The 57,671-nt window shown below is 42.2% G+C and carries 43 protein-coding genes and 1 rRNA gene (1 of these 44 running past the window's edge); 11 read left to right on the forward strand and 33 right to left on the reverse strand.

The features are described 5' to 3' along the window. Positions 1 to 59 (reverse strand): 16S ribosomal RNA (locus ACQKL0_RS17395); the annotation flags it as partial. Positions 60 to 714: 655 nt separating this feature from the next. Between ACQKL0_RS17395 and ACQKL0_RS17400 the strand changes: the two genes are divergently transcribed. Both ACQKL0_RS17400 and ACQKL0_RS17405 read left to right on the forward strand, forming a co-directional pair. After that, a complete protein-coding gene (locus ACQKL0_RS17400; protein ID WP_427688860.1) occupies positions 715 to 1,473 on the forward strand; it encodes an alpha/beta hydrolase in 759 nt (252 codons plus the stop codon). A gap of 78 nt (positions 1,474 to 1,551) precedes the next feature. After that, entirely contained in the window at positions 1,552 to 1,725 is a 174-nt protein-coding gene (locus tag ACQKL0_RS17405; RefSeq protein WP_402875643.1) for a CsbD family protein, read from the forward strand. A 100-nt stretch (positions 1,726 to 1,825) separates the two neighbouring features. On the opposite strand, the gene ACQKL0_RS17410 is transcribed toward ACQKL0_RS17405, so the two are convergent. The 5 genes from ACQKL0_RS17410 to ACQKL0_RS17430 form a co-directional block, all read right to left on the reverse strand. After that, on the reverse strand, positions 1,826 to 2,968 hold the full coding sequence (locus ACQKL0_RS17410; RefSeq protein ID WP_427688862.1) for a PP2C family protein-serine/threonine phosphatase: 1,143 nt from the start codon (positions 2,966 to 2,968) through the stop codon (positions 1,826 to 1,828). 287 nt (positions 2,969 to 3,255) lie between these two features. Further along, positions 3,256 to 4,089, reverse strand: a complete 834-nt coding sequence (locus ACQKL0_RS17415; protein ID WP_402991434.1) for a CheR family methyltransferase — start codon at positions 4,087 to 4,089, stop codon at positions 3,256 to 3,258. A 28-nt stretch (positions 4,090 to 4,117) separates the two neighbouring features. Beyond that, positions 4,118 to 6,916 carry a response regulator gene (locus ACQKL0_RS17420; RefSeq protein WP_427688864.1) on the reverse strand — a complete coding sequence of 933 codons (2,799 nt, stop codon included), beginning with the start codon at positions 6,914 to 6,916 and terminating at the stop codon, positions 4,118 to 4,120. Positions 6,917 to 7,234: 318 nt separating this feature from the next. Then, a complete protein-coding gene (locus tag ACQKL0_RS17425; protein WP_402875637.1) occupies positions 7,235 to 8,533 on the reverse strand; it encodes a hemolysin family protein in 1,299 nt (432 codons plus the stop codon). Between the two features lie 196 nt (positions 8,534 to 8,729). Next, positions 8,730 to 9,161, reverse strand: a complete 432-nt coding sequence (locus tag ACQKL0_RS17430; protein ID WP_402959220.1) for a MerR family transcriptional regulator — start codon at positions 9,159 to 9,161, stop codon at positions 8,730 to 8,732. A 490-nt stretch (positions 9,162 to 9,651) separates the two neighbouring features. On the opposite strand from ACQKL0_RS17430, the gene ACQKL0_RS17435 reads away from it, so the two are divergent. Then, on the forward strand, positions 9,652 to 10,077 hold the full coding sequence (locus ACQKL0_RS17435; protein WP_427688866.1) for a DUF4395 domain-containing protein: 426 nt from the start codon (positions 9,652 to 9,654) through the stop codon (positions 10,075 to 10,077). A gap of 39 nt (positions 10,078 to 10,116) precedes the next feature. Here the strand turns inward: ACQKL0_RS17435 and ACQKL0_RS17440 are convergent, their stop codons facing one another. The 4 genes from ACQKL0_RS17440 to ACQKL0_RS17455 all read right to left on the reverse strand — a co-directional run bounded on the left by ACQKL0_RS17440 (position 10,117) and on the right by ACQKL0_RS17455 (position 14,730). Then, positions 10,117 to 11,862, reverse strand: coding sequence for an FTR1 family iron permease (locus ACQKL0_RS17440; protein WP_402959224.1), 1,746 nt, complete (start codon positions 11,860 to 11,862; stop codon positions 10,117 to 10,119). Positions 11,863 to 11,946: 84 nt separating this feature from the next. Continuing rightward, on the reverse strand, positions 11,947 to 13,233 hold the full coding sequence (gene efeB / locus ACQKL0_RS17445) for an iron uptake transporter deferrochelatase/peroxidase subunit (protein ID WP_407406343.1): 1,287 nt from the start codon (positions 13,231 to 13,233) through the stop codon (positions 11,947 to 11,949). Further along, positions 13,234 to 14,076, reverse strand: a complete 843-nt coding sequence (efeO, locus tag ACQKL0_RS17450; RefSeq protein ID WP_402875627.1) for an iron uptake system protein EfeO — start codon at positions 14,074 to 14,076, stop codon at positions 13,234 to 13,236. A 165-nt stretch (positions 14,077 to 14,241) separates the two neighbouring features. After that, positions 14,242 to 14,730, reverse strand: coding sequence for a MarR family winged helix-turn-helix transcriptional regulator (locus ACQKL0_RS17455; RefSeq protein WP_402991422.1), 489 nt, complete (start codon positions 14,728 to 14,730; stop codon positions 14,242 to 14,244). A gap of 133 nt (positions 14,731 to 14,863) precedes the next feature. Here ACQKL0_RS17455 and ACQKL0_RS17460 point away from each other — a divergent pair, with 133 nt between their 5' ends. Both ACQKL0_RS17460 and ACQKL0_RS17465 read left to right on the forward strand, forming a co-directional pair. Beyond that, positions 14,864 to 16,381, forward strand: a complete 1,518-nt coding sequence (locus ACQKL0_RS17460) for an MDR family MFS transporter (RefSeq protein ID WP_402959230.1) — start codon at positions 14,864 to 14,866, stop codon at positions 16,379 to 16,381. A gap of 167 nt (positions 16,382 to 16,548) precedes the next feature. Further along, positions 16,549 to 17,250 carry an SGNH/GDSL hydrolase family protein gene (locus ACQKL0_RS17465; protein ID WP_427688868.1) on the forward strand — a complete coding sequence of 234 codons (702 nt, stop codon included), beginning with the start codon at positions 16,549 to 16,551 and terminating at the stop codon, positions 17,248 to 17,250. Positions 17,251 to 17,292: 42 nt separating this feature from the next. On the opposite strand, the gene def is transcribed toward ACQKL0_RS17465, so the two are convergent. Continuing rightward, on the reverse strand, positions 17,293 to 17,871 hold the full coding sequence (def, locus tag ACQKL0_RS17470) for a peptide deformylase (protein ID WP_402875621.1): 579 nt from the start codon (positions 17,869 to 17,871) through the stop codon (positions 17,293 to 17,295). Positions 17,872 to 18,125: 254 nt separating this feature from the next. Here def and ACQKL0_RS17475 point away from each other — a divergent pair, with 254 nt between their 5' ends. After that, a complete protein-coding gene (locus ACQKL0_RS17475) occupies positions 18,126 to 19,856 on the forward strand; it encodes an AAA family ATPase (protein WP_427688870.1) in 1,731 nt (576 codons plus the stop codon). Between the two features lie 331 nt (positions 19,857 to 20,187). On the opposite strand, the gene ACQKL0_RS17480 is transcribed toward ACQKL0_RS17475, so the two are convergent. The 10 genes from ACQKL0_RS17480 to ACQKL0_RS17525 all read right to left on the reverse strand — a co-directional run bounded on the left by ACQKL0_RS17480 (position 20,188) and on the right by ACQKL0_RS17525 (position 37,099). Continuing rightward, on the reverse strand, positions 20,188 to 21,534 hold the full coding sequence (locus ACQKL0_RS17480) for an MFS transporter (protein WP_427688872.1): 1,347 nt from the start codon (positions 21,532 to 21,534) through the stop codon (positions 20,188 to 20,190). 106 nt (positions 21,535 to 21,640) lie between these two features. Continuing rightward, the gene (locus ACQKL0_RS17485; protein ID WP_427688874.1) at positions 21,641 to 22,354 is read right to left on the reverse strand and encodes a 4'-phosphopantetheinyl transferase family protein; all 714 of its coding nucleotides are present in this window, start codon (positions 22,352 to 22,354) and stop codon (positions 21,641 to 21,643) included. 103 nt (positions 22,355 to 22,457) lie between these two features. Further along, positions 22,458 to 23,909 carry an MDR family MFS transporter gene (locus ACQKL0_RS17490; protein WP_427688876.1) on the reverse strand — a complete coding sequence of 484 codons (1,452 nt, stop codon included), beginning with the start codon at positions 23,907 to 23,909 and terminating at the stop codon, positions 22,458 to 22,460. 2 nt (positions 23,910 to 23,911) lie between these two features. Then, positions 23,912 to 24,133: an MbtH family protein gene (locus tag ACQKL0_RS17495; RefSeq protein WP_427688878.1), complete on the reverse strand. Its 222-nt coding sequence runs from the start codon at positions 24,131 to 24,133 to the stop codon at positions 23,912 to 23,914. Between the two features lie 22 nt (positions 24,134 to 24,155). Beyond that, positions 24,156 to 31,328, reverse strand: a complete 7,173-nt coding sequence (locus ACQKL0_RS17500) for an amino acid adenylation domain-containing protein (RefSeq protein WP_427688880.1) — start codon at positions 31,326 to 31,328, stop codon at positions 24,156 to 24,158. Positions 31,329 to 31,363: 35 nt separating this feature from the next. Beyond that, positions 31,364 to 32,272 carry an isochorismatase family protein gene (locus ACQKL0_RS17505; RefSeq protein WP_427688882.1) on the reverse strand — a complete coding sequence of 303 codons (909 nt, stop codon included), beginning with the start codon at positions 32,270 to 32,272 and terminating at the stop codon, positions 31,364 to 31,366. A 21-nt stretch (positions 32,273 to 32,293) separates the two neighbouring features. After that, positions 32,294 to 33,931, reverse strand: a complete 1,638-nt coding sequence (locus ACQKL0_RS17510; protein WP_427651535.1) for a (2,3-dihydroxybenzoyl)adenylate synthase — start codon at positions 33,929 to 33,931, stop codon at positions 32,294 to 32,296. Positions 33,932 to 33,952: 21 nt separating this feature from the next. Then, positions 33,953 to 35,170, reverse strand: a complete 1,218-nt coding sequence (gene dhbC, locus ACQKL0_RS17515) for an isochorismate synthase DhbC (protein WP_427688884.1) — start codon at positions 35,168 to 35,170, stop codon at positions 33,953 to 33,955. A gap of 57 nt (positions 35,171 to 35,227) precedes the next feature. Beyond that, positions 35,228 to 36,013 (reverse strand): 2,3-dihydro-2,3-dihydroxybenzoate dehydrogenase, encoded by a 786-nt coding sequence (locus ACQKL0_RS17520; protein ID WP_402991399.1) that lies wholly within the window; start codon positions 36,011 to 36,013, stop codon positions 35,228 to 35,230. 219 nt (positions 36,014 to 36,232) lie between these two features. Next, on the reverse strand, positions 36,233 to 37,099 hold the full coding sequence (locus ACQKL0_RS17525; RefSeq protein ID WP_427688886.1) for an alpha/beta hydrolase: 867 nt from the start codon (positions 37,097 to 37,099) through the stop codon (positions 36,233 to 36,235). Between the two features lie 419 nt (positions 37,100 to 37,518). On the opposite strand from ACQKL0_RS17525, the gene ACQKL0_RS17530 reads away from it, so the two are divergent. Genes ACQKL0_RS17530 through ACQKL0_RS17545 form a run of 4 tightly spaced genes read left to right on the forward strand, consistent with a single transcriptional unit; the run spans position 37,519 to position 41,378 of the window. Further along, positions 37,519 to 38,487, forward strand: coding sequence for an iron-hydroxamate ABC transporter substrate-binding protein (locus tag ACQKL0_RS17530; RefSeq protein ID WP_407406615.1), 969 nt, complete (start codon positions 37,519 to 37,521; stop codon positions 38,485 to 38,487). A 22-nt stretch (positions 38,488 to 38,509) separates the two neighbouring features. Next, entirely contained in the window at positions 38,510 to 39,517 is a 1,008-nt protein-coding gene (locus ACQKL0_RS17535; protein ID WP_402959245.1) for a FecCD family ABC transporter permease, read from the forward strand. A gap of 28 nt (positions 39,518 to 39,545) precedes the next feature. After that, a complete protein-coding gene (locus ACQKL0_RS17540; RefSeq protein WP_402991445.1) occupies positions 39,546 to 40,538 on the forward strand; it encodes a FecCD family ABC transporter permease in 993 nt (330 codons plus the stop codon). Positions 40,539 to 40,553: 15 nt separating this feature from the next. Then, positions 40,554 to 41,378 (forward strand): ABC transporter ATP-binding protein, encoded by an 825-nt coding sequence (locus tag ACQKL0_RS17545; RefSeq protein WP_402991390.1) that lies wholly within the window; start codon positions 40,554 to 40,556, stop codon positions 41,376 to 41,378. A gap of 51 nt (positions 41,379 to 41,429) precedes the next feature. Here the strand turns inward: ACQKL0_RS17545 and ACQKL0_RS17550 are convergent, their stop codons facing one another. Together ACQKL0_RS17550 and ACQKL0_RS17555 are read right to left on the reverse strand one after the other, a co-directional pair. Further along, positions 41,430 to 44,555, reverse strand: coding sequence for an MMPL family transporter (locus tag ACQKL0_RS17550; protein WP_427688888.1), 3,126 nt, complete (start codon positions 44,553 to 44,555; stop codon positions 41,430 to 41,432). Beyond that, positions 44,556 to 45,020: a MarR family winged helix-turn-helix transcriptional regulator gene (locus ACQKL0_RS17555; protein WP_402875595.1), complete on the reverse strand. Its 465-nt coding sequence runs from the start codon at positions 45,018 to 45,020 to the stop codon at positions 44,556 to 44,558. 171 nt (positions 45,021 to 45,191) lie between these two features. Between ACQKL0_RS17555 and ACQKL0_RS17560 the strand changes: the two genes are divergently transcribed. Further along, entirely contained in the window at positions 45,192 to 45,725 is a 534-nt protein-coding gene (locus tag ACQKL0_RS17560; protein ID WP_402875593.1) for a YtxH domain-containing protein, read from the forward strand. Between the two features lie 42 nt (positions 45,726 to 45,767). Here the strand turns inward: ACQKL0_RS17560 and ACQKL0_RS17565 are convergent, their stop codons facing one another. The 10 genes from ACQKL0_RS17565 to ACQKL0_RS17610 form a co-directional block, all read right to left on the reverse strand. Next, positions 45,768 to 47,549, reverse strand: a complete 1,782-nt coding sequence (locus ACQKL0_RS17565) for an ABC transporter ATP-binding protein (RefSeq protein WP_427688908.1) — start codon at positions 47,547 to 47,549, stop codon at positions 45,768 to 45,770. A gap of 31 nt (positions 47,550 to 47,580) precedes the next feature. Next, entirely contained in the window at positions 47,581 to 49,323 is a 1,743-nt protein-coding gene (locus ACQKL0_RS17570) for an ABC transporter ATP-binding protein (RefSeq protein ID WP_427688889.1), read from the reverse strand. Between the two features lie 280 nt (positions 49,324 to 49,603). Beyond that, complete coding sequence (locus ACQKL0_RS17575) at positions 49,604 to 50,494, reverse strand: peptidylprolyl isomerase (protein WP_402875590.1); 891 nt, start codon at positions 50,492 to 50,494, stop codon at positions 49,604 to 49,606. 226 nt (positions 50,495 to 50,720) lie between these two features. Continuing rightward, positions 50,721 to 51,794, reverse strand: a complete 1,074-nt coding sequence (locus ACQKL0_RS17580; protein WP_402875589.1) for an ABC transporter substrate-binding protein — start codon at positions 51,792 to 51,794, stop codon at positions 50,721 to 50,723. Continuing rightward, entirely contained in the window at positions 51,791 to 52,594 is an 804-nt protein-coding gene (locus ACQKL0_RS17585) for an ABC transporter permease (protein ID WP_402875588.1), read from the reverse strand. The genes ACQKL0_RS17580 and ACQKL0_RS17585 overlap by 4 nt, the downstream gene beginning before the upstream one ends. Position 52,595: 1 nt before the next feature. After that, positions 52,596 to 53,399: an ABC transporter permease gene (locus ACQKL0_RS17590; protein WP_402875586.1), complete on the reverse strand. Its 804-nt coding sequence runs from the start codon at positions 53,397 to 53,399 to the stop codon at positions 52,596 to 52,598. Next, positions 53,389 to 54,498, reverse strand: coding sequence for an ABC transporter ATP-binding protein (locus ACQKL0_RS17595; RefSeq protein ID WP_427688891.1), 1,110 nt, complete (start codon positions 54,496 to 54,498; stop codon positions 53,389 to 53,391). The genes ACQKL0_RS17590 and ACQKL0_RS17595 overlap by 11 nt, the downstream gene beginning before the upstream one ends. Before the next feature lie 72 nt (positions 54,499 to 54,570). Next, a complete protein-coding gene (locus tag ACQKL0_RS17600) occupies positions 54,571 to 55,113 on the reverse strand; it encodes a helix-turn-helix domain-containing protein (RefSeq protein ID WP_402875580.1) in 543 nt (180 codons plus the stop codon). Between the two features lie 328 nt (positions 55,114 to 55,441). After that, the gene (locus ACQKL0_RS17605) at positions 55,442 to 56,824 is read right to left on the reverse strand and encodes a protoporphyrinogen oxidase (RefSeq protein WP_402991377.1); all 1,383 of its coding nucleotides are present in this window, start codon (positions 56,822 to 56,824) and stop codon (positions 55,442 to 55,444) included. 270 nt (positions 56,825 to 57,094) lie between these two features. Continuing rightward, positions 57,095 to 57,671: the 3' portion of a Na+/H+ antiporter gene (locus ACQKL0_RS17610; protein ID WP_402875650.1), read on the reverse strand. The gene runs 1,457 nt beyond the window's last position; only the last 577 of its 2,034 coding nucleotides appear in the window; the start codon falls outside the window, past its right edge; its stop codon occupies positions 57,095 to 57,097.

Consider the following 57,671-nt stretch of genomic DNA (forward strand, 5'->3'; position numbering starts at 1 on the left):
TGCATGTATTAGGCACGCCGCCAGCGTTCGTCCTGAGCCAGGATCAAACTCTCCGAAGAAATGTTTGACTTGCTCATTTTGCTTTTTTATAGTGTGTGCTCACTCAAAATTTACGTTGGCGCTTTGTTTTGTTCAGTTTTCAAAGAGCAATTTATCTCGTTGTTCGTTAGAACAACTTGTTAATTCATCATAACACACTATCGATTAGTTGTCAACTTCTACGAAGTTTTTAACTTATTTTTAATCGCTGTGTTTTTCAGCGACCATTTCATCTTATCATTTTCTTTATAAGAAGTCAATAGTTTTTATTGTGTCATTTCTTCTAGCCATTCAGCTATAAGCGATGAAGTTTTGCGTTTGTTTTCTTAGTGCTTATTCATATTAATCCTTTTTTTCATAAAAGTCAACGGGTATTTTATAAATTCCTTAGAAGCTTGTGCATTCCCTTTTCCTCTGCTGATTCCAAAGAAATCTACAAGAGATTTTGATTAGTACTATATATAGAAGGAAGGCAACTCTCTATGAGCCCTAAACTCCTTTAACACCCAGATTCAGCCGATTCTTGGTATCTCCTGACATCACACTAAGAAAGGTACAAACTAATATTGACTTGGTGAATTTTCTTATGTTATCATTTAACCAAGTAATATAATCGGAATAGTCATTTTTCATATCAAGTAAACGAACGATAAGAATAGTAAAGGAGATGGACACATGACAGTTGCAAAGGTTATACCAGGGGCAGAATCATTCTTCTATCCCGGGAACTCTATTGGAATCCTCATTTGCCATGGCTTTAACGGAACCCCACAAAGCGTAGGGTATTTAGGTAAAAGTTTGGCCGCCAAAGGTTACACCGTCTACGCACCTCGCTTACAGGGTCACGGAACACATGAGCTTGAAATGGAAACGATCCATTACCAAGATTGGATCAAGGATATCGAGACTGCCTATAAAAAGCTAAAGCAAACCTGTGCGCATGTGTTCGCAATGGGGCAATCTATGGGTGGTGCCCTTGTTTTGGATTTGGCAACAAAAGTAGCTTGTGATGGAATAATGACAATCAACGCTGCCCTTCAAGTCCCTGAATATGAAACCTATCGCAACCAAACTGCTCCGCGTTTCATTACAGAAGGGGCTCCTGACATTAAAGACAAAGATACTACAGAAATCACTTATGATTGCGTACCTATCACAGCTATTAATCAGTTGCTTACTATTATGGAACATACGAATGAACAACTCGAGGACATCAGCTGCCCTGCCCTCATCTTCCATTCTCCCGAAGATCATGTTGTCCCATCTCAATGTTCGGACCGAATATATAATTCCGTCAGTTCTCATAGCAAGGAGTTGATTTCTCTCCCTAACTCCTATCATGTTGCTTCGCTTGATTATGATAAAGAATTAATCGTGGAGCGTGCTTATCATTTCATTAAGAAACACAGCAAAGATATTACGATCGCTTCTTAAGATTTTTCTCTCATTATGGTTTACTCAAATATCCCACGGGTATAAGTAAAGTAGACAAAAACAAGGAGGTAACTCATAATGAGCGGATTATCAGACAAGATAAAAGGTACTGTCAATAAAGCAAAAGGTGAAACAAAAGACCAAGTCGGAAACGCTAAGAATGATCCTCACTTACAAGCTGAAGGAAAACTTGATAAATTAAAAGGTAATGTCCAAGAAGGAATCGGCAAGGTAAAAGATTCCCATAGATAAGGTTTTAGAAACCACAATTACATGCCTTACGATCACGACAAGTAAACCCCCCACCTATAAACAGAAGAGGCTGCAGATTATTCTGCAGCCTCTTTCTTTATCAAGTAGCTTGGATTACGACCACACACATATCGTCAGGTTGGTCTAGATGGAGTTCAGCAGGCATGACCAGATCAATCGGAGCATTTCCCTCGCAATCCAACCAATCCCGCGAAACGACTTCTTTTATTTCATCCAGTCCATCCGTTCCTTCCCTATCGATAGCCTCCATGACTCCATCGGTAAATACAAGAATTTGAATTCTATCTTCATAACGAACAATCGTTTTCTCCACTTTCATCTCCGTGAAGAAACCAACAGGGCATGTCCCCTTTGAAAGAGACAACACTTCCCCATCATCCATCAAGGCAAAACCCGGTGGATGACCTGCATTTACATATTCCAGAGTTTTATGTTCTGTATCAATCACCATATAAATGGCAGTGAAATAATAATGAATCGGGTTTTCCTTTTTATTAAGGACACTCATCCAATGATTCATTTCGTTTATCACCGCAACGGGATCCGTGTGTTTTCGGATGGCATCCCTTAGAACAGAGGAAATAAACATACAAACAAGTGAAGCCGATATTCCATGGCCCATCATATCAAGTATAATGATTCCGTACCGTTTTTCATCAATCCGGTGCCAATAGTACATATCTCCGGCTAATTTATTTGCAGGGAGGTAAGATGCTTTTATTGTTAAGTGATTATCTACCACCGGCTCACTCAATAGACTGCTTTGCACTTGCATCGAAAGGTCTAATTCATTCCGTATTTTTTCTTCCTGCATTTTATGCCAGTCTTTTTCATATTTAAGCCTTAACCCTACACGGATTCTGGCTAATAAATCAATTTTGTTAATAGGCTTCATAATATAATCGATTCCACCAACATCCAGAGCCTCGGCCACTTTGTTTGAATCTTCAAGTGCCGTTACAAAGATCACCGGTATGTCTTTTAGGTGTGGTATGTTTTGGAGTCTTCTACAAGCCTCTATTCCATCAATTTCAGGCATCATAATATCAAGCAGTATAATATCAACAGAAGTCTTGATTGGCTGAGGATTGTCCACTTGTAGGTAGTCAAACATTTCATGCGCTGACTTCAATGATAGAAAATCCGTATAGCCAGCTCGCTTAAGAATTTTCTCTATAACGAAGAGATTAACCTGGTTATCATCTACGATTAAAATCGTCATTGCTTTATTCCCCTTTTGGCTTATATCGAGCGGCACTTTTATCTTTTATCATGTACTATATAATGCAAGGCTTTCCTAAAAAAAGAATTCCGAACTATATTATATCTTACTTATGCTACTTTTTAAAAATAAGAATATCTGTGGCAAAAAAGCACAGACCTAACTAATTAAATGTACCCGTTTTTTCAGGCACCTAAACTTAAAATATAGTTGCATTCAAAAAATTAAGGAGTTTTACTTTAATAACGAAAAAAGGAGCTCGCCAGGTTTTTAGCGAACTCCTTTTTTTATAATTTCCTATAAATCTTCTCTCTTGCATCAAAGTCCTTATACACTTCTGAAAAAGAAGAAGTACGAATGGATTCCTTACTGCCGACCGCAAGAAAGCCGTCCTTACAAAGACTGTCATAAAATAATTGATTTACATAAGTCTGTAATTCTCCGGTAAAGTAAATCATTACATTCCGGCACATGATGATATGAAATTCATTGAACGAACCATCCGTCACGAGATTATGCTGGAAAAACACAACATTTTTAAGCAGGTTTGGATCAAGATAAGCATTCTGATAGTCCGTCGTATAATACTCCGAAAATTCCCGTTTACCGCCTGCTTGTAGATAATTCTTTGTATAAGACTGCATGCGATTGAGGGGTAAAATTCCCTTTTGAGCATGTTCTATTACCGTTTCATTCATGTCGGTTGCATAGATTTTCGCTTTATCGTAGAGCCCTTCTTCTTTTAGCATGATGGCCATCGAAAAGGCTTCTTCACCAGTTGAACAACCAGCATGCCAGATACGGATTTCAGGAAGTTCCTTAAGCAGTGGAACAAGGTTCGTTCGAAAAGCTTTAAAGAAGTCAGGATCACGAAACATTTCCGTAACATTTATTGAAAAGTCATTCAGAAGTTTTTCAACAAATCCTTTTTCATATAAAACCTTTTCAATCATTCCACTCGCTCTTCTTATATGCTCTAATCTCATCCGATTTTCGACTCTCCGTTGTATGGAAGATCGCATGTACTTTCTGAAATCAAAGCCAGAGACTGAATAAACGGCTTGCAAGAGCAACTCAATCTCTATATTTTCTCGTTCTTCAATCGATAGTGTATCCTTCATTCCATTAAAACCTTCCTTACCCGTACTATTAATTCGTTAGCCATACGCGAAGAACAGACAGTAACTGTTCCAATTTCAATGGTTTACTTACATAGTCAGATGCACCGGCTCTTATACATTTTTCCCTGTCACCTTTCATCGCCTTAGCGGTTAAGGCAATGATTGGGAGATTATCAAACTCATTTTGTTCACGGATTCTAGTCATTGTTTCATAACCATCCATGCCTGGCATCATGATATCCATTAATATGGCATCTATACTCTTTCCTTTATCAAGGATTTCCAAACATTCATAGCCATTTTCCGCTGTAAGGATTTCCATGCCCTCATTTTTCAGAGCGTTTGTCAAAGCAAAGATATTACGGCGATCATCGTCCACTACCAAGACCGACTTGCCGCGGAAAGAATTAGCGTTCTCTTGTGAATCATCATCAAGTATCACCACATCCGGTTTCTCGTCCACTACGCTAGCGGGAGTTCCTTCATGGCTGGCCGCTGCCACTTCCGGGGAAGCAGCAATCGCTTCTCCCATGTTTTTAAAGCCTTCTGGCATGCTTGGAATGAAGAAGGTGAACGTACTGCCTTCACCCTCTTGGCTATCCACTATAACCCATCCGCCTAGTAATTTAGCAAACTCGCGGCATATGGAAAGCCCCAGTCCGGTACCGCCATATTTCCTCATCGTCGCTCCATCGCCTTGTTGGAACGCTTCGAATATTAATTTTTGCTTCTCTTTCGAAATTCCAATGCCCGTGTCCTTCACATTGATTTCAACCCAATTGCTCGCACCTTTCGTTTGAATCCATTGTGCGACTTTTTCTTCGTCAGCCTTTTTAATCTGAACAGAGACTGAACCTTTTTCGGTGAATTTAAAAGCATTGGACAACAGGTTTTTAAGAATTTGTTGGAACCGCTGTTCATCAGTGAAGAAAATATCAGGTACATCCTTATCTTTTCTAACGATGAAATCGATATTCTTCTTCTTCGCTACGTGATCGAAGTTTCGATGTAACAATTCCGGTAACTCACTCATATTCATTTCCTCAAAGACAACTTCAAGCTTCCCAACCTCGACTTTTGATAAGTCCAGTATGTCATTGATGAGCGTTAATAAATCCTGACCGGACGAATTAATGACACGGGCGAATTCCTTCTGTTCCTCATTCAATTTACTGTCATTCGTGTCAGATAGCATTTCCGACAGAATCAAGATGCTATTAAGCGGTGTCCGTAATTCATGGGACATATTGGCCATGAATTCGGATTTGTATTTTGAACTTAGTTTTAATTCTTCTGCTTGTTTTTCAAGATTTAGTTTGGCAATTTGAAGCTCTTTTGATTTGTCTTCCGTTTCACGGTTTCTCTCTTCTAATTGCTCGTTAATCATCCGCAATTCCTCAGCCTGTGTCTGCAGTTCCTCTGATTGGGCCTGCATTTCTTCTGACTGAGATTGCAATTCTTCTGATTGAGCTTGTAGCTCTTCAGTCTGTGCTTGTGACTCTTTCAATAGGCGTTCAATTTCCATTCGTCCTTCGACATTGTTGATTGTAATCCCCAAAGTGTCCAAGACTTGAGTCAAGAAATGTTTCTGCAATTTAGAGTAATTCTCCAAGCTTGCCAATTCGACCATAGCTACCACTTCATCCTCAAAAATGACGGGAGCAATAACGATACTTTTAGGGTTTACTTCACCTAACCCCGTTGTAACCAAGTGGAAGTCTTCAGGAATCTTCTCAATGAATTCTATTTTTCTTTCAAGGGCGCATTGACCAATCAAGCCTTCCCCCATACGGAATTCACGTCTTCCCGCACCTTCACCATCGCCTGCGAAACTGGAGATTTTTACAAAACGCATATTTTCCCCTTCACCGCGTCTGATATAAAACGCCCCAAGAGACGCCCCCATCATCGGTGCTAGTCTGGTGATGAACCTGTCAGCAAGCACTTCTACATCAACAATGCGTTGGTACATGGTCGCAATATCAGCAACTCGGGTTTGTATCCAGTTGCGCTCGCTAATTTTCTCAGTGAACTCTTTTTCCTTACGATTATACGTTTCAAGTGATACAGCCATTTCATTGAAGGAACGAGCGATATCGCCTATTTCATCATTTGTCCGAATAGGAATTCTCGGTACAACCGATAAGTTTTTAAAATCAATATTATTGATGACCTTCGTAATGGATTGCAAATCTTTTGATGTGCTGCGTATCATCCATGCGACAGTCAAGGAAATGACTAGAATACTAAGGATGACTGCGAAAATAGTGAAATTAATCATATCTTCATAGGTTTGCTTCGCATTACTTAACGTATCATTCATAACACTTTCTTGATAATTTTTAAAAGCACCCATCGTACTGATAACCTTTGTCCGCTTATCCCTTTGATCATCCATTAGCTCGCTAATGTCCGTCGTTGGGTTTTTCGATTGTATGTTTTGGGTGATTTGTGCCTCGGTTATAGAGTATGTGGCATATTGTGTTTCAAACTCTTTCAATAATTGCCTTGCCTTCGCTTTATTTAACGTACCCGACAATTCAGCGATTTGCGACTCAATCAGGCTGTGGTTTTCATTGATGACTTTAAGGCTTTCCGCTCTTTCTGCCTTGTTGGCCTCATTTGCCGCAAATAAAATTTCACGGTCTGACTGTGTAAACAACTGGCGTATTTCCATCGCGGCAGAAACTTTATAATAACGGTCCTCCACGATTTCAGTCATACTGCCTTTTAGATTATTGAGTGTAAACACCATAAAAGAAAGGAGTATAGCTAAAAAAAGCAGGATTAAACCGAATCCCAGCATTTGTTTTCTCTTAAAACCCATTTTACCCACCCGCCTTTTTTCATTATTTATAGTAAGCGAATATTATTTACCACTCCAAATATATGAGCCTATCCCTTACATTCCATCCTATTTAACTTGCATTTGGTTATGCAGCAAGATTTAATGTCCACTCCCTATTTTATCATTCTTATGCAGTAAATAGATACCTTGAGCATCACTTTTCCAACATTTGAATGGCCATTTCAACCAGAATCCTACCTTTGAACTATCCTAAAATCCGGCATTTTTACTGGGATACCGTCTTCTAACCCAAACAAAAAAACCGGACGCTACACACGCCCGATTTTCCACCTATGATTATTTGATTTTTTTTACTTCAACATATAAAACATGATGGCCATCCATCTCTGTGACGGTAAAATTATATCCTTCAAATTCAATTTGGTCACCAACGGCAATTTCAAATCTACCTGTCAGGAACCATCCTCCCAAAGTATCTATATCATCTTCTGGTAATTGGATGGCAAGGGTATCATTAACATCTTCAATTAACGTCTTTGCATCAAAAACATAATGTCCCTCATCTACTTTTTGGATAAGTGGTCGTTCATCCTGGTCAAATTCATCACGGATTTCCCCGACGATTTCTTCAAGTATATCTTCCACCGTAACTAGACCAGCTGTACCACCATACTCATCAGTCAAAACAGCCATATGAATCCGTTCCTTCTGCATTTTCAGAAGCAAGTCATGGATAGGGATAGTTTCCAGAACCCGTATCACGGGTGTAACGAAACTATCCACCGTCAATTCCGAAACATTCTTCTCGGTGATGGTCGCTGTATAAAGACGTTTAATATTGACCATTCCCACTACATTATCCTTATCACCATCTATGACAGGGTAACGTGTATACTGTTCTTCTTGAATGAGCTCCACAACTTCCAATAGTGGCATTCCTATTTCAATAACGGTCATTTCCGTTCTTGGAACCATGATTTCATTGGCATTACGCTCATCAAATTCAAAAATTTGATTTACATATTTATATTCCGATTGATTGATCTCACCACTTTTGTAGCTTTCCGATAAGATAATCCGCAGTTCTTCTTCCGAGTGAGCCATTTCAGTCTCGGAAGCCGGCTTTAATCCAAACATGCCTGTAAGGACACGTGCCGAACCATTCAATACCCAGATGAATGGGTATAATATGCGGTAAAAAAGAATCAATGGCTTAGAGAACAGTAACGTTATTTCCTCAGCCTTTTGAATCGCAACCGTTTTTGGCGCAAGTTCACCAATAACAACGTGTAAGAATGTAACGGACGCAAAAGCAATCACGAAAGAAAGAATGTGACTTAACGATTCCTCGACACCCCATCTATGGAAGAGGGGTTCAAGAATAGCCTCCACTGTGGGTTCACCCAACCAACCCAATCCTAATGCAGTGACTGTTATCCCCAGTTGACATGCAGATAAATACTCATCGATATGTGAAATCACTTTTTTTGCTGCCAGTGCACTTTTATTTCCCTCTTCAATCAATTGATTGATGCGGGAACTTCTGACTTTAACGATTGCAAATTCCGAGGCAACAAAAAATGCGGTTAATGCTATTAATACAGCTACTGCTAATAATTTTATAAATATCTCCAATATGTTCGGGTTTACCACCGATTCCTTATCCTAGTTACATGAAAGGAATCAATAGTTCAGTCCCAAGCACCTCCTGTATAAATGGTGATTTCTATTATGTCAAACGAAATATGAATGTCGTATCCTAAACCATTTAGTGAAATGCCCTTAAGAGTAATATGCACCTTCGTGCAATAAACTATCGGGATAATTTTCTTTAAATTAACAACACTAATAATGATTGAATCAACGCAATGCTTTCATGAGAAACCTGTTTTTTAAGAAGAAGTTCATTTTTTCCATCCTTTTCAATCAGGCTAATCACTTCCCGCAATTCCTCATTCAAGCCATCCATTTTACTTTTTAGTTGAAGTCCCGTTTCCTCGATTTCAGTAAGGGGCTTCGCATTTGGTTTTACAAGTTCTTTTATCTCTTCCAAAGAAAAGTTTTTTCTTTTATATTTCTCAATAAGGCGCAATCGCTCAAGTTCCTCAACTGAGTAATAGCGGTAGTTAGAGGCGGAACGTTCTGCTTTTAGCAGACCCTTATTCGTGTAATAGTCCACCGTTCGCTTCGTAACATTTGCCATGCTTGCCAGCTCACCGATTTTCAATGTCTCGTTCCCAATATAACCCCTCCCAACCGTCACGTGATGGTTTTGGCCTTCTGGAGGACTACTCCATATCCTACCGTGACATTTTCACCTATTCTCTAATCCTACAACATTTCTATTCTTTTGAAAAATATTTATTATGGATTACCTAATAAATATAGAAAGGTATTTACCTATACCCTTCTATATAGACAAAAAACCGACTATCATGCCAATAGTCGGTTTACTATATTTTTATGATAATCGATTATTTTTTTGTTTTTGTTGAGAATGGATTACTCAGTATTTTGGGACCGCATTGGCATAAAGAAGAGTGTTTTAATCTTTTTATTGGTGTACCGCATGTTTCACAAACTTTTGCTACCATCATACCGTCCTCCTTTTTATTTCATATTAGTATTATACTACCTCTCTTATAATAATCAATACTAAATTAAAATAATTATAAACTAAAAAGTTCCCCTTCCCAAATCATGTATAAACAGATAAAATAATATAAAACTCATCAGAAAGGTTGGTTTTTAATTTGTCAGATGAAATTCATCCCATTCCGCGTCCTCTAGTCCGAACAAATCAGTGGGTCATATTTTTAAGCGTAGTCCTCGCTTTAGCAACCGGTCAAGAATGGATACTGGCCATACCTTTAGTAGCGGGGCTATCTGGTCTTCTTTTACATTTTAATCCGGTTATGCGCCTTGCAAAGCTCTTTCTGAAGAAGGACCCCTCTAAATACATTCCTGAAGATCCTGCACAGCAACAGTTTAACCAGGTTATTGCAGTGGTTTGCCTAGGTTTCGGCTTACTCTCCTTCTTACTGGGCTTCAACGTTATCGGCTATGTGCTAACCGTAATGGTCGGGATGGCCTCATTTATTGCCATCCTTGGATTCTGCATTGGTTGCTTCATCCTTTATCAATGGAAACAATATACTTATCGCCGTTCTCTTCATTAAAAAGGGAGGCCTGACATGATTAATGTCAGGCCTGCTTTTTTATGCAACTGCAGAATTATTCTTTTTAACCCAAATCGCAGCCACTATAATCAGAAGTAACAATACCATTTGAGGTACTATCGTTTCCACTGTCGGATAAAGGCCGATCCATTCAATGAACGGGAACGTGTGAAGTGTATGCGTCTTAATCACTTGAGAAACTTGAAGTGCATGGATGGAGACACCAAGAATCTTAAATGCCAATGCATAGATGAAGATCGTCGCCACTTTGAAAAAGACCGTCATCGGTAGCTTAACGCTGTAACGGAGCATGACGAAACCAATGACCATCAATATCAAGCAGGCAATCAATATCCCGGTCAATAGCTGTTTCAGTTCCATATACGGAGCCATTCCGGCATAAAAGATGATCGTCTCCGCTCCTTCTCGGAAAATCGATAGGAAACTAATTAACGCAAAAGACAAGATACTGCCTGTTGCAATAGCATGGTCCATTTGCTTGCCGATATAACGGTTCCATGCATGGATGTTCGATTTACTATGAAGCCACATTCCGATGGTCAGCATCATTAGCACTGCGATTATGCCCGTGATTCCTTCAATATACTCCCGGCTTGAGGCAGCGGTAATCTGTGAAAATACAATATTGATAATAACGGCAAGGATTGCACTTGCTGCCAAGCCAGCCCCGACGCCAGACCAAATCCACTTTTGTTTGTCTGCCTGTCCAATTTTCTTTAGGAAGGACAACAGTGTTGCCACGATAAGGAGAGCTTCCAATCCCTCACGTAAAAGAATCAAGGCCGCATCCCATGTCGTATAGCTCGTATCATCAATTAAAGGAAGTAGTCGTGCATGTAAGTCGGAAACGATTTCTTTCGCTTCTTTTGCTTGTATCTTCTTCGATTGCAGTAAGCTAATGGCGGTTGGTACCTTAGTCTCCATGTCACTGTACAGCTTACTGTCCCTCGTAGAAACTTCTCCTTCGACATTTGGCCAAATCATTAATACTTCATTCAACTGGTCAATTGCCGAATTGATATCGTTTCCTTCCATATCCTTAACACTACTTTGTAGAAGGTCTGTTACATCGCTCAACGTATAAGTCTGCTGGTCTTCTTTTTCTACCTTGCCTTCTAGAAAGCCTTGAATTAGCCCTTTCAGTTCGTCAAGATTAGTTCGTGCCTTTTCTGGATCTGGAGGATCCTGCGTGATGGCTATCCGAACAAAGGCCATATAGGTTTCCATCTTACCGTACGAAGCAACACTTTCCTCCCGTACTACAAGTTCCGCATTATTCCATTGATTGAGGAGGTTTTGATACTGACTTTTAGCTTTGCTGAAGTCCTCTTCGCTAATCGTCGCATCTAAATCATCGATTAATGGAAGTAACGCTTCTAGGCGATCTTTATAATCGGTTTTATCAACCGGATTTTCTGCCGTATCATACTGAACAAGGGCACTTGATAAAGCCGATAACTTCTTTTTCATTTCTCCTGCGTCTTCTTGATTATTCACAGCGTTTTTCAAAGACAGTAATGAATCGTCAACTTTTTTGGCATCCTCACTGTCCGTTTTTATCACATTCCAGTCCTTTTCAAAAAGAGAGAGATTACTGGAAACCGATTCAAGATCTCCAGACTTCACTTTCATTAGGCTGTCTCCAATATATACGAAAAGCTGATCGTGATTTTCCCCGGCTGAAACACCTGGTATAGCAGACATTAAAAATATGAAACTAGTTAATAAAACGAACAACCCCGTTCTCCATTTAAAAACAGACATGACAAACTCCCCTTTTATGATAAAAACCGCCAACCCGGATTCCCATCCATGCTGGCGATTTTATGGTCTCTCATTTTACTAAATTCATCCGAAAAGGGACTCCCCGATATAGCCACCTTTTTTTACACCCGGCAAGCAAGCAAATATAGCGCTCCCCCGGTGGATTATATATTCATTTAACTTATCATTCTTTGAAAGACGTTCTTGCATCGGGATAAATTGTTTACTTGGGCTTCGTTGGAAACAAATAAACAGAAGCCCCGCATTGAAGCTTCCAGTCTTAGGATCCATTCCATCAGCATATGAATAGGGACGTCGCAGAATCTTAGCTGTTCCATCACCACGGGATAGGATCATATGGGAGTTTTCAGGAATGATCCGATTTCCGTTTTCATCCTTAACATGTTCATCAACCGTATCAAATTCATTCTTCATCCCTAATGGGGCACCGCTGTCACGATGACGACCAAATGTATTTTCCTGCTCTTTCAACGTGGTCCGATCCCACACTTCAATGTACATTTGAATTCGGCGGACGACCATATAGCTACCGCCTGCAAGCCAAGAAGGGCCATCCCCCGGCTTTACCCAGACATGTTGGTTCATCTCACTGCTTTTCTTCGTATCCGGATTCACGGTTCCATCTTTAAAACCAAACAAATTACGAGGCGTCGTTTTTTGAGAATCAGCCTTTTTCGTACGTTGAAAACCTGTTTGAGCCCAATGGATAATCGTCTTTCCTCTACCGATCCTCACCAGATTCCGGACGGCATGAAACGCAACCTGGAGATCGTCTGCGCAGGCTTGAATGCAAATGTCCCCTCCACTCCATGATTCTTCTAAGGCATCTAAAGAAAATGAAGGAAGATCTTTCAATTCGGCAGGTTGTTTAGACTTCAAGCCAAAGCGGTCTTTCCCATTCTTCGTAAATAGACTAGGACCTACTCCAAAGGTGATCGTCAAGTTAGAAGGGGATAATTCTTCTACTTCCCCTGTATCTTTTGGTGGCATGCTCCTGTTCGAGGAAGCTTCGCCTACCGATTTGCCAGATGTCATCTGGGCCGCCGCTTCTGTCCAATCTTTAAATAATTGAATTAAGTCTGACCTTTTTTCGGATGTCACTTCTAACGAAGCAAAATAAAGATTATCCTGAGCTTCTGTAGTGATTCCCGCTTGATGAGGCCCATAGAAAGGGACAGTATCATTCGTTTGTCCCTTTGCCTTTGAGTCAGATAGAGCTAGCATCCCGCCTAGGCCCGATGCGCCTATTACAACTCCAACCCCACCGATGCCAGCTGTTTTCAACATATCACGACGGCTTACCTTTTTGGAAAAAAGTGAAGTTTCGTCATTTGATATTTGTTCTTTCAATTAAGACTCCTCCATTACAATTCCTATTTGCGAAAGTGGCTCAGCTAAAGCATCGATAGCCTGGCTTAATGATTTAACCTCGGATTTTGTTAAATCCGTATAAGAAACGTATCCATCACCATCTTTATGTTTTTCAAGCAAGCTGTAAACTCCGGCAAAACGCTCTTTGATTTCAGTTGTAAGCGCCTCGTCTTTTTCCTTAAGGGCAGGTGTCAATAATTCATATATTTTTTCAGCGCCCTCTACATTTGCAACGAAATCATACAAATCCGTATGAGAATAGCGGTCTTCTTCTCCAGTCACCTTGGATGTTGACACTTCATTAAGTAAGTCAACGGCCCCAGTGATTAACACATCAGGTGTTACTTCTACTGTTTCCACTTTAGCACGCAACAAATTAACGTCCTTCATTAATTGTTCAGCATACTCTTCATAACCCTTTGTTGTGTTTTCTTCCCATAACCCCATCTCAATTCGGTGGTATCCGCCCCACTCTTTTTCCTCAACATCACCCTCTCGCGCATCGATTTTAGGATCAAGATCTCCAAAAATTTCAGCGATAGGTTCAGCGCGCTCATAATGCATGCGAGCCGGTGCATATAACTGCTTCGCTTTTTCAATGTCTCCAGACGTTACTGCCGTCGTGAATTCTTCCGTCGCTTTTACAAACTCTTCTATTTCACCTATCGCAAATTCCCGATAGTCGTTGGATACACCATCCAGCGCACTCGCACTTGTCTCCTTAGCATCCACCTCTGCAGGCTTGGTTTCTTCATTTTTCTGCGAACACCCAAATAACAGGCTGGTTGATAATAAAACGGCTAAGGTTGCTTTCGTTTTCATACTCTAAACTCTCCCCTGAAAATATATATTAATTCTAGATTTATATTAGCAGTAGTGAGAATCATTATCAATATATATTTTGTTCCAATTTCCATTTCAGTTATCAAGGTAGACCATACTTTTATAACCTTATTTGGTGAATAGCTTATGGGGACAAATAATTACTTATTTCAAGAACTCTTTTCGTTCTTTCATTAATATTTCATTTTCTTTTTCCATGATTTTCGTAATATCTTCAATAAATCGAAGAATGATCGTGAGTTCTTTATCTTCATAGGACGTGCAAAGATCTTTTGTGGCTGCAGATAGTGAATGATAATGTGATTTAATCTGTTCTTGTCTTGATGCTATGGGGACAATCTTTACCCGTCTACCATCTATATGATCTCTTTCCCTTTTTACATAGCCCGATTTTTCAAGACGGTCGATGAGCGTCGTGACCGAGCCTGTGCTCAACCCTGTAATCTTCGCCAGCTCTCCAGCTGTAATAGGGCCCGTTTCATTCAATATTTCAGCAGTCTTTAAATCCGTGTGAGCCACGCCTATTTTGTGAGCCATATTCTGTTGGAACAATACAGACCTCATTCCGTACCTTTGCAGGCTCCGGGTTAAACTCTCTAAAAGGTCTGAATTCAACCCATTATCGCTTGACATAAAATGCCACCCCTTTTACACTTGAATTTATCTTGATAATCAAGATAAATATTTAGTTTCCATAATAGTGATTATCATTCATTCATGCAAATGAATAAACGAATTGTTTCATAAAAAGGGAGGAAAAAACATTTTGGAGAAACAACCAAAACATCAAAAGTTTATAGTTGCCGGACTGTTATTGGGAATTCTGATGTCAGCAATGGATAATACGATTGTTGCAACCGCCATGGGGACGATTGTTTCAGATTTAGGCGGGTTCGATAAGTTTGTCTGGGTGACATCGGCCTATATGGTCGCCACGATGGCAAGTATGCCGATATTCGGCAAACTCTCCGATATGTACGGTCGGAAGCGATTTTTCATTTTTGGACTTGTCGTCTTTTTAATTGGGTCTGCCCTATGCGGCATGGCTCAAAGCATTGTCCAGTTAAGTATTTTCAGGGCCATTCAGGGTATTGGTGGAGGTGCCTTGATGCCAATTGCCTTTACCATCGTCTTTGATATTTTCCCACCTGAAAAACGTGGGAAACTTACCGGCCTTTTCGGGGCTGTATTTGGAGCATCTAGTGTATTAGGTCCTCTATTAGGAGCTTATATTACGGAGTATGCCAGCTGGCATTGGATTTTCTACGTCAACGTTCCAATCGGCTTCATCTCGTTATTCTTCATTCTTCGTTATTACAAGGAAAAGGCCAATACGCATGAACAGAAAATCGATTATAGCGGGGCCGCGACTCTCGTTATCGCTGTCGTCAGTTTAATGTTCGCCCTCGAGCTTGGTGGCGAGTATGGATGGACTTCATCTCCTATCCTTGCTTTGTTTGCAAGTTTTGTCGTGTTTTTTGTTTCATTTTTCTTTTTCGAAAAAAGGGCCAAAGATCCCATTATCTCATTATGGTTATTTAAAAGGCGGTTATTTGCAACGTCTCAGATTTTGGCAATCCTATACGGCGGAACGTTCATCATTTTAACTGTGTATATTCCGATTTTCGTGCAGGCTGTTTATGGAGGTTCGGCTACCAATGCAGGGTTAATCCTAACCCCAATGATGCTGGGGTCCGTTGTCGGTAGTGCTATCGGGGGAATATTCAATTCCAAGACCAGCTTCCGCAACTTAATGACGATTTCCGTCGTTTGTTATTTTGCAGGAATGCTATTATTAGGAACGTTAACCCCGGAAACCAGCAGGACACTACTAACGTGTTATATGATTCTTACTGGATTCGGTATGGGCTTCTCATTCTCCCTTCTACCGATCGCTTCCATCCACAACTTGGAACCGAGGTATCGTGGGTCTGCCAACTCAACCAATTCATTCCTCCGTTCGTTTGGGATGACATTAGGCGTTACCATTTATGGGGCGATACAGAACAACGCCTTCACAAGTAAGATGGCGGATGCCTTTAAAGGAATGCAAGGCGGGCCGGAAACGTCCGTTCTTACGCAGGATCCACGTCAGCTATTCCAGTCAGATGCGCGTGCCCAAATTCCAGATATGATCCTGGATAAAATCGTGTATGCCATGTCTGATTCGATATCATTAATCTTCACTTTAGCCCTGATTCCTATTGGTTTGGCAGCAATCGTTGTTTTCTTCATGGGAAAAGCAAGAGTGGAAACGTCACCAAAGGAAAAACCGTCACACTGAATGTTTAAGCGCTGGATTTCCAGCGCTTTTTAAAGTTTTCATTAAAGAAAATCGGGTATCCTTTTAATAAAACAACATTCTTTCAAGAATGAAAAATTTTAGTTTGCCGAAATACAATTATGCCACTAAAATGATAAGTAACACATTAACCGATCGAGGTGAAAATTTTGAGAATTGTCTGTTTTGGAGATAGTTTAACAAGAGGTATCTCCTACGTTAAAGGCCGGCTTCGTATCATTAAAGAGAATTACCCAAGCTCTTTAGCGAAGTTGACAGAGTCCTTGCCATTCGTTGAAGTTTTGAATAAAGGGGTCTTTAATGACAATTCTGACTTGCTAGTTAGCCGTGTCCAGAAAGATGTCATGTCAGAAAATCCCGATATCGTATTGATAGAAGTCGGTGGTAACGATTGTAATTTCCATTGGGAGGAAGTCGCAAAGAATCCTGAAGGAGACCATGAGCCTATCGTTCCGATTGAACGGTACCTTGAAAATATCACTCAACTCGTCAAACAAGTTCAGGACAAGCATGTCACACCCTTTCTTTTAACTCTTCCCCCACTGGATCCCGCCAGATATTATCGGTCGATTGCCGATCGATTCGGACCATCCATCGGACATTTTGTCTCTCAAGTCGGTGGGATTGAACATTGGCATGGCATGTATAACCGCCAGTTAAAAAAACTGGCCGAGGATTTGAAGGTTCCATTGATCGATGTGCGTTCTTATATAAAGTCTGCCGGTGATCTGGAACATTTAATCAGTGACGATGGCATTCACCTTACGTCAGAAGGATACCAGCATATGAGCAAGGCCATATTCAGTGATTTAAAAAATCATTTGGCAAAGGAAACACTGTCACAACCTTAAACAAGCAAAAAGGCAAAGCATGGGGGCTTTGCCTTTTTACCATTATAAGCTCTTCACTTCCACATTTTCTGGAAGCTTGAAAGGATTCTCGGAATTGATTCGGTCATAAAACATCATTCCATTTAAATGGTCCAGCTCATGTTGAAAAACAATCGCCGCAAATCCTTTCAATCGCATCTCGATTTTCTCTCCATTGCTGTCTAATGCTTTAATTTTCACCCGCTCATAACGAGGCACATATCCTTTGATATCACGATCCACAGAAAGGCAGCCTTCACTTTGAGGTAAGTAAATCATGGATGCCGAATGGCTGACAATTTTCGGATTCACTAAAGCATATTCGTAGACCTTTCCTTTTTCATCTGGAAAATACATAACGAACATTCGTTTATTCAGGCCAATTTGGTTGGCTGACAAGCCTACCCCTTCTCGTAAGTGGTACTTCTTTTGAAGTTTAGGATCTTGGCTGTTTTTTAAATACTGCATCATGCATTCTAATGTTTCTCGGTCTTCGTCAGAAATTGGCAGGCTAACTTCATCAGTCACCTGACGCAGAATTGGATCGCCTTCCCGAACAATATCCTTCATCGTAATCATATAATCCCTCATAAATTTATTCATAAATGTTCAACTCATCTACCTTTATATTTTTTCATCACTAAGACCATTTCACTTTAGCATTTCATTTTTAAAAAGTCTATCATGCAGGTTAACAACTGGATGTCCACTATACGACTCAGTCCTTAGGGAAAAGCGGCACCCATCACATAAATCAAAACATGGAAGTATTTACCTTTATTTTTAGGACTTATGACCTATGGTTAACGCGTTTAAAAATTTTATACTGAATATATATTCTTAAAGGAGATGAAATATTGAACTCGAACTCAAAATTAGTTTCGAAGTTGCTGCCGTTCATAACGGTGTTCATTGTGATAATTGGTGTTATATCTTGGTACGTTGTGACTCAGTCAAAAGAAATGGTCGTTCCTTTCTCGTCCGTTGAAAAGACCATTCAGGCCCAAAATGGTGCCCTCGTCTCTATTGAAGAAAAGCGAAATGGAACACTTCATATCACTACACCAGAAGGTAAATATGTCTCTAACATCCCTCCGAACAGTCAAATGGTCAACAAACTAGTCGAAACTTATAACGTTCGCTATTCATTTTCATCGACAAATAAGTCTGCATTATGGATTTTAGGCGGATTGCTGGCGGCACTAGTCACAACCGCAATTATTATACAGAAGAAATCAAAAGGCAGTTTACGCGTAAAAAGCAAGAAACAAAATATCTCTACACCTAGAGCACTTCCCGATATAACCTTAGCCGATATAGGTGGTTTGCAACCCGAAATCAAACAAGAGATCCTGCAAACCCTCACCACTCTAAAAGAACCGGAGCGTTCAGCTAAAATTGGGATCAAGCCTCCACAAGGCATCTTACTATACGGTCCTCCAGGAACCGGGAAAACATTATTGGCACAGGCCATTGCAAAAGAATTGGGCGCCAACTTCTTTTCGACTAGCGGTTCGGCCTTCAATGAAATGTTCGTTGGAGTGGGGGCAGCTCGTGTGCGTAGCCTTTTTCAAAATGCCCGGAAACAATCACCTGCTGTCATTTTCATCGACGAAGTGGACGCATTGGCCGGTAAACGGAAAGCCCATGGTGGGGAAGAAGCTGAAAAAACCTTGACGGAACTTCTTGTCCAGTTAGACGGAGGCCATTCAAACGAAGGCATTCTATTCGTCGCAGCCACAAACAGAAAGGACATGCTTGATGAGGCATTTCTTCGTCCAGGCAGAATCGATTTCTCGTTCCAGGTGCCGATTCCTGATACAAACGGAAGAAAAGAAATCATTGCCATTCATACAAAAGGGAAGAAACTGGCGGCCGATGTCCTTTCTTCCTTGGATGAATTAGCTGAGAGTACATCCGGGTTCTCCGGGGCGGATTTACGTTCCTTGTTTGAAACAGCTTCTCGTCATGCGCTACGTCATGATCAGGAAATGATTCGCAAACAAGATCTTGATTACGCGATTGACCGGACCATTCTAGGGGCTACTTCCCGAACGTTGAGCGATATGGATACAAAGCGGCGGGTGGCCATTCATGAAAGTGGACATGCCCTGATTGCTGCCCTCACTAAACCGGGTTCTGTTCGAAAAGCGACCATCATCCCTCGTGGCGAGGCCCTTGGGTATGTGGCGCCGATTCCTAAAGAACTTCATTTAGCTACGGCAAGTGAGTTGCTAGATCAAGTGAAAATGATTTTAGCAGGCGGTGTCGCAGAAAGAATGTTTCTTGGTGAACATAGTGTCGGAGTTGGTGGCGACGTTCAACAGGCAAAGCATTTACTTGAACAGATGGTCGATACGGGCATGTTGCAAGACGGCTTCACCTTAACATTCAATAAAGGTGAGAAAGAACAAAAAATGCAAGCCCTTTTCACCCAGGCCATTCAAGAAACGGAAAAACTGATCGAATCAAACCGTCCACAATACGAAGAGCTTGTAGAGGTCCTGTTGAAAAAAGAGACGATTGACGGCACAGAGGTCCAAAATATAGTGGATGTACAAGAGCCAAAGGTTCTTTCGTTTTCATAAGGTCTTAATATATAGGCAAAGAACCCAATCTGAATGTTCAAATTGGGTTCTTTTTTTGATGGTCCTTGGTCTAGCTATGAATAATGACCGGATTTTTCCTACTTTTATGACTGCATCCCATTGAACAATATTTATTTGATGCAGTTCTTGGTTTAAAGGGTCGATTACATGATTCACAATGTCTTATTGGATATTTTATATAAGCCTTTCCCTTACACGGTTGAGAGCAATACTTAGCATCTGCATTATAGCTTTTGAATGTCTTGTCACATACTTGGCAAGTATACTCAGCCAAAATCCCATCCCTCCTTTGACGCGATCAATAAAGTATTCAAATAATCTTTTGATATCGTTTGGGAGAAGAGAGTTCAAGATTCATGGTGCTATTATATTTATTTTGGACAAGACTAATGGAGATCGCCGCAATAAAAGCGGGAATGGCAAAGCTGAGGAAGTTTATATAAATAGGCAACTCCCACTCGATTAACAGCCCACCGATTGTTGGTCCCACTATAGCCCCAAACCTACCTATACCTAATGCCCACCCCAGTGCTGTCGACTTTATCTGTGTCGGATAGAACATGGAGATATAAGCATTGTTTAAATTTTGCGATCCAATTGTCGCAGCCCCTGCTATTGCCACCAAAACATATAGAAAGAATGACCCTGGTTTAAAACCAAGGAGGAGCAAGCAGACCGCGCCTATACTGAAGTAACTGATCAACACTCGTTTTGAGCCAATTCGATCTGCTAGCCAACCCCCGCATACCGAACCGACGATCGCTCCAATGTTCAAGCAACAAAGAAACAGCAGGCTGGAATTCAACGGATAGCCCGCTTTAATCATCAGTTGAGGCAACCACGTACCCAATCCATATACCATCAGCAATCCCATAAAGCATGCGATCCAAAACATGATGGTGGATCTTCCACGGCGATTCTCGAAGAGCTTTACGACTGGAACACCGGAAGTTGATAAATTCATGATAAATCGATCTGCATCATGGGGAACATAGGAGGGATTTAAACGAGCCACTATTCCCTTCGCTTTTTCATAGTCTCCCTTCTCCACATAATAATAAAGGGATTCAGGTAAGGATTTAATTAAAAAGGGAATGGCCAATAATGGAATGGCCCCTATGAAAAACATCCATTTCCATCCCAACTCCGGAATGACCTTCATTCCGAAAAGAGAGACTAATATACCGCCAATCGAATATCCGCTGAACATGATACCCACCATCATATTCTTAATCGGCTTGGGAGAATATTCAGAGGTGAGCACCACCAATAACGGCGGAATGCCTCCCAAACCAAGCCCTGCAAGAAAACGGTATATCGCAAAATCTACCGGTCCCTTCGCTAAACCTGTCAATAAAGTAAACGAGCCAAAAATAGCAACACAAGCTATGATTACTTTCTTTCTCCCTACTTTATCCGCTACGATCCCGCAAATAAGTGAGCCTATTAAACCACCTACCAACGTCAAACTCCCTATCAATCCCAAGATGCCCGGTTCGGTCCCCCATTCTTGACTTAAGGTTGGAATGACGGCTCCATAAACGACTAGATCATATCCATCGAAAAGGATGAGGAAAATACACCATAGTAAAACAGTTAAATGAAAAGAGTTAAACTTACTTCCTTCTATAACCTGGGCAACATTAATTTGTTTCACATTTCATTCCTCCATCAGTAATAGGATCTATACCAGACTTAGGCCAAAGGCCATTGTTTTTATCTCGTCCCTATCTAAGCACCGTTTTCCAACGCCCTGTACATATTCAGGAATGAACATTCAAACTCTCGCATACATCCTGAAACGTGACACATGTCGGTTCATTTCTAAATTGATCTGCATTGGCATGATGGGCGCATACAGATAAACAGTAGTGATTGTCTATTGTGTACTGTCTGCATATGTAATCCCTAATCTGTCTTTCTGTTTCCATATCTGTGATTTGGATGGATCCATTGCTACACTTTTTCATAGAAAACCCCTGTAATGGCATGGATAAGCCTTCACCAACCGCTTTCACATAACTCTCTTTCAAGGTCCAGATGTCATAAAAGGCACCAAGGCCGCCTTCTCTATCATTTAATACGTATTGATACTCTTCTTTAGTAAAAAGCTCTTTGGCGAGGGGTAAATCAAATGGTCCTATGTATTCTATATCCACACCCACTGCTTCATCATGAACCACACACACTACATATTCACCAGAGTGGGAGATATTATAATGGAAGGAAGGATAGTCACATAAAAACGGCTTGCCATATTCATTCATTTGAATTCTCAGTTCCCTATCCATCGAGCCGTATCGTTCTTTTAATGCGAAACGCACCAACAAATCCCCAAGCAGGGAACGATATGCATCATCAGTCTTCACGAACCTTTTCAATCGGCTCTGCCTTTCTTTTGAAACGTGAACAAGCAAATTGTCCATACCCGCATTTTCCCTGCTCGCAGGCAATTTACAACTATATAGTTCAATCACATCTAGCCCCCCTTTTATACTCTTCAAACAAATAAATAGGGGCCGCTGATTAGAATCACAGCAACCCTCTATTTCATTTCAAGCATCTCCATCTGGAATTTTGTCACTTACTCATTCTGACTGGTTCTGTCTTAGGAATTTCAGTCGATTTCTGACTTGGCAAGATGCTCTTAAAGTCTTCTTTCTTCAGACGTAACGAGATAGTAAGACCTATAACAAGAAAGACTGATGAGCCAAGGAGAGCATATTGATAGGATGCCAAGTTACTCTGTTCTATTCCGTTCCTTGCCACCTCGCTTGTCCCCAAGGCTCCCAACACACTCGCTAGTACGGCTACCCCAACAGCTGAGCCGAATCGATTCTGGACATTGAATAATGTAGTTGCCTTTCCCATCGATGCTGAAGTAATATTCGTGAAAATGGAAGATTGTACAGCAATCACTGCATGTCCTAAGCAGATGCCGACACTAAATAATAAGAGTCGTAAAGACCAAGGATTCGCTGTCGGACCAACAATACTGATGAGGACAAAGATTAAGGCCGTCCCAAGTAGCCCAAGGCAGATCACCTGCTGGCCATTCAATTTCTTGAAAGTCCAAGGAATCATCCTGGATGCTACCATAAGCCCCAATGCCTCAGGAAAAGTGGCCAATCCACTATCCAGGGCAGAGGCATTCATGGCATACTGATACATTAACGGGAATATAAAGAGCATGCCCATTAATGCTGCTTGCGATAATAGAGAAATAAGGCCAAGGGAACGGAACAATTTGTCCGATAATAAGCTTAAATCCAGCATGGGTTCCTTGACCCGTAATTCTCGCCATACAAACAAACAGACAAGTATGAAGCCAATCAGTCCCGTATACATAATGACTGGAGAACTCCATCCCTTTGAAGGACCGGTACTCAGTGCATACATGACCATCGACAAACCGGCAGCTGATAACAGAAACCCTGTCAGGTCAAGCCTGCCGGCCGATGGCTCTTTATGTTCCTTCAAGAACAGCAAACCGATGAGGAAAGCGATGATTCCAAAAGGAATGTTGATATAAAAAGCCCAGCTCCAAGATAGCTGTTCCGCAAAGAAACCACCGACAACCGGACCAATGGCTGGTGCAAAGGCAATGGGCAAGACAAGGGTCCTTGACACTTTCATTCGTTCTTTCTGAGAAAATGTCCTGAATAAGATTGCCATTCCTACTGGAGTAAGGAGTCCACCGCCTGCACCCTGCAAGGCCCGAAATAGGGTCAACGTCTCTAGGTTTGTCGCAAATCCGCATAGAAGGGAAGCGAGTGTGAAAACCCCAAGTGCCAATAGGAAAATTTTCTTGGTACCATATCGATCCCCAAGCCACCCCGATATAGGGAGAAAGACCGCGAGGCTTACTAAGTAGCCTATATTAATACCGCTTGTGGCTGAGGGGATGACATTGAATTCCTGGCCGATGACGGGAAGAATGACATTGACGATCGTGCCGTCCATCGAAACCATGAACATGGCAATCACATAAACCATGCAAACGACTAATTTAGGATTCTCGTGTATGCGCACGTTCACTTTACGCCATCAAGGCTCGATAAGAGCTTTAGGCTCTTAGGCTGAAGATCCGTCCAGTTGGCATTAATATAGTCCAAGCAATTCTTTTTGCTTTCTTCTCCATAAATGGTGGACCAACCTTCTGGTATGTCCAAAAAGGCAGGCCAGAGGGAATGCTGACCTTCTTCATTTATCAATACTTTATACGTACCATTCTCGTTCTCAAAAGGGTTAGTCATTCTTCATCTCCACCTTCATTAATTAATGCGTAATTTTTTTTTTCATATTTGAAAGCTTGTTTGCAATCACCTGTCCGATTTCCGCAAGTGGCTCAGGTTGACACATATCCTTATGACGGCACTCAATATCATGTTGTTCAATCAATCCATTTATATATGGTCTCCATGTATCCGTTGAAAGGCTAGGGAACCATTCTGGTATGAGTGTTGATTTAAAGAACAAAACATTACCATTGAACACTCCTGGTTCATATTCACCCATGATTCGAACAGAATTCACATAGGTTTCCTTCAGGTTAAGGATTGTCTTTTCTTCCAAACTAGCTAATGCACTTCCATCTTGGCGCAGAATTTCTATGGCACCATCATCATTTAATGGCTTGTCTCCTAAACTATCAGGATCATACCCCCCCAAGGCAAGCAGGGCGATCAATGCTTCCTCATCACCAGGAGCATGAGTAGTCGGCAAAAATTGACTTGGAAATGCATCCAGAATGGCCACAAGTTGGACTTCTTCCCCCTCGTTTTGCAGTTGGGTAGCCATGGCATGCACGACATTTCCGCCCAGTGACCAACCCAATAAACGATAAGGGCCTTTTGGCTGGACCTTGCGGAGATGTTCGATATAATCCGCTGCCATCTCTACCAGTGTTTCCGGATAGCGCTCACGCTCAGAAATCCCCCGAGCTTGCAGTCCATATATCGGGTAATCTGGACCAAGAGCCGTCATCAGCCCGGCATAGCACCAGCTCAATCCTCCCGCTGGGTGTATACAGAACAGCGGAAGTTCCTCGCCACTTTTGCGTAGCGGCAACAAGACATCCAAAGCACTCTGGCTCGAGCCCATTTCAAGCCTTTCAGCTAGGCCAGCAACTGTCGGCGCTTCAAATAAGTTTCCGATGCTCAACTCAACGCCAAGCGCTTCACGTATCTTACTCATCAGCTGGACGGCAAGCAGGGAATGCCCTCCCAGATCAAAGAATCCATCATCGATTCCAACGTGTGAAAGATCAAGAATTTCCAAGAACAGTTTACATAGGATTTCTTCCTGTGGCGTCCTTGGTCCACGCCCTGAAACGGCTGCACCGAAATCAGGTACTGGCAATGCCTTTCGGTCCAACTTTCCATTTGCCGTCAAAGGCAAATCGACCATTTGGACAAATGCAGATGGAATCATGTAATCTGGAAGGCCGGCTGCAACAAACCGACGTAATTCGGCTGGATTGAAAACCGCATTTGCCGCTGGCACAGCATAAGCCACCAATCTCTTATCACCTGGGTGATCTTCACGAACGATGACGGCAACTTGCTCCAGATAAGGACACTGGGCAAGTAATGATTCAATTTCTCCCAGCTCGATACGGAAACCGCGAATCTTGATTTGATGATCGGCCCGTCCCATATAGTCCAATGAGCCATCAACACGCCATCTGGCTAAATCTCCAGTCCGATACATCCTAGTTCCTGATGGACCGAATGGATTAGCAACAAAACGCTCTGCTGTCAAACCATGACGCCCAAGATACCCGCGGGCCAAACCTGAACCAGAGACATACATCTCCCCAGTTACTCCTGCAGGTACCGGTTGTAGGCTCGCATCCAAAATATACACCCCAAGATCCGGGATGGCACAGCCTATAAGACTGTTCGCCTTCACGGCGGTGACTTCCCTGTTAAGTTCCAGATAACTTACATGAACGGTCGTTTCCGTAATTCCATACATATTAATCAATCGCGGCGAAGTTTCCGGATGACGGCTATACCAATCCTCCAAGCGGCTTAGTTCAAGTGCCTCCCCACCATAAATCACATACCGTAACGTTAGATTCTGTCCAAGTTCCGGCTTGTTACGATCCGCCTGCATTAATTGATAAAAGGCAGATGGGGTCTGGTTAAGAACCGTGACTCCTTCATCCACAAGGAGCTGTAAAAACTCTTCTGGTGACCGGCTGGTTGAATGAGGTACAACTATAAGCTTCCCACCATGAAGAAGCGCGCCCCATATTTCCCATACCGAAAAATCGAAAGCATAAGAGTGAAACATCGTCCAAACATCATCCGAATTGAAATGGTACCAGTCTTCTGTCGACCCAAAGAGCCGGACTACATTTTGATGGGGGATGACTACCCCTTTCGGTACACCTGTTGAACCTGATGTATAAATAATATAAGCTGCGTTTAAAGGTGATAAAGGCTGTTTCCGTTCACGATCTAGTGGGTTATTTGTTGAATATCGTGACATTTCCACTAACGTGCTCGGATCGTCCAATACAATTTGTTGGATATCATGCAGATCCGGAAGGCTAGTTGCCACAATGGAACTTGTAAGGACGTAGCTAGGCTTCGCATCCTGAAGCATGAAAGACAATCTGTCGATAGGATATTCAGGATCTAGAGGCAAATAAGCCGCCCCCGCCTTCAGTACAGCAAGTATGCCAACCACCATATCCAATGATCTTGGTGTGGCCAATGCTACAAATTGCTCCGATGCAACCCCTTTAGCCATTAGCAGACGGGCAAGCTGGTTTGCCCTATGATTTAGCTCTTCATATGTTAGGGATTCATCTTCATATACAGCAGCGATTTTATCTGGATACCTGTTCACTTGTTCTTCAAACAAAGCTGGCAAACAGGAATCAGGGATTTCTTCACCATGCTGATTCCAATCAACAAGAATTTCTTGACGTTCTTTTGGCTCCAATATTTCCAATCGTCCGATTGTCTGGTCCGGGTCCATTACAGCCCCCTCTAATACTCGTACGAATCGGTTAAGCATCCTTTCGATGGTTTCAGGTTTATATAGATCTGCACTATATTCAAGAAACCCGATCATTCCATCCGGTTTTCCTGTGTCATCATGCATTTCCCGAATCTCAATCGTCATATCGAATTTGGAAGTCCCCACACTATATAGCTCTAGGTTGGAATGAATGCTCGGAAGCTCTAGCTTTGGCTCAGGCGTATTCTGCAGGGCAAGCATGATTTGGAATAATGGATGCCTAGACCGTGAACGTGGCGGATTCAGTTCTTCTACCAAGCGTTCAAAAGGCAAGTCTTGATGTTCATACGCCTGTAAATCAACATTCCTTACCCTTTCAAGAAGTTCACGGAAAGTTGGGTCTCCAGAAGTATCCGTACGGAGCACCAAGGTATTAATAAATAATCCGACTATTTCGCTCAAAGCATCGTCGCTTCGCCCTGCAATCGGACTTCCAATCGGAATGTCCGTACCCGCTCCAAGGCGAGTAAGCAAGGTCGCAAGTCCCGCCTGCAATACCATGAATAAGCTGACTCCGTTTTCACGAGCCACATCCACTAATCTACGATGCAGGACAGGAGAAATCATAAACTTCAATGTATCCCCCTTATAGCTTGGTTCGATAGGCCGAGGGAAATCCATAGGCAACTCCAACTGATCGGGAAGATTCGCCAGTGTCTCCTTCCAATAATCAAGCTGCTCTTTCACTAAGCTAGCTTCATCGTTCTCTTTTCCCAACAATTCTTCCTGCCAAAGCGCATAATCCGCATATTGGACAGGAAGAGGAGTCAAGTTAGGTACCTCTCCAAGAACCCTGGCTTTATAAGCCGCAGACAAATCTCGCGTAAGAGGGGTAAGGGACCATCCATCGGCTACAATGTGATGTAAAAGTAAAACTAAAACATGCTGATCCGGTTCCACTGAGAAAAGCTGAGCATAAATGGATGGCTCCACAGCGAGATTAAAGCTATAACGCGTAGCGACTGCAATCTCCGCATCCAGGTCCGCCGCTTTTACTCTAGTTATTAACAATTCAACCCGGGCCTCAGAAGGGTCAATGATGCTTTGATGGGCATTCCCCTCCGTTACTGGAAAAATCGTCCGTAACGTATCATGGTGAGCAACCAGGTCATTGATTGCTGCCTCGAAAGCATTCGTATCAAGGTTTCCTGATAATTCTATGACCAACGGAATATTATAGGTTGGACTAGGGCCTTCAAGACTGTGTAGGAACCACAATCTCCTCTGTGCAAAGGAAAGGGGTATCTTTTTGGGCTTACTCGTTTTTTTCACGGGCAATCGTGCACTTTTTCCATTGGAGAGCTGTTTTGCAAGACCCGCCACTGTCGGTGACTCAAAAATCTTGCCTATGCCGAGTTCCACTCCGAATGTATTGCGTATTCGTGCCATCAGAGTTGATGCTAGGAGTGAATGCCCACCTAAATTAAAGAAGCTATCATCAATTCCTACTCTAGATAGACCTAGAACTTCAGCAAACAACTCGCTCAGAATTTCCTCTTGCGGTGTTCTTGATGCTCGGTCTGAAATCAGCGAGTAGAGATCGGGCACTGGCAATTCTTTACGATTAAGCTTCCCATTTGGAGTTAGCGGCAACTCTTGCATCTCAACGATTGCCGATGGAATCATATAATCCGGAAGACTACTGCCAATAAATGCGCGAAGTTCCCCTGGATCCACTGTCGAATCCAGCGAAGGAACAATATAAGCCACAATTCGTTTATCACCAGGAATATCCTCACGTACAATCACGGCCGCTTGTAAAACCTCAGGATGTTGGACAAGCTTTGCCTCGATTTCTCCAAGCTCGATCCGAAAACCACGTATTTTAATTTGATGATCAGCGCGACTAATATAATCCAGTGAACCATCCACCCTCCAACGAACCAAATCACCTGTACGGTACATCCGGCTGCCCTTAGGACCATTCGGGTTGGCAACAAAACGCTCTGCTGTTAAATCCGGGCGACCTAAATACCCCCGTGCTAGCCCTTTCCCTGCGATATACAATTCGCCAACGATTCCGGGAGGGACTGGTTGTAAACCTGCATCGAGTACAAACACCTGTGTATTCCAAAGAGGTGATCCTATGGCGGGCATGCCTGTCTGACTGGAATCCAGCTTTTTAGATGTCGACCATATCGTCGTTTCAGTTGGACCATATAAGTTGGTTACTTCACACCCTAAATCCTTTAATGCAGTGGCTAAACTAATGGAAAGAGCCTCCCCACCAACAAGTACCTTAAGCCCCTTGATTACATCTGGATAATTGGATACCATGGCATGCCAAAGCGTCGGTGTCGCCTGCATGATGGTAATATCATGTTCGGTAATGATGTCTGCCAACGCCTTGGGTTCTTGAATCTTCTCCTTGGCTGCAACGACGCAGCTGGCTCCATTAAGAAGTGGCAGGTACATTTCTAAACCGGATATATCAAATGCGATGGTAGTGACCGCCAGAAGCCTATCTTCTTGATTTAAGGAAAACTGGCTTTGCATGGAAGAAAGGAAATTAATCAAGCCTTCTGATTGAATGACGACACCTTTCGGATTTCCTGTGGAACCGGATGTATAGATCATATAAGCTGGGTTAAGAGGTGATAGGGCTCCATTCCTCTTTGACTCATCCACAATTCCATCGGAATATTTTCCTGATGAAAGAGCATGTTCTGCCTCATCCAATAAGATGAGTTCCGTTTCACCACCACTTGGTAGTTTTGAAGCAATTTCACGGTTTGTTATTAGACAAATAGGCTTCGCGTCGTTCAATATGTATTCAATGCGGTCAATGGGATAATCGGGATCGATTGGTAAATATGCAGCCCCTGTCTTTAATACGCCCAACATGACCACAACCATGTTCGCAGAGCGCGGTAAAGCAATCGCCACGAATTTTTCCGGACCTAGATCTTTTTCCAATAAAAGATGGGCAAATTGATTGGCACGCTTATTCAATTCCTCATAACTAAGGACCGTCTTTTCATCTACCAGGGCTGTTAGGTATGGGCTTTTAGCTACTTGTTTTTCAAACAGGCTTGGCAAGTTGGCAGACGGAATCTCCTCGGCGGTTTGATTCCACTGGTGCATGACCCTCTCACGTTCTTCAGGTAAAAGCACTTCAAGTTCCCCGATCATGTGGACCTCTTCTGCAGTGGCCACCTTCTCGAGCAACCTTAAGAATCGGGTATGGTGAATGCCTAGCTCTTCCAAATCGTACACTTCCGGGTTAGCATCCAAATCGATTCTTAATCCATTTCCATCAGACTTGTCATATATGTTTATCGATATGTCATCGACCGGGCCTGTAGCCAGCTTATGTGTAATGGCTTGATTACCCGCAAAGTCCAATCCATAATCAAAAGGCATGACATTGATTTGCGGACCGAATAATCTTTGATTATCTCCAAGAAGCTTAAGGTCACGGCGAAGTTCTTCATGTCTATAGTTTTGATGGCGGCGGATATGACGCACTTCGCTTGATACTTGCTTCACTACTTCCTTCAACGCCATATCCGGTCGAACGGTTATACGCAGTGGAAGTAAGTTCATCACCATACTCGGAATATTGATTGAAGCAGAGCCTAAACGCCCCATCATCGGCAGGGAGAGGATGACGTCTTCCGTTCCCGTCAGACGATGAATATATACAGCAGTGACAGCCATGGCCACTTCATGCCACGTCCCCGAATATTTATGAGCATTTTTTTTAAAGGATTGTGTGGCAACAGTCGATAAATAACCCGTTTGGCTAAGAAAACCGTTAGATGTCCTAGGAGCCCGTTCAGCAAGGCTCATGACTTCCGGTTGATCAGCAAAGCGCTCCAGCCAAAACTGACGATCGGCTTCGAATTTCTCGGACGCCCTGTATCTAGCATCTTCCTCCAATAGCTTAACGAAAGGACTAAAGGCTGCCTCTTCACATGGTCGACCTTGGACAAGTGCCGTATACAGCTTCGCGACCCGCTGCGATATTAGTGAAAATCCAAAGGCGTCCATTACTATATGATGAATCCGCTGATACCAGAAATACCGTTCTGGTCCAACCTTAAACAATGCTTGAGAGTAAAGGCTGTCCGTTTTTAAGTTAATGGGGTGAAGCAGGTCTTCTCTCATCCATTGCAAGGCCTTCTCTTCAGGATTATCTTGATCGCTTACATCCAAGAACTGAAAGGGTAGTTCAGTGGAGTCCACCAGGACTTGATAAGGTCCGCTTTGGTCCTCCCCAAATTGAATATGTAAACTTTCTGCCTCCCTTACTGCCTGCATGAGCGCTGCTTCAAACTTACTTACTTCCATTTTCCCTTTAATCTCTATGTATTCACCCGTATTGTAAATCGGGTTATCCGGCTCTAGTTGCTGCGCAAACCATATGCCTGACTGTGCGCCGGACAATGCCATGCGAGTTTTTTGGTTCTCCATATTACTCACCTCATTTACCTCCTTTTCACATCGGATCAAGCTAAAACTTTCTGGGAAGATAGCAGGTTCCACCAATCAGCAATTGTCGGTTTCTCAGCCATTTGCATGAAATTGATTTCCGCCCCTTTTCCTCTCAACATTTCCACAAGGCTCATCATGCGAATGGAGTCCATTCCTCTATCGATTAAATCCTCATGATCTTCAAGACCTTCTGAAGGGTCTTCGCCAAGAAGGTCGAAAATCATCATCCTTAATTCCTCTATTGTCCAATCGGCTCCTTCCTGACTAGCAGGTGATGATTGTTCACTAACTTGTAATTGATCAAGCAACTGAAGCGTTGAAGTTGTAAACGCACATCGCTCTGCGGCATATTTCAGGGCCATTTTATGTTCTTCCAACGAAAAATCAGCGACCGCATCGGCCACCAGGAATGGTTGTATATCTTGCATAAACGCTTCGCTTGCCGTTAAAAGGCATCCAATATGGGCATATACTCCACAAATAATAAGTTGATCACGTCCCTGTTCTTCCATTAATTCAAGAAGATTGGTTCGTTTGAATGCACTGTATCTCCACTTAGTCAGCATGATGTCGTCACCAGACGGAGCAACGTCGCCCACGATTCTTGTCTGGTTCGGGTCATCATCGAGCCCCGTTCCCCAAAAATCTGTCAGGAGCGCACGGTCCTTAGGATTTTGATCTCCCGGTTGCGTCGTATAAACTACCGGTATGCCTAATTCCACACAACGATCCTTGATGGTTGTTATGTTCTTCAATAGTTCCGGTATGGGTGAATCATTTTTTTCGAAAAAATCGATAAAATATTGTTGCATATCATGAATGAGAAGAACCGAACGCTTCGGTTCCGCCTTCCATGCCACCTTATTTTTTGGTAAATCAGATTCAACTGGCATTGCATATGGTGTGATAGCGGGAATAGCCATCAAATCACTCCTTTTTCTAATTTATTTTAATAATGTTGCTATTTTACGTTCATTTAGCTTGTCAGAAATGATTTGTCGAAGTGCCTTTTTGCTTACTTTTCCTAATGGCGTTTTAGGAAAGGTCTCGATGAATTCCACTCGGTCGGGAATTTTAAATGTAGCCAGACCCCTATCCTTCAAGAACTGTTTGAGCTCTCTGGCTTTAGGGGTTTCCCCCCTTGGTATCACGAATGCGCATGACCGCTCCCCAAGGTATTCATCAGGCATCGAGACAATGGCTGCATCATGAACGGCTTCATGGGCCAGCAGATGGTTTTCCACTTCTTCTGCCGCAATTTTTTCGCCACCTCGATTGATTTGATCCTTATCTCGGCCCTCAACGACTAAATAGCCTGAAGAATTTATGCTTACCAAGTCACCCGTACGGTAAAATCCATCTTTAGTAAAGGCCTTCTCATTATGTTCCGGTGCCTTGTAATAACCGCAAATCGTATAAGGCCCCCTTGTCAATAATGTCCCTACTTCACCGGGCGCAACTTCCTTATCTTCTTCATCAACCACACGAATTTCATCAAATTCTGACATTGGACTTCCTTGAGTGTTCACGATGAGCTCATTTGAATCATCAAGCCTCGTATAATTCACTAGTCCTTCCGCCATGCCGAATACTTGCTGTAATTTACACTGAAAGGCCGGGCCTACTCGACGGGCGGCCTCAGCGCTAAACTTCGCTCCTCCAACTTGCATCACTTGAAGGCTTGATAAATCATCATTACGGGATGAAACGGCTTCAAGCCATCTCAATGCAAGGGGCGGTACGAGTGCGGTAATCGTCGCACCATGTTTTTCAATGAGAGGAAATGCTTCATCAGGGCTAGGACCAGGTGAAAGGACAACCTGTCCCCCACCATATAATGTGCCTAGGATGCCAGGAGAACTCATCGTAAAGTTATGGGCGATAGGAAGCACCGCTAGATAGATGCTATCTTGATTGATTCCGCAAATTTCAGCACTTAACCTTAAACTGTATATGTAATCATCATGTGTTCTTGGAATTAACTTTGATAAACCCGTACTTCCGCCGGATAACTGTAGGAAAGCGACATCACTAGACTGGACGATTGTTTCCACCAATTCGTCAGGTTCTCCGTATAAACCTTCCAAACTTGTGAACTCCTCTGCGTCCCCTGTCACAATCACATTCAACAAGCTATCATTCTTACTTTGAACGCCTCGGGCAAGTGTTCTGTAGTCAAATCCACCATGTTTATCTGGAATGATGTAAGCAACGGCTTCAGTGAACTCGCAAAAATACCCGATTTCATTGCTGCGATGGGAAGGAAGGGCATATACAGGAAGAGCCCCGATCCTGAATAAGGCGAAAATGACTTCAAAAAACTCAACGACATTAGGAAGCTGGATGACGACCCTGTCATTCTTCTTTATCCCTAACTTTTGAAGGCCGACCGCTAACCGATCGGCACGGTCGTCCAACTCTGCATAAGTCAGGTTTCTTTCCCCCCCGGTAATGGCAATCCAATCTCCATGCTCCTTGGCACGGTCACGTAGTATGCCGCCAAAGGTCTCCCCTTTCCAACAACCTTCTTTTCTATATAAATCAGCCAAATCCTTAGGCCACGAAGTAAAACCTTCTAACATCATCTTTCCCCTCCATGCCAATTACTTTGATAATTCCGTATCAATCCCCATTGCGCGAAGCATGGTTTGAAACTTAGCCGAAGTTTCGGCAAGTTCTTCTTCCGGTTTAGATTCTCCGACCACGCCGGCTCCGGCAAACAAACGAAGCGCCTTTTCTTCCACTTCTGCGCATCGAATCGTGACGATCCATTCACCGTCACCATTTGCATCACACCATCCAACCATTCCCGTGAAATATCCCCGATCGAAAGGTTCAATCTCCAAGATGGATTCCCTTGCCCGCTCAAACGGCGAACCGCATACGGCAGGAGTCGGGTGAAGCGCAATGGCAAGCTCCAAAGAAGAAGTTTCAGGATCCGCAAGTTCCCCCTTCACTTCTGTCGATAGATGCCACATTGTCTCTGTACTTATTACCGATGGGCTTTTGGGGACTTCAATCTTCTTGAAAAATGGACGAAGTGCTTCCGCCACTGCCTCTACTACGACAGCATGTTCATGTAAATCTTTTGAAGAAGAAAGCAATTCCTTCGAACGTCTTTGATCTTCCACTGGATCGTCACTTCGCGGTCGGGAGCCTGCCAACGGATTAGCCACCACGTGTAAGCCAGTTCTTGAAACTAGTAGTTCCGGGCTTGCGCCGATTAATGTTTTGGTGCAAACGCTTGAATCTTCTTGCTCTCCCAAATCAACGGCAAATGTATAACCCTTTGTATTTTGTCTTGCCAAGTTATGAAGCAACTCATTGATATTTACACTTATCGAAGATGTAAGTTGCAAGGACCGAGCCAAGACGATTTTGTCCAGATGACCACTGGCTATCTGTACTAGTCCTTCTTCGACACCTTCTTTATATTGGGCAGGCTCTGGAACCGATTTAATTTGGTATGTAGGGACTGAATCCGTCTCCACTGTTCTACTAGGACCATATTCTTGAACACGTACAGTTGAATGTATCGTCTCTGGCACATGCAGATTAGCGGGCTTCTTATAATCGAACGGTATGGCGCCGGTGACGATTGGATTATCCTGTCCAAGCCTTTTTGCTCGCTCCAACGTTGCTGCAACCCTGTTAGCAAGATCCTCCATCTGATTCTCTTTTTCTTCATTTCCCGGAACCGTTAGCAAGGAACCTTTTCCCAATAAGGTTTGGTTCGGGCTTGATAGAAAGAAGTCGCCATCTTGGTAATCTTCCAACATCGGTTTTTCCAATACAGTCGAATTATATGGATGTTTAGTCATGTGCTATAACCCCTTCGTTATTGAATAGTCAGATATTATAGTGGTCTTCCGAGCTTATTAGACTCCTAATGTAGCTCCACCATCTACGCAAAGATTACTCATGGTAATATGATTTGATTGGTCGGATATGAAGAAAAGAATGGCATCGACAATGTTAGAAGGTTCCGCAATTTTTTTCAGTGGAATTCCTACTTTATATAATTCAGGCATGCCATCGATGACCGGTTTTACCCCATTATCACCTTCCCATAAAGACCACTGCATTTCCGTAGCGGTCGAACCAGGAGCAACGATGTTACAACGAATATTATGCTGAGCTAATTCCAAGCCTAGGCACTTAGTAAACATGGTGGCCGCTGCCTTGGATGCCGCATAGGCCGCTAAATTGATTCGTGGGACACTCGCTGCATTGGAACCCACTGTAACAATCGAACCTTTTTTCCTGTTTATCATATGTTTACTCACGGAACGGGAGACATTGAAGACACCAGTGGAATTGACGGCAAAAGTCCTTTGCCAGTCTTGATCACTATAGGACTCGATTAGCCCCGGGCTAAGAACCCCGGCTACATTCACCAATATTTCTATTGGACCAATCTCTCGCTCGACCGTATCAACAATGCGGTCGATGGCTGGACTATCACTTACATCTGCTGAAAACCCATATACCTCTAAACCTTCAGACTTCAAGGCATCTACGTGTTTCTGTAATTTATCTGTTTGGAAGTCAACCGCCGCTACTACGATACCAAGTTTGGCTAACGACTGAACGACTGCACCTCCAATCCCTTGTGCTCCTCCCGTTACGAGTGCCACTTTCCCCTTACATTCCTGAAAGTACATACTTAACTCTCCCTTTCTTGATAAGAGAATCTAGTGCAACCATGCAACAGATTCTCAGTTTCATTACAAAAATCGTTTGGTAGAGAACCCTTTAACCAGCTCTCCTCTATCTTTTATCAATAATGATAATCATTATCATTTAAATTCTACAGGTAATGTTATACATTTCTATCTTCACGGTCAATGGGTATTCATCGATTTGCTAAGAAAGACCTATTCCTACACAGGTCCATTTGCCCTTAAAGCAAAACGTAGTCCCTTGTTAATTAATGGAGGTAAAACAGACACGTGATTTTCCTCCTCGAACTCCGTGAACTTTACATGTAGCCGGCCTTTCGTTGAAGTTCTTAAACGGTTAGAGAGTTCTAATGCATTTTCATTCATGCCACTTTTGTGATTTTTTTCGAATTCCCCCACACCTACAAATAAGGAGATATCCCTATCATCCCTTCCCAATCGACTCAGGAAATGATTCTCTTCTTCCGAAAACCACTTTTTATTCCAATGAATCGAGGGGCTACCCGCGATATATGTTTGAAAAGCTTGAGGATTACTGAATAAGGTATACAGGGTAAACAAGCCACCTAATGAATGACCGAGAAGCGCTTGTCTACCCCGGTTGATGTTAATGGAACTCATAATCTCGGGCTTGAGGTCTTCTTCAATGAAATTCAAGAAGTTCGCCGCCCCTCCATGTGGAGGCCAATCCCCCCCATCAGGTTTCTTTGGCAATTCTGAATAATCGACGGGCAATGTGAAGTCATAATAACGGTCGGTGGAAAATGCTCCGTCTATCGGATATCCAATACCGACGATAACGGCAGGTACGATCCCTGTCTTTTCAGGTCGCTTCGACTGCAAACGCATGGCCTCGACAATGGTTCCAAACACCGAATTGGCGTCGAGCACATATATGACTGGAAATCCTCCTGCTGGCTGTGCCTCTTTTGGTCGATAGATGAAAATTTGGTACATCCGTCCTTCCCTATTAGATTTCATGAGGAATTGACTCGTCCCTTTCAAGACTACTTCTCTATCTTCCCTAAAGTGACCCACCATTGCTGCCTTATCCTTTTCTTTCTCCATATTCTTTCATTCCTCCCATTACCTAATTTTCGACTATTAATCTTCACTTCTAGTTATCATGTATTTCATAACCCATTTATTGATAGTACTTACCCCCCCACTAAATGATAATGTTTCTCATTTAGTTTATCAACAATGGTGAAATTTGCAACCACGCCTTTTCCTGAATAACTTTTTCTTAGAAAATTAATGATGATATTTTATTTTTTTACAAAAATGCTATTGATAATTTTGCAGATTACCTATATATTGTATATTGCATGATAATGATAATCGTTATCACTAGTTACCTTCGTTTAACTCACTAGATTCCTAGTTGGACAGGTATCGAAATAAATTTTTAACTGCGCTAGAGAGCATCTACATATTGTTTGTAACAGATTTTTAAAAAAATATTTTAGAATAAGGGGAGTCAGAACATGAAGAAAAAGTTAATGGTACTTGGCATGGCGGCAGTCTTTAGTATTGGACTTGGAGCTTGCGGTAATGCTGAAAACAGTTCAGGAGATACTTCTGAAAAAAGCAGTGCGACCGAAACGAAGAAGCAAGAGACACAAAAGATAAGCTATCTTGGCAAGGAATATACGATTCCTTCTGAAGTTAAAAGAATAGTGACAGCAAGTTTGGAGTCAATGGAAGATGCCGCTGCATTAGGAGTTAAACCAGTGGGTGCTATAACGGTAGGTGGAAAACTTCCAGAATATTTGGCGAAAGACCTTGAGGGTGCAGAGTCAATTGGTGAGAAAATGCAGCCAAACTACGAAACCATTCTTGGCCTTAAACCAGATGCTATCATGTGGACATCCAAATCCGACGGTACGGTAACGGAAAAATTAGATAAAGTGGCTACAACATTCCCTTACTCACATATTTCTACTGATTGGGAGGACAACTTACGGTTAATGGCCAAGCTGTCCGGCACGGAAGACAAGGCCGAATCCATCATCTCTCAATACAAAGAGGATGCTGAAAAAGCAAAAGTGGAAGTCGGCGAAAACCTGAAGGATAAAAAGGTAATGGTTGTGAGGGTAAGAAACGGTAGTCTATTCCTATATCCTCAAGATGTATACTTCAACCCAGTGTTATATGCTGATTTAGGATTAACGGTTCCTGAAGAAATTAAACCAGTCAAAGCGCAAGAAATGATTGCATTAGAGAAATTTGCTGAAATTAACCCGGACTATATCTTCCTACAGTTCTCAGAAAGCGAAAATGCTGAAAAACCAAAAGCTTTAGAAGAATTGGAAAGCAACTCCATTTGGAAGAGCATCGAGGCTGTTAAAAACGATAAGGTGTTTGTGAACTCTGTTGATCCGCTTGCACAAGGTGGAACAGCTTGGAGTAAAACAGCCTTCTTAAAAGCTGCATCGGAAAATTTAGCTAAATAAGCAGTAAGGTGCGTTGATTGATATGGCAAAAATAAATTCATTACCGATCATAATTCTATGTATGGCACCCGTCTTAATTATTCTGACAACCATTTTGTCCATTCTTTATGGTGCAAAAAATATAGACTTTATAACAGTATGGAATGCATTTTTGCATTATGACCCAGAGAACGTCGATCATGCTATTATAATCACTTCACGATTGCCAAGGGTTCTGGGTGCCCTTCTTGTTGGGGCATTTTTAGCCATATCAGGAGCACTCATGCAGGGGATGACAAGAAACTATCTTGCATCCCCTTCAATCATGGGAGTGACCGATGGCTCTGCATTTGTCATCACTCTTTGCATGGTTTTCGCTCCTGGCATGTCTTCTTTCCATATGATTCTTTTTTCGATGCTGGGTTCTGCCTTAGGGGCTGGCATAGTTTTTGGTTTTGGTTCATTACTACATAATGGTTTATCCCCGGTACGCCTAGCCATAATCGGTACGGTAATCGGAACATTTTTGAGTAGTATATCGGCTGCGATAGCCTCCTACTTCCAAATTTCCCAGAGTGTTAGTTTTTGGTATAATGCAAGATTGCATCAGATCAATCCGGACATCCTGAAACTTTCGATCCCCATTGGGGCAATTGGCATCATCCTTGCTTTATTCATTTCCAAATCCATCACCATTCTATCTCTGGGGGATGAAGTCTCCATCAACTTAGGTCAACGTACGAAACTAGTTAAGCTTGTTTCCCTACTCTCTGTCGTATGCCTAACGGGTATTGCAGTAGCACTCGTCGGCAAGATTGGATTTATAGGGTTGATCATCCCACACATCACACGCTTTTTAATAGGAATCGATTATAAATGGATCGTTCCCTGTGCTGGTGTAATCGGTGGAATTTTCCTAGCATTATGCGATGTAATCAGTAGGTTCGTTAATTATCCATTCGAAACGCCGATCGGAGTGGTCACCTCCTTAATCGGCATCCCTTTCTTCCTATATTTAATAAGAACGAAAGGAGGAGAAAAAAGTGTATAGTCAATCATCGAAACGCTTGGTTATCACAATGACAGTCGGTATCTGCCTAATCATAGCGACAAGCTATTTAAGCTTGGTAAGCGGTACCTTTGATATGACCGTCATGGATGTCGTTCGGACGTTATTCCGTATAAACCCGGTCGCAGACTACGATTTGGTCATTTTTGATTTTAGGCTCCCCCGCATTGTCATTGCCGGTCTAGTGGGACTTGCACTAGGTATTGCAGGAGCTGTCATTCAAGGTGTAACGAGAAACGGTTTGGCGGATTCAGGCATCTTGGGAATAAATGCAGGGGCCGGAACTGCCATCGTCATCTTCATGTTTTTCTTTCAAGGTAAATATATTGGAGCAGGTTCTGATTGGCTGTCCATCATGAGCGTTCCGTTGTTTGGATTGGTTGGTGGAATTTTAGCCGCCCTCATCATATTCCTTATTTCGTGGAAAAACGGATCCCTTGATACGAGTCGTTTCTTACTGACCGGGATTGCGATTGGCTCGGCATTTGGGGCCCTTTCCCTCTACATATCTTTGAAGATGAAATCTTCGGATTTTGAAATGGCCACTGTATGGATCTCAGGCAGTATCTACTCGGCCAATTGGAAATACATCGTCGCCATGTTACCTTGGCTAATAATCTTAATACCCATCATTATGAGGAAGGCCTATTTATTGGATTTGTTTCAATTGGAACAGACCAGTATAAAAAGCCTCGGAATATCAGTAGAAAAGGAAACTTCGATTCTCTTGCTCAGCAGTATCGGCTTAGTGAGTGCATGTGTTTCCGTATCAGGTAACATCGGATTTATCGGGTTGATGTCCCCGCACATTGCAAAACACCTTGTAGGAATCCACCACAAACATGTGCTTCCTGTGTGTGGGGTGATTGGGTCCTTCCTGGTAATCGCTTCCGACTATATCGCAAAGACGGTGTTTGCACCGGCTGAATTGCCAGTAGGAATCGTCATTTCCATTATCGGTGTTCCCTATTTTCTCTATTTATTAATAAAAGAAAAAAGATAAAAGGAGAGATGGCCCGTGAGCATTCTGCAGATGGAAAATCTGGAAACCAATTATGAAAAATTCACAGTGTTCAAAGATTTAAATTTGGAAATAAAAGAAGGACTGATCACAACCATCATTGGACCGAATGGATGCGGTAAATCCACTTTACTAAAAACAATAGGGCGCATCCTTAAGCAAAAAAACGGGACCATTTATCTGCAGGGGCAGGATTTACAGTCCATTCATACAAAGCGGATTGCCCAGTTAATGGCCTTGCTTCCCCAAAACCCTGTCGCACCTTCTCAATTGAAAGTGGAGGAACTTATTTCATATGGTAGATATCCACACCGCAATAATGTCAATAAATTAACCAGAGATGATAAAGAAAAGATTGAATGGGCCATGGACATTACCAAGACCCTCCCTTTTCGTGATAGGGAAATAGCCAACCTATCCGGTGGGCAGCGTCAAAAGGTTTGGCTTGCCATGGCATTAGCACAGGAAACGGGCATATTATTATTGGATGAACCTACGACATACCTTGATATGGCTCATCAATTGGAAGTTCTACGGATCGTTGAAAGGTTAAACATAGAACAAAATAGAACCATCGTCATGGTTTTACATGACATCAATCATGCGGCCCGCTTTTCTGATGAAATCATCACCATGAAGAATGGAAAAATCATGAAGGTTGGAACCCCTTCCGAGACGATTACACCGGAAGTCTTGAAAGAGGTCTTTCAAATCGATGCACGGATCATGATAGACCCCTCCAATGGGGCTCCCGTATGTTATGGATATGATAATATCGGCCAACAAGAAGAAGCAGCAAAAGATGTTTATGTAACGAGTTAATGCTAAGAAAACAAACGAAAGGCACCCAGGTGGGGTGCCTTTCGTTTTGTATCATTTCTCAGATTGCTGTTGATTCATAAATGGCCACCAGTTAGCTTTTCCGAACGTTGCAACCATCACTGGGATAAACAGTGGCAATATGATGAACGCGTATAGAGCAAGGCCTACCAATATTAAAGTCGCAATCTCTAGGAGTGACAGAACGCCTGCAGGCATCATGGCCGCGAAAGTCCCACCAAGGATCACGGCCGCGGAGATAATGACCGTCCCCATTTTCCGCATCGATAAATACATCGCTTCTTTTACCGGTTTACCTTTCCACTCATTAAAGCGATCCATCAAGAAAATACTATAATCGATTCCGAGTGCTATTAAGATAACGAAAGCGAAGAATGGAACGGCCCAGCCTATGCCCGCATACCCCAGAATGTTAACGAATATCAATTCTGTAATCGCCGCTGCCGTGAAGTATGTCAAAACAAGAGACACGATTAAATAGATTGGCATAACCAACGATCTAAACATAAAGAATAGAACGATTGCAATACCTGAAAGCATCAACACCACTGTCTTAGAGAAATCAGCCTCTGACATCATGCTCAAATCATGATGGGTGCTTGTAATTCCGCCGATAGCAATGTTGGCATTTTCTAGTTTTGTTCCTTTCGTTACATTTTTGACCGCATCCTCAATCCTATCAATTTGTTCAATGGATTCGTTGGAATATGGATTCGTCTTGAAGATTACATCAAGTGTCATCACTTTGCCGTCGTCAGATAGATAGGTATTCAGTGATTCTCCAAATTCCTTGCTTTCCAACACCTCTTTTGGAATGTACATGCCTGTGACCGTTTTATCCGTCTTCGCAAGACCGGATAAATAGCCCTGTGCAGATGATAATCCATCATGGACTTCATTCAGGCCATCGGCACTTTTATTTAAACCATCTTCCAATTGGTTTAGCTGACCACCCATGCTGGAAAAGCCATTCAATAGCTCTTGCTGACCACTGCTTAAGCTTGTTAGGCCCCCTTCAAACTGGGATAGATTTTTAATGACTTCGCTTTGTCCATTGGCCATGGTCGTTAATCCTTTTTGCAAGGTATCCACGCCTGTGATCAACTGGGTTAGACCTTTCCCCAGGGCTTTTTGTCCGTTCACGATTTCCGCCATGCTTTTATTCGCGGTATTCAAGCCACCAGATACAAGGCCGAGATTCTTATTGAGTTCCGTTAGTCCAGCTGCCATCGTCCCTACCCCACTCTGTGCGCCCTGGACCGTTTGTTTGATTGTTTGGTAGTTCACATCTTGCTGAAGCTCCGGATTACTAGCTTCCATTTTTTCAAAGGATGCGTTCAGCCCCGTAAGACTTTTCGACACCTCATTAAGATTTGTCTGAATATCTTTGTACCCGCCTTTAAGTTCATTCAATCCAGATGTGGACTGCTGGTAGCCTTCCAAAAGCTTTCCACTGCCTGTAGCCAGCTTTTCAAGGTTAGACTTGACCTCTTCCAGTCCTTTTTTCACGTCCCCTGTACCTAAGGAGCCATCACGGATACCTGCTTCAATACTCGTTAAAGCGGTCTCTACCTGGCCTACCCCGTTTTTCAATTCATTGGTTCCAGAGATCAGGCCTCCGATTCCGTCTGTCGCCTTCTTTAAACGCGGACCAGATTCTGAAAGTTCACTTCCTGCCGTCTTTAATCCGTCACTAATCTGTTCAATCCCTTGATTCCCTTCTCCGATTCCTTTTTCCAACGTTTTGGCCTGATTGGAGACAAACAAATCCTCTATAGGCTCACCGGTCGGACGGGTTACAGAACGGACGACATCGACGTCATCCACCTTCGTGATTTCCACACTGATCTTCTCCGCAAGCCCGACATAATCCTCTGAATCCATCCGCTCATCATTCTGGATGACGATCTGGGTTGGCATGGATTGTCCCGGACCAAATTCGTCGGCAATGATATTGAAGGCCATGATTGAGGGAACATCATTCCCAGCCTCTTCAAGAGAGTTATAAGAAATCTTCCCTTCATACATCAATAAAAAGGGAACACAGACAATCGCCACGATAAGCAAGGCCAGCAAAGGACGATTTAAGGAGAAGTTTCCTAATCTGCCCCACAACTTACTATCGCTATGTTCAAGCTTGCCTTTTGAAGGCCAGAATAGCTTCTTGCCAAGCACTGCCATGAAAAATGGAACGATTGTATACAGGGCAACCATCAGGATAAAGACTCCGATGGCCACGGCAGCCGCTGATTGATATAGCTTAAACGTGGAAAAGCCAATGGCCGCAAATCCGATCATCACGGTCAATCCGCTGAAGAAGACCGTTTTACCAGCCGTACGATACGTTTCTACAATGGCTTCCGTCAATGACTCCTGTCCTGATAATTCCTCTTTAAAACGACTTAACAAGAGAATGCAATAATCCGTTCCGATCCCGAACAAAATCCCGACCAAGAAAATCTGGGTATAGGACGAGATGGGAAAATCCCAACGGTCCACCAAAAAGGAAACGATGGATTGGGAGCATAAATAGGTGAAGCCTACTGTAATCATCGGAATGAGAGGCGTCACTACCGAACGGAAGACCACCAATAATACCACCAATATGAAGATGACGGTGATTCCCTCCGTTTTCTTTAATCCTTCCTGGGAATTGGCATTAAGATCTTCATCAATTATCCAACTGCTCGTGTAATAATGATCAACATCTATTTGATCCAATTCCTTATAAAGCGCGTCAATGACGTCCTTTGCCTCACGGTCTCCCTTGGTCATGGTGATGGAGGTCAGTATCGTGGATTGATCTTTCGAAACCAACTGTTCTTTAAGGGATGGTTCTTTAAAATGGGTCAGTATTTCTTTGATGCCCAGTTCCCCTTTATTCACTTCTAACCTTTGTATCCCCTTTTCAATCTCTTGCCTTTCATCTGCAGTCAGCTTCTTTTCACTATGAAAAACCAGGGCCAACTGCGATTCATCCTCATTTTGCACTTGCTTCAAAAGTTCATTCGCCATTCCGGAAGAATACTCTTTCGGAACATCCAACTGTCCCTTTTCCTTGACGAGTTCCGCCATATTAGGAGCTATGAACAATAATCCAACTGTAATGGCAATCCAGATAATGACGATTGCCCATTTTCCTTTTATAATTGCTCTCATTTACCTTTCCTCCCTTATCCCCATCTTCATCTCGGCAAAAGTCCATGAAAGCTTTTCATATGTATCCAGGAAACTAACAATCTCTTCATATTTAAAATTCCCCATGATTGTCTCTACGACTATATGAATTTTCTGCTCCATTTCCTGAAATAATGTTTCTCCCTTTTCGGAAAGCCTCAAATGGACCACCCTTCGGTCATCAAGGTCACGTGCACGCTCTATCAAGCCTTTGCCTTCAAGGCGTTTAATGTTCGATGTGACTGCGCTTTTATTGACATGGAAAGCCTCACTAAGCTCGGTCGAGGTACAGAATTGCTGTTGTTTTATGAAACGCAAAGTATAATATTGTTCATTTGTCAGTACATCACAAATCTCGTCTTTAATGAGAAGCTCCCCCATCTTATTCACATGAAAGGAAACCTTCATGTATCGATCAATCAATTCGGTAACTTGTTTATCACTCATCCCTTCACCCCATAAAAAGTAGTTCAGTCACTTAACTATTTGCCATCTTACTATAAATTGGATTAATATGTCAATTAGATGACAGTTTTATTGTTATCCGTTTAAATCATGGAAAATTAGGGAAACAAGAAAGTAAGAACATACTAACCATTCTTAAAGGAGGAAGTATAGATGACTCAATCAAACAATCAAAACGAATCGAATAGCAAACTACTAAAAGGCATTATCATCGGAGGAATTGTCGGCGGTGCTTTAACATTATTGGACTCGAACACAAGAAATAAAATGAAACGTTCTGCAGTTCTTTTAAAAGACAATTCCATGAATATGATTGAACAGGTAAAACAAAATCCCGGTGAAGTGAAGGAACAAATGGTATCCGGCGTTAAGGGTGCAACCGAAACGATCAAAGAGGCAATCAGTGACGTTGAAACCCTATATGAAACCGTTAATGAAGAAGTCGTAGGAAAAGTATCGGAAGTGAAAGAGATTTCCACCAACGCCCTCGGTTCAGCGAAAGATGCAACAAGTGAATTGAAGGACATTAGCTCTAAAGTCGTAGTGGCTGGGAAGCAATTGAAGGAAACTCCTGCACAATCCCTGAAAACGGAAAAGGAAGATAATAAAAAAGGCGAAAAAGATAGCGATGAAATGGTCACCAAATCCCAACTATCAAATGAAAAATCCATCTCATCCAACTTCTAACACATAAAGAAAGAGCAGAGAAAACTCTGCTCTTTTTTCGTACTAAATATTGAATTGACTATCGTACAAATCCTTATAAAACCCTCGACTCATCATAAGTTCGTGATGGGTACCCATTTCGATGATTTCACCATCTTTTATAACCAAAATCTTGTCGGCGGTTTCTATTGTTTTCAATCGGTGGGCGATGACGAAGCTCGTGCGCCCCTCCGTCAAGCGGTTCACTCCTTTTTGGATTTCAATTTCCGTCCTTGTATCAATACTCGATGTCGCCTCATCTAAAATCAACACATCCGAATCCGCCAAGATGGCCCTGGCTATGGCCAAAAGCTGCTTTTGCCCTTGACTTAAATTCAAACCGCCTGTTGTGATCCGGGTCTGATACTGATCTGGCAAGTGTTTGATGAAGCCATGTGCCGAAGCAACCTTAGCCGCTTCAATCACTTCAGAATCTGTTGCATCTAACCGGCCATATCGGATGTTTTCTAAAATGGTCCCCGAAAATAGAAAAGTATCCTGGAGAACAATGCCGATTTTCTTTCGTAAATCACTAATTTTATAGTCTTGTATGTTTCGACCATCCATGTTGATTTGACCCTGGTCCACTTCATAAAATCGGGATAGCAAATTAATAATCGTCGTTTTCCCCGATCCGGTCGGACCAACAAGGGCAATGGTCTGCCCGGCTGATGCCGTAAAGTTAATTCTCTTTAGAATCGGTTGATCCTTGGAATAGCCAAAATGGACATCTGTAAACTCTACATCCCCCTTAAAGGCATCGACGGGTATTGCACCCTTTTTATCCTTCATATCAGGCGTTTCATCCAAGATTTCAAATACACGTTCGGCTCCTGCAATGGCTGATTGAAAGGTATTTAGTAGACTGGACAATTGATTGATTGGTCGGAAAAATTGCCGGGAGTAGGTCACAAAAGCGGCAATGAGTCCCACCGTGACCGTTCCCTTTACGGCCATCAAAGCACCGACACCGATGACAATAGCTAAGCCGATGTTGTTAATGAAGTTATTAATTGGCCCCAAGAACCCGGAAACTGTATCAGCGGCCATTGAAGAACGGCGAAGCCTCTCATTAACGGTGGAAAACTGGCTGAAGACCTTTTCTTCTTTTCCAAATAAAGTGATGACTTCCGTTCCTGAAATGGATTCCTCGATGAACCCATTTAACTCCCCTAAGTCACGTTGCCTTTTTATGAAGTTACTGCTGCTGTATTTGATGATCTTTTTAGTCGTCAGTATCATCAGCGGGACAATCAGTAGGGTTACCACCGCTAAAATTGCATTCATGGAGAACATCGCTATCGTCACACCGGCAATCATGAGCAACGAATTAAAAATTTGGATGACACTTTGACTTAATGCATTGTTCAATTGATCAATATCGTTCGTCACCCGGCTCATCAAATCTCCATGAACCCGGTTATCAAAAAATCGTAAGGAAAGCGTGTGAAATTTATTATATAAGTCTTTACGCAGCGTTCGAATGGTCCGTAACGATACATTTATCATGATGGCTGTCTGCATCCAGGTGAACAGAGACGATCCGATATAGACAGCTGCAAGTACCCCTAGCATTCTTACCGTACCCGTAATATCTTTCGGGATAATATAGTGGTCTATGATTCTTCCAATCAGATAAGGTCCTGATAGACCAAGTAATGTGGAGAGCACCACAAATAAAATCGCTATGACCAAACCCGCTTTCTGCTTCTCTAGATACTTCCATATCCTTTTAACTGTCTGTTTTTTATTCTTTGCTTGAACGACCGGACCACCAAATCCTCTTGGTCCGCGGGCTTTCCCCATCACATCTGATACTGGAGGTTGATTCATCTGCTTATTCATGGGGAGCTATCTCCCTTCCGCTTTGCGTCCGATAAATATCCTGGTAAACACGACTTTTGGCGAGTAGTTCTTCATGAGTACCCTTCGCCTCAATCATTCCGTCATCCATCACAAGAATCTGATCGGCATCCATAATCGAAGATATCTTGGATGAAACAATGAACACCGTCGAATCGGTAAATTCCCGCTTCAACGCCTGTAGGACCTTTGCTTCCGATAGAGCATCTATCGCTGACGTCGAGTCATCCAAGATCAAGATCCTAGGTTTTCGGATAAAGGCCCTTGCAATGGACAACCTTTGCTTTTGCCCACCTGACAAATTGTTGGCACCCTGAGTCAGCCTATACGAGAATGCCCCCTCAAAGCCCTTAACAAAATCAAGAGCGGCCGCGGATTGAGTCGCTGCTTCCATATCTGCCGTCCCCGCCTCCTCTTTTCCGAACCGTAGATTCTCTTCAATGCTTCCGGAAAACAGCGAGGCCCTTTGAGGAATATACCCAATCTCACCCCTTAGGCTTTTTAGAGGATAATCCTGTAAAGGGATGCCATCAATAGTAATCGTACCGGTATCAGGATCATATAAACGCGGAATCAACTTAACGAGGGTGGACTTCCCACTACCTGTTGAACCGATAATACCTATCTTTTGTCCTCCTCGGGCATGGAAACTAATATCTTTAATCACATATTCACCATTTTTGCTATAACTGTAATTCACACGTTCAAACTTCACATCCCCCGTCCTTGCCTGAACAGATGCTGGTTTGGAAGGTTCATTAATATCAATTTCCGTATCCAACACTTGTTGAATCCGGTCTGCCGAAGGAAAGGAGCGCGTGATTTGCATCAAGACGTGACTACTCGACATCAATCCGTTCATGATGATATTCAAGTAGTTGATGAAAGCTAATATGACACCGACCTGCATCGTTCCGTTTTCTACCCTGATTGCACCCATCCACATACCAGCCACCACACCCAAATTGATAACAAATAACAAAATGGGCATTAAGGCCATAATGGTCTGCTCTGCCGCTACATTTCGTTTCGTCAGCTTATCATTAAACTCCTTGAAACTCTCCTTTTCAAATTCCTGGCGGTCATATGCCTTAATGACCCGGATGCCACTCAGTGTCTCCTGGAGTTTTGTATTCACATGATCCATGGCTTCTTGAACCCGCTTAAATAACTTACCTGCCTGTGAGGAAAAATAAATAATGGCGACCATCAAAACAGGTACAGCGACCGCTAATATCGGAAACAATTCACGTGCTGTCACCCAGACGATAATGACGCTTCCAATAAACATGAGCGGTCCCCGGACAAATATCCGTAAGGTCATCATAAGAGAAGACTGCACAGAGGCAATATCATTTGTCACAATCGTGATCAGCTTCCCTGTCCCGAATGAATCAGTATTCTTACTAGAAAAAAGTTCCGTTTTCCAAAAAACATCCCTACGTACATCTGAAGCAAAATGAACAGCGGCTTTCGTGCTGTAAACAGTACAACCCAATCCACCTATCAGTCCAATCACTGCAGCTCCCAGCATCAAAAAGCCTAGTTTGGTCACATACACATTGTCTTGGTTGGCTATTCCCTCATCAATGATATGCTGCATCATAGTGGGTTGTAGTAAATCCATCGCTACCTCTATACACATACATAACGGTGCTAAAATCGCAAACAGCGTATATGGCTTCAGATAGGGCAATAACTTTCTTAACGACTTCACTTGCCTTCCCCTTCTTTCTAAAACAGTTCCTATTGGTTTAAAGGCTTTAACATTATTTTCACATGAAACTTTCTTCCATCACCCATTCCGTATACCTTGTAAAATAGCCCGTCAACATGTCCATTTTATGTAAACCTTTCTTCATATCGATTAATTTTAACACCCTAAAACCACTAAAAACAATTGAAATATCGCCAGATTTCATCTCACAAAATCGTATATAAACAAAAAATGGTGCAAAATCGTATGTTACCGATTTTGCACCATTTTCCCTCGTATCTTATTTCGTTGCTTCGAATTTATTCGTTATATCGTAATCTTTCTTCACTTCTGCTAACCAAACCGTGTATTCTTCTTGTAATTTATTATTTAGAAGCGCTTCTTTGATTTCTGGCTTGCTATCTTCTAAATTCGCTTTTTTAGCTTCTTTTTTACCCGTAACTTTTATGATATGGTATCCATACTCCGTTTTGACCGGGTCACTGACTTTATTAACGTCCATGTTGAAGGCAACGTCTTCAAATTCTTTAACCATATTACCTTTTCCGAAGTATCCTAAGCTTCCGCCTTTTTCCTTCGTTCCAGCATCAGTGGAATACTTGGTTGCCAGCTCAGCAAAGTCTCCGCCAGCAGCAAGTTCTTTTTCTACTTTTTCCGCTGTCTTTTTGTCTTCCACTAAAATATGACTAGCTTCCACTTGTTCTTCTTGGGCAAACGTATCTTTATTTTCTTCAAAATACGCGCTGATTTCATCATCAGTAACAGTAATCCTAGGTTCAACTAATTTTTTCGTATGAAGATAAACCACGATGTCTTGTTTCAATGCCGCTAGGGAAGAACCGCTCGCTTCCAATTGCTCTTTTAAAGCATCTTCTCCACCGTATGATTCAGCTAAGGTATCGATTTCTTTTTGGATTTCTTTCTCTGTAATTTTAATGCCTTCCTTATCTGCTTCTAATTCAACGATTTTATCAGTGATTAATTGATCGACCGTTTCTGCTCCATAATTTTTGACAAGTGTATCTTGTAGCTCTGCCTCTTTAATTTTCTCTCCGCCTACGCTCGCGACTGTCTTATCAGTAGAGACTACCATTGCATATATTAGGATGGCGGCGATAATTAATATGGCGCCTGCCCATACATATGTCTTCGTGCTTTTCAATAAATTCATATTCTCTCTCCCTTGATTTTTCATTTTATAATAGCAGGAAATTATTAAGAATATCTTAAGATTCCTCTTCACTCTGCTCTTAATGATTATACTAACATAATTTTTTCTCCACCGACATTTTAGAGTATCAAAGGAAACCGGCTTATCCAGTGGGCGACTTATCTACTATGCAAAAAAAAGCCTGGTCCGAGAAGGAGGACAACACCTTCTCAAACCAGGCTTCCATTTATTTGCGATGCATTTTAAATTCTAGAAAAAGGTCGTTATAACGGGCCAGATTTTTCTTTCCGATGTTTTCGTACACTTCTAGTTTATCAGTCAGTTCAGGAGATGGATAGAACCTCTCATCCTTCACTACTTCTTCCGGTAAATACTTCAAGGCTGCTTTATTCGGAGTGGAATAGCTTACATATTCCGCATTCTGTGCAGCCACTTCGGGATCTAACATGAAATTAATAAACTGATGGGCCGCATTCACGTTTTTCGTTGTTTTTGGGATGACCATATTATCGAACCATAAGTTCGATCCCTCTTTGGGCACCACATATTCAAGGGCTTCGTTTTCCGCCATGATTTCGGAGGCCACTCCTGACCAGACGATTCCAATAGCTGCTTCCTGCGTTTCCAGGAGCATGCGGCTCTCATCTCCAACAATCGCTTTTACATTTGGAGTAAGGCTATCAAGCTTCGTTTTCGCTTCTTGAAGGTGTTTTTCATTCGTATCATTTAGGGAATAATTCAACGAGTTTAGACCCATGCCGATTATTTCACGAGCACCATCCGTCAAAAGGATTTGATTTTTCAAATCTTTATCCCATAAGTCTTCCCAGCTTGTTATTTCTTTTCCCCCAAGCATCTTGGAATTATAAACAACCCCAACGGTACCCCAGAAGTAAGGGACCGAAAACTTGTTTTCCGGGTCGAAAGGTAAATCGATAAATCGCTCATCGATGTTTTTCAAATTTGGAAGTTTGGAATGATCCAGTGGAATCAACAGATTTTCTTTACGCATTTTATCAATCATATATTCGGACGGAATAGCCACGTCATAGGTGGTACCGCCCTGTTCAATCTTTGTCATCATTGCTTCATTCGAATCGAATGTCTCGTAAATGACCTTGATCCCGGTTTCTTCCTCGAATCGGTCAATCAAATCCGTATCGATATAGTCTCCCCAATTATAAATGGTCAGTGTATCGCTACTTGTAAATCCCTGCGATGAGTTCAACTTCGATGTCACATACAACAGCAAGGCAGAGGTGATTGAAATGACTAGGAACATTTGGACAATCTTCTTCATCTTTTCCCCCCCATTCCTGTATGCTTGACTCGCTGCGTAACAAAGTAATAGACAACGACCAATATTAGTGTGACAAAGAATAGCAAGGTCGATAACGCATTAATATTCAAGGAAATCCCACGGCGGGCCAATGAATAAATTTCCACTGATAAAGTAGAGAATCCATTACCCGTTACAAAGAACGTAACCGCAAAATCATCCAGTGAATAAGTCAATGCCATAAAGAAACCGGCAAAAATACCCGGTGAAATATAAGGCAGAATGACTTTCGACATTACATTCCATCGGCTCGCCCCTAAGTCTCGGGCTGCATCAATCAAGGTAGGGCTCATTTCTTGAAGCTTTGGAAGCACCAGTAACACAACAATTGGAATGCTAAAAGCGATATGTGATAGCAGTACCGAGTAGAACCCAAGCTTGATGCCAGCCATTGTGAAAAGAATCAAAAAGGAAGCACCAATAATGACATCTGGACTTACAATCAGGACGTTATTCAGGGATAAGAATGAATTCCTCATTTGGCTGTTTGTAAAAGAACGGATCCCAATGGCACCGATGACGCCGATAATCGTGGCGATTAGCGCCGACAATAAGGCAATCACAAGCGTATTTAAAACAATGATCAACAGCCTTGTATCCTGGAAAAGCTCCTTATACCAATCCAGCGTGAAACTCTCGAAGTCATACATCGTTCCACCGCTGTTAAACGAATAAAAGACTAAAAAGAAAATCGGCGCATAGAGTACCAGAAAAATCAGGACAAGGAAGACCCTCGATAACGGCGATAGTTTTTTTCTCAATTTACACACCCTGCTTTCGGTTACCCGTTACGAACATAATCAGGAACATAATAATGATTAAAAAGACGGCAATGGTAGAACCCATTCCCCAATCCTGGGTCACCAAGAAATGCTGTTCAATTGCAGTTCCGAGCGTAGTGACCCGATTTCCAGCAATTAGCCTTGTCAGCATGAACAGTGAAAGGGCTGGGATGAAAACAACCTGGCAGCCGGTTTTAACGCCATCGATCGTTAACGGGAATATCACGCGTCGGAAAGTCATCCAACGTGATGCGCCTAAATCATTAGCCGCATCTACAAGAGTCGGATTCATTTCGTCCAACGCATTGAATATTGGTAAAATCATGAATGGAATAAAAATATAAACGGAAACGAATATGAAACTGAAATCAGTAAAGAGTATCTGTTGTTTTCCGATTCCTATCGCTTCCAAAAAGGCATTCGTCATGCCATATGTGCCGAATATGCCAAGGAACGCATAGGCTTTTAATAACAGATTGATCCATGATGGCACAATGACCAGCAGCAGCCAAAGTTGCTTGTGTTTGGTCTTGGTCAGAAGATACGCTGTTGGATACGCTACTAATAGCGAGATCGCTGTAATTAAAAAGGCATACCAAAACGAACTGAGTGTCATCTTCAAATAAACGGGAGTGAAGAACTTTTGATAGTTAATTAACGACAGATTGCCTTCGATATCGAAAAAGGAATAATACAGAACCAGTAGTATCGGCGCAATGACGAAAAATGCAATCCATAAGATATAAGGGATAAAGTAAATATTTCTAGAAAACTTATTTTTCATGGCTTTCTCCACCATGGTACGCTTCTAAACGCTTATCGAACTCTTCCTCTGTTTCTCCCAAACGCATGACGTGTATGGCCTCTGGGTCAAAATATAGACCGATTTCATCCCCGACGGTCACCTTTTTCGTCGACTGGACTAGCCATTCATTTCCATCATGGTCATAACAGCTGATTTCATAGTGCACTCCACGAAATAACTGAGAGTCCACCCGAACTTGCAGTTTCCCTCGATCGACTGAAGTAATCTCTAAGTCTTCAGGTCGGATGACAATTTCCACGGCTTCATTACGATTCAATCCTTGGTCCACACATTCGAATTGTCTCCCTACAAACTCGACAAGGTAATCTTCAATCATTTTTCCTTTTACGATATTGGATTCGCCAATAAAGTCGGCAACAAAGCGATTCAGAGGTTCATCATAAATATCAATAGGCGTTCCGCTTTGTTGGATTTTCCCTTTATTAAGGACGAAAATTTCGTCTGACATCGCTAGCGCTTCTTCTTGGTCATGAGTGACGAAGATAAAAGTAATGCCAAGTCTTTGTTGCAATTCCCGCAATTCATACTGCATTTCGGTACGCAGTTTTAAATCCAGGGCTGATAATGGTTCATCTAGAAGAATGACTTCCGGTTCATTCACAATCGCCCGTGCAATCGCTACCCTCTGACGCTGACCGCCTGACATCTCCCTGATTTCGCGTTTTTCATAGCCATCCAAATTCACGAAACTTAGGGCTTCTTTCACCTTAACCTCGACGTCGGCGTTCTTCATTTTTTTTATCCGAAGTCCAAATGCCACATTCTCAAACACATTCAAATGTGGAAATAGGGCATAATCTTGAAAAACCGTGTTGACCTGACGTTTATTAGCCGGAACATTGTTGATTTTTTCACCTTCAAAATAAATATCACCTTTTGAAGCTTCCGTGAACCCTGCTATCAATCGTAGGATGGTCGTCTTACCACAACCCGATGGACCCAGTAGTGTATAAAACTTCCCTCTTTCAATTTCAAAACTGACATTTTCCAGAACAACTGTATCGTCATCGAATTGCTTCGTAACATTTTCAAACCGTATAATCTTTTCATTTGCCATAGAGACTTCCCTCTTTCCATTGAACCGCATGTTCTACTTTTCAAATAGACAAGCGTTTGCAATCACTAAATTCTATAAATATGATTCCGTCACCACCAGCAGTAATTCGGATGCTCCATCAAAATCATTGATGATTTGATGTTCATCGGATGCATGAAAGTAAATGGATTCCCCAGCTTTTACAAAATAGGTATGTGTACCAAGCTTCACAATCACCCTGCCACTCAATACATATCCAAAGGTTTCTGACAACGAGGGTTCAAACTGCTTGAACTCCCCTTTTTCCTGAAGTGTCAGCCGAATCGGTTCCATTTCTTTTTCATTGGATTCTGGTACAAGCCACTGAATCTGATAACCGCGCTCTTCATCAATGAAAAAGGTTTGCGTTTCTTCCTCATACACTACCTTTTGAACTTGCTCCTCTTCATCAAAGAAGTCTTTTGGAGTGCAGCCAAGTACTTCAAGGATATTAAAAAAAGTCTCTATTGAAGGTGAACTTAAATCTCTTTCCAACTGCGAGATATACCCTTTACTTAAATCCGTTCTCTCTCCCAGCTCTTCCTGAGTCAATCCTTTTTTTAAACGGAGATTTTTAATCTTTTTGCCAATATGCATAGTATTACCTCAATCCGTTTAGGAATAGTAAACTTACAGTCAATAAAGTTTTGTATTAGTAAACTTTAAGTTTAATTCAATTTTAATTTAACGGTCTTTATTATACAGGAATTAAGTAAAAGTTCAACGGTAATGCAAGGAAAAAATCCCGTTACGATGAGATGGCTAGATAGTCCGCCAACAACTGGGAAAAAGGAAGGCTGACTCTTGTATCCTTACCAGTATTTAATCAATCGTTTAATGAAAGTTTACCCGTTTAGATGCCCAATCCATTCTGCCGAAAGATGTGCATAATAAAAGGACCGCCATTTTCGGCAGTCCTTTTTCATCATAATCTGGCCGCAATCTCCTGGGCCCTTTTCTCTCCATCCGTAATACAATCAGGGATCCCTACCCCATAATATGAGCAACCTGCAAGAAGTACATTCGGATAGTTCGCTTTCATTTTCTGCTCTAGGGATTGAACAATGTAAGGGTGTTGAATGTGGTAATTCGGCATGTTGTCCTGCCACTTCGTAACTTCGCTTGATACAGGACACTCAGAAATATCCAAGCTTTTTTTAATATCCCCTAATGCCACTTGTATTAATTCTTGCTTCGATAATGACTGTAACCGATCATAATCAGGGTTGGAGCTTTTATAAAAGAGCCGGACTAGCAACTGGCTATTTTCTGAAGTATGCTCCCATTTTCTACTTGTCCAGGTACAGGCATTGCATATCAAATCACTATTTTCTCCGACAATGAATCCTGTTCCATCAGGCAGTGTACTGTCGGGGATATCGAATCCGAGGTATATACTGATCATCGAACTATTAAGCAATCCTGCAAAGTCCTGGTCCAGTTCAGTGTCACCCAATAGTTTTTGCGTAGTCGTATGCGGCGTACTTAAGACAATGAAATCCGTCTCGATGGTTTCTCCATTTACTAAGGTAACCGAATAGCGCTCTTCATTTTTCCTTATTCTATCAACCGGATTCCCTTTCAAAATGTCCACACAATCGAGAAGTTCTTCCAACCGTTCAACCAACATCGATAAACCATTCTTAAACGAAAGGAACTTTTTGTTCCCCTTGCTCCTGTATTTATCCTTATTCTCCGATAAGCCGCGGATGATGCTTCCATATTCATTTTTATAATTCAGCATCTCCGGTAATGTCTTGGCAATGGTCAGGTCATTTAACTTACCTGAATAAACGCCAGACAAAACTGGAGAAATCTGCTTCTGAACGAGTTCCTTACCCAGAAAGCTTTCCAGAAATAAACCGATTGAATCATTCTTCGTAAACGTCTCGTTTTTTGTGTAAAAATCTCTTAATGCGTCCACCTTACCCTGTGGAGAAATGAGTTCGGTTTTTGCCAAGGACTCCAGGCTCATCGGAATACCGAATAGAGCGTCTTCAGGTATTTTCTTCAGTTTCCCGTCCGTATGGATGAATGATGTTCCTGTGGCATTGTAGACCACATCATCTTCAAGACCCAATTCTTTGATAAATGGTTTTACATGTTGTTTTCTGGCAACAATCGAATCCGCACCCGCCTCCATCTTAAAAGCACCGTCATGAATCGTATTGATTTTACCGCCTAATGTATCATTTCCTTCTATCAGGATTAATCTTGCGGGAAGGTTATCCGCTTTCACGACCTTCTGTAAATGATACATGGTCGACAACCCTGTAATTCCTCCGCCAATGACTACAACTGTTTTCATATTTCCACACCTCTATTAGCATACTTATCAATAAACAAAGTGTACCATAAGGCAGAAGGGAAATTAAAACAGCCACGAATTCAACATGGACTTTTGAACCGGCTGTAACATTTCAGACAAATTCCAATCACTTAGTAGATGGTGTGCGAATGTTCCTTATCGATATCCCCCTAGCTTTGTTTTATCTTTTCCTTTTCTCTACGGTTGAAACTCCTCCAAGCGCACGAAAAGCACGGTCGATTAATTCGACCGTGCTTTTCCTGAATATGGTCAATGACTGTTTTCGTTGATACTAAGTGCTTCGCGTAAATTGATTTGCTGCCGGATTCTATTGGCAACATCCCTTGGTATTTTTCTTTTTTCAAACATTTCCTGAACGTCGTCACGTTCTGCCTGAATCGCCTTATAAAATAGTTCTCGTTCATAATTGACCATTTTACTAGGTTTACGCCCTTTATTTTCTCTTTTGTATCTCAAAATAAGTAATTTATACTCTTCGATGATCATGGAAGATGTCTCATGGTTTTCAGGTGTAATGCCTGCTTGTATCTCTTGGATAGCCACTTTATACATCCTGATCTTAAGGTCTTTCACCTTTTCTAGTCTCTCCAAATTGATTCTTCTTATTTCTTTTTTATTCGGGAAGAATAGTTTAAACACCTTTAACATCGATCGTCGGAAAAGTGTCAAGGACCTGTAAAAACGGAATTTCATCCGATTAGTGACTGCCCCTTCCATACGTTGGATATATTCCAAGCAAATATAAGCGGATTCCCTATCTACTTTCTCCTCTTTAATGAGTTGGTCCAGGAATTTCCTCTCCGCCTCAAGAGCTTTAAAGCGAAGT

The organism is Peribacillus sp. NPDC097264 (assembly GCF_050277925.1).
In the GTDB taxonomy this organism is placed as follows: Bacteria; Bacillota; Bacilli; order Bacillales; family DSM-1321; genus Peribacillus.

Bases quoted from the DNA above. Each gene is read 5' to 3' on its own strand.
- ACQKL0_RS17400 (WP_427688860.1), top strand. From the start codon at position 715: ATGACAGTTGCAAAGGTTATACCAGGGGCAGAATCATTCTTCTATCCC.
- ACQKL0_RS17405 (WP_402875643.1), top strand. From the start codon at position 1,552: ATGAGCGGATTATCAGACAAGATAAAAGGTACTGTCAATAAAGCAAAA.
- ACQKL0_RS17410 (WP_427688862.1), bottom strand. From the start codon at position 2,968: ATGACGATTTTAATCGTAGATGATAACCAGGTTAATCTCTTCGTTATA.
- ACQKL0_RS17415 (WP_402991434.1), bottom strand. From the start codon at position 4,089: ATGAAGGATACACTATCGATTGAAGAACGAGAAAATATAGAGATTGAG.
- ACQKL0_RS17420 (WP_427688864.1), bottom strand. From the start codon at position 6,916: ATGGGTTTTAAGAGAAAACAAATGCTGGGATTCGGTTTAATCCTGCTT.
- ACQKL0_RS17440 (WP_402959224.1), bottom strand. From the start codon at position 11,862: ATGTCTGTTTTTAAATGGAGAACGGGGTTGTTCGTTTTATTAACTAGT.
- efeO (WP_402875627.1), bottom strand. From the start codon at position 14,076: ATGAAAACGAAAGCAACCTTAGCCGTTTTATTATCAACCAGCCTGTTA.
- ACQKL0_RS17455 (WP_402991422.1), bottom strand. From the start codon at position 14,730: ATGTCAAGCGATAATGGGTTGAATTCAGACCTTTTAGAGAGTTTAACC.
- def (WP_402875621.1), bottom strand. From the start codon at position 17,871: ATGAATAAATTTATGAGGGATTATATGATTACGATGAAGGATATTGTT.
- ACQKL0_RS17495 (WP_427688878.1), bottom strand. From the start codon at position 24,133: ATGACTAACCCTTTTGAGAACGAGAATGGTACGTATAAAGTATTGATA.
- ACQKL0_RS17500 (WP_427688880.1), bottom strand. From the start codon at position 31,328: ATGGAGAACCAAAAAACTCGCATGGCATTGTCCGGCGCACAGTCAGGC.
- ACQKL0_RS17505 (WP_427688882.1), bottom strand. From the start codon at position 32,272: ATGGCTATTCCCGCTATCACACCATATGCAATGCCAGTTGAATCTGAT.
- ACQKL0_RS17510 (WP_427651535.1), bottom strand. From the start codon at position 33,931: ATGTTAGAAGGTTTTACTTCGTGGCCTAAGGATTTGGCTGATTTATAT.
- dhbC (WP_427688884.1), bottom strand. From the start codon at position 35,170: ATGACTAAACATCCATATAATTCGACTGTATTGGAAAAACCGATGTTG.
- ACQKL0_RS17520 (WP_402991399.1), bottom strand. From the start codon at position 36,013: ATGTACTTTCAGGAATGTAAGGGGAAAGTGGCACTCGTAACGGGAGGA.
- ACQKL0_RS17525 (WP_427688886.1), bottom strand. From the start codon at position 37,099: ATGGAGAAAGAAAAGGATAAGGCAGCAATGGTGGGTCACTTTAGGGAA.
- ACQKL0_RS17530 (WP_407406615.1), top strand. From the start codon at position 37,519: ATGAAGAAAAAGTTAATGGTACTTGGCATGGCGGCAGTCTTTAGTATT.
- ACQKL0_RS17535 (WP_402959245.1), top strand. From the start codon at position 38,510: ATGGCAAAAATAAATTCATTACCGATCATAATTCTATGTATGGCACCC.
- ACQKL0_RS17540 (WP_402991445.1), top strand. From the start codon at position 39,546: ATGACAGTCGGTATCTGCCTAATCATAGCGACAAGCTATTTAAGCTTG.
- ACQKL0_RS17550 (WP_427688888.1), bottom strand. From the start codon at position 44,555: ATGAGAGCAATTATAAAAGGAAAATGGGCAATCGTCATTATCTGGATT.
- ACQKL0_RS17555 (WP_402875595.1), bottom strand. From the start codon at position 45,020: ATGAGTGATAAACAAGTTACCGAATTGATTGATCGATACATGAAGGTT.
- ACQKL0_RS17560 (WP_402875593.1), top strand. From the start codon at position 45,192: ATGACTCAATCAAACAATCAAAACGAATCGAATAGCAAACTACTAAAA.
- ACQKL0_RS17565 (WP_427688908.1), bottom strand. From the start codon at position 47,549: ATGGGGAAAGCCCGCGGACCAAGAGGATTTGGTGGTCCGGTCGTTCAA.
- ACQKL0_RS17575 (WP_402875590.1), bottom strand. From the start codon at position 50,494: ATGAATTTATTGAAAAGCACGAAGACATATGTATGGGCAGGCGCCATA.
- ACQKL0_RS17580 (WP_402875589.1), bottom strand. From the start codon at position 51,794: ATGAAGAAGATTGTCCAAATGTTCCTAGTCATTTCAATCACCTCTGCC.
- ACQKL0_RS17590 (WP_402875586.1), bottom strand. From the start codon at position 53,399: ATGAAAAATAAGTTTTCTAGAAATATTTACTTTATCCCTTATATCTTA.
- ACQKL0_RS17595 (WP_427688891.1), bottom strand. From the start codon at position 54,498: ATGGCAAATGAAAAGATTATACGGTTTGAAAATGTTACGAAGCAATTC.
- ACQKL0_RS17600 (WP_402875580.1), bottom strand. From the start codon at position 55,113: ATGCATATTGGCAAAAAGATTAAAAATCTCCGTTTAAAAAAAGGATTG.
- ACQKL0_RS17605 (WP_402991377.1), bottom strand. From the start codon at position 56,824: ATGAAAACAGTTGTAGTCATTGGCGGAGGAATTACAGGGTTGTCGACC.